Origin of the sequence: Paraburkholderia sp. CNPSo 3272, assembly GCF_024206495.1 — a bacterium.
Lineage (GTDB): Bacteria > Pseudomonadota > Gammaproteobacteria > Burkholderiales > Burkholderiaceae > Paraburkholderia.
In genome coordinates, this window is record NZ_JAMBPQ010000006.1 from 113,958 (window position 1) to 171,628 (window position 57,671).

A 57,671-nucleotide genomic window follows, 5' to 3' on the forward strand; every position below is an offset into this window, starting at 1 on the left:
GCGGCATCTATTCCAACACGCCGGTCGAGGTCGTGCTGGACGACAAGCCGCGCCACAGTTCGGTGATCTTCTCGGCGCAGGTGTGGAATCCAGCGGGCCCGGAGCCGCAAAGCATCTGGCAGATCGCAGAGCGGCAAAAGGACATTCAATACGCGAGCCGCACGGAAAGCCATATTGCGCGCCAACAGCAGATCCACCGCTTGCGGCACGTGATCCGCGAACTGGCGAAGCGCGTGCCCGAGGCCGAACGCGACGCACTCGATGTGCGGGAGCTGGCGGCCTGGGGCTGCGAGACCACCATGCGGCTCATCAAGCTCGCGGCGCCTCGACTCGACGGCGACGACCAGTTGAAGGACATCGACTTCACACCGTCGGGCATCGCCGCGCGCCGGCGTGCGGGCTACGAGGCCGCGATGCGCGCGATCGAAGCGAGACCCTGGGAAGCCCCGATGGACCCGATAGAAGGACTCAGTGTCTATAGCGCGGACGAAGAATAAAAGAAAGCGACAGGGCGTGAGCCTCTATCGCCCCTCTCGGGCGTGGTTTTCGGCGTTGCGCCGAGCCCGAGATATATCCTGCCGGCCACTCCCCCTTGATCGGGTGCTTGAAGCGATTGCGCGCCGCACGCTCCGCTGTCGGTTGCATGCCTCGCCCGTTTACGATACTTTATGCTCGTTTTTGCTCGATTCGACGGGCAAGCCAACGAGCAAGCGGGAGCCGAACCCATGCAACGAACACGCCAGGAGGCCAGCGTAGGCCTGCTCCCCGACGAGCGCGAGCGCCTGATCCTCGAAAAACTGCGCGCCGAGGGACGCGTGCTGGCCACCGAACTCGCCGTGCAGCTCGACACCTCGGAGCACACGATCCGGCGCCACTTGCGCGACCTGGCCGAGGCGGGGCACTGCAAGCGCGTGTATGGCGGGGCGCTGCTGATTTCGCCCGCCAACAAGCCCGCGTCCGTGCGCATGCGCGAGCAACTGCCCGCCAAGGCGCGTCTTGCGCGCGCCGCGGCCGCGCTCGTCAAGCCCGACCAGGTGATCCTGCTCGACGCGGGTTCCACGAACGTCGAGATCGCGGCGGCCCTGCCCGAGAACGCCGGCCTCACGGTCGTCACCACTTCGCCGCAGGCCTGTGTGCGCCTGCTCGAGCGCCCCGGCATCGAAGTCATCCTGATCGGCGGTCGCGTGAGCGCGCAGGCCGCGGGCGCGCTGGGCGCGACGGCGCTCGTGCAGATTCAGCAGATCAAGGCCGATCTCTGCTTTCTTGGCGCCTGCGCACTCGATCCGTCCGAAGGCATCGCGGCCTTCGATGCGGAGGATGCCGAAATGAAACGCGCGATGGTCTCAGCAAGCGGCCAGATCGCGGCCGCGGTCACCACGGAAAAGCTCATGACGTCCGCGCCGTTCGTCATCGCGCCGTGCGCGTCGCTCGACTATCTGATCGTCGATACCGACGTACCGAAACTCCATATGAAGCAACTGAAAGCCGCGTGCGGCGACGTGACGGTGGCGCGATGAGGCCCCTGCGCGAACGCTACGCCACCACGGCGGTCTTTCTTGCGAACGGCTTCGGCATCGGCGCGTGGGCCGTGGAGGTGCCGCGCGTGAAGGACAAGCTGGTCCTTGGCGACTCCCTGCTCGGCGTCGCGCTCTTTGCCTTCGCGCTCGGCGCCATCGTCGCCATGCCGCTTGCGGGGCGTCTCGCGCCGAGATTCGGCAGCGGCCGCGCGACCGCCCTGCTCGGCGTGCTGTTCGTCGCCGCGTTTCCGTTGCCCGCGCTCGCGCCCAACGCGCCGCTGCTATGCGCCGCGTTGCTGCTGCTCGGCGCGCTCAACGGCGCGCTCGACGTCTCCATGAACGGCCATGCCAGCGCGATCGAAAAAGTGTGGCATGCGCCCATCATGTCGTCTTTCCACGCGGCCTGGAGCGCGGGGGGTCTGGCCGGCGCAGCCGCTGGCACGGTGCTGCAGAAAGCAGGATTCGGTGTGCTAAGCGGTCTCGCGCTGCCCGCCATTCCCATCGCCGTGTTGATCGTCGGTGCGGCGCTGTTCTCGCTGCGCGACGTAGGCACGCGCCCGCAGGCTGCGCCGGCGGGTGGCTTCGCGCTGCCGCAGGCGGGCGTCGTGAAGCTCGCCGCGCTCGCGTTCCTTTGCATGATGACCGAGGGCGCTATTGCCGACTGGAGCGCCGTGTACCTGCGCACCGCCTTGCCCGCTCATGCGGATAGCGCGGGCATCGGCTATACGTCGTTCGCGTTCGCGATGGCGGCGTGCCGCGTGGTGGGCGACGCGTTCGTGCGACGGCTGGGCGCGGTGCGCGTGGTCGCGCTGGGCGGCCTGCTTTCGGCTGCGGGTCTCGCCGCCGTGCTCGCGGCGCCGGCGCTCGCCACGGCGGTGGTGGGTTTCATCTGTGTCGGCATTGGGCTTGCCAATGTGGTGCCGGTGATTTTCAGCGCAGCGGGGCGTACGACCGAGCCGCCCGTGACCGGCGTGTCGATGGCGGCTACTGCGGGTTACGCGGGCTTTCTCGTGGGGCCGCTTATCATCGGCTTCGGCGCGGGACTAGTCGGGCTGCAACTCGCGCTCGGCGTGCTGGTGCTCGCGACGCTCGCGGTATGTTTTGCAGGTAGCCGTGCGGTTCGCGATGTCGATGCGTCGCGCGGCGAATCGGCAACGCATGCGCAGTTGCGCAAAGATTCGCGAGACGCCGATCGTATCGAGGCGGACTGACCCGCGTTCGCCCGGCGCATCGAATATCACTGACAAGATGCGGATACCTCCACGCAATCGCCCTGCGTAGCGCATCTCCCCAATGAATTTCGCCAGGAAAAGATTCGGCCGGTCGGCCTGGTACTTCCTTCACGGTTCGGTCATGGCTGCAACTCCGGGGGCAACGGTGGCAAGGACGGTAGTCCGGAGATCTGCCCGGCCCAACCCGTTATGAAAATGCGCTCGGGCATCTGGAAGCCGCGCAGCTTGAGCAAGTCGAGCGGTCCGGCTCCCGCCTGCGTACGCAGCACATAGCGCAGCGGTGCCGTGTTGCCCTCAGCACTATCGCTGGCAGTGGTGGCCGCGGCAGAGGCCGCGGAAGCGGCCTTCTCCGCGTCGCCACCTGCCCCGCCGTTCCAGACCAGCTCGAAGCGCGTATCGTCGAGCGGCTTCACGCGGGCCTTTTCAAGCATGCGCAGGAACGCCCAGTCACCTGTCGCGTCGAATGCGATGCGCGTGCCCGCATCCAGCGACTGCCAGTTCAACGACGCATGGCCGTTCAGGCCATTGCCAGGCCATGCCAGCGGCGACCACGCTTCGTGCTGATTGAAGTAGGCGACCTGATGGCTGTCGACCATCAGTTCCGTGCGCGTCACGGTGGGCGTGGGCTGCGGCATCAGCTCGAAGTGGTAACCGGCCTCGCCCTGCGCGTAGAGACGGGCGCCGAGCGGACCGATCAGCCGCAGCATCGCGAGGAATTTCGGATCGAACTGCAGCGACTGCGGCGCGAGTTCGTTCGGCACCCACTGATCGCCTTGGCGCTTGAGTACGCCGGCCAGTTCGATGTCGATGAAGCGGTTGATGAGTCCCGTGTCGGGGCGCACGTAGCGACCGAATTCGGCAAACGACGCATCGGCACTTGTCGACGCGAACGGATAGCGCGAGGCAAACGACGACTGGAACGGGGCTGCCACGGCGGCGCGCCACGCGTCGTTCAGGCTCGCGGCGGCGGGCTGCAGGACCGCCTGCCAGGCCGCATCGAGCGGCTGGACGAAGAGGGTCTGCCCGAAGCCTGCCCACTGTGCGCTCAGGCTCGCGGCGGTCAGCGCCGCATCGTCGCGCGCCTGCGACAGATCCGAGAGCTTGCCCTGGAAGATCGCCTGCGCAAGCGAGCGCGCCATCGCCTGCGCGTCCGGGCTCGCCTGGATCTGCTGCAGTTTCAGGCGCACGGTCGTATCGGCAGTCAGTACGCGCGACAGGCTCACGCCGCTGAACGCCGCCGCATTGGCTGATCTGGCCGCGCTGCCTTGCCCGGTGGCAGCACTACCATTGGCGTCGCCTGTCAGCGCCAGCAGCGGGCCGAACGTACGGTCCAGCGGGTTGACCGCGGGGGCCTGCACCTGGTCGCTGTCGCTCCCGCCCAGCAGCCCCTGCGCCTTGCGCACCAGCGTGTCAGTCAGCGCCTGCGAGGGACGGCCTGCCTCGCCCTGGTACTGGACCGACTTCATGACCGCCAGCAGCGGCGAAGTCTGCGCATCGGTCAGGCGCGTGAGCTGGTCGATCACGCCCGAGAAGCGGGTCGCCGGAAGCCACTGGAAGCTGTTGAGCATGGCCGCCCAGGCTGCCGTGTAGTCCGTGAAATACCGGTCGCGCAGGCGCTTTCTCAGCTCGTCGGCATTCTTCCTTGCGTCGAGCGCAGCCTGCGCCGCGTCGACCGCGCCTTCCACGGCGGTGGCGCTGATCCGGGCGGTCGGCTGGTCACCGGTGAGCACCCAGTCGCCCTCTACATGCCGCCCTTTCACGGCATCGTCGATAGCCTTTTCGATGACGCCCTCCCACGCTGCACGCGTGAAGGTGCCCGGCACCGTCTGCGCGGTCGTGAACAGACCGTGCGCGTCCGCGCCAGCGAGCAGCATCGCGAGAGAGACATCGGCATACTTGCCGCGCGCCTCATCAAGCACACGCTGGTAGAGCACATCATCGCTCGCGGCAAGGCCGATCTGGTTCACGAGGGTCGAGCGCATCTGCGTGACGAGCGGCATCGATGCGTTGATGCGCCACTCCGGATGCGCCTTCAGGTGATCCGACCAGAACCCGGCGAGCTGTTGCGAGGTGTCGAGCCATTCGCCGGTGCGCATGCCAGCGACGGCGGCCCACACCGCGAGCATCTGCGCCTTGAGGAAAGGCGCGTCGGTGCGCGCCGGGGTGGCGAGCATCAGGTACGCCTTGAGACGGTTGTATGCCTGCTGCTGCGCGTCGTGGCTCTGCTGTTCGTCGGCGCGTACCTGCGAAAGCTGCACGAGTTGCCCTTCGAGCGCCTGCGAGACCGGCTGGCGCAGGTTGCGAGTGGCCACGGTCTGGTAGGGGCGCCACAACGCAGCGAGCAGGTCGTCGTTGCGCGACAAGCCCGCGCGCAGGTACCACGGCGCCCCATGCTGCTGGCGATATTCGAGCATCGCGATTTCATTCTGCAGCGCGAGCTGCGCGCGCAACGCGCGCGGCGTGCCGGGCGCGGCAGTGAGCGCGTGGGCGGTGGTCGTTTCGGTATCCTTGACGAGTGCCCCGTTGCCCAGCCCCGAGATCACCATCAGCATGATCCACACGATGGCCCCGATCACGACGCACCACGCAAGCGCATCGGGCCAGTACAACCCCGTGCGGCGACCTCGATAGTTCGGCATGGAGACCGCAATCTGGCGCCACACCGGCAGCAGGGCACGCGGCTGCTCGCGTGTCACTTCGGCCACCGGCACCGCCGTCGCGACCCCGGCGGGCGCGTCGTCACCGTCATTAGCGACCGGCACCGGCACGGCGGTTGTCTCCGGAAAGACCGGTGCGAACAGGACACCCGCCAACGGCGCGCGCAGCCAGTTCGAGGTGGCGAGTACGCGCAGGTTTCCACCAATCCGTTCAGCGTGGTCGCTGATGTACCTCGAAACTTCCATCAGCCAGGTTGCCTTCTCCCGCGTATGAAGGCGCACGCCAGCGTCCGCCGACCATTGCTCGACTGTGTTCAGCAACTCTGGCGCTCTGGTGGCCGCCTCCTGCGCCTGCCTGCGCGACTCGCTCGGCAAGAAGGCGCCGACCGCGTCGAAGCGTTCAGAAAGGCTACCCTTCACCTCGACCGGATGCAGGAACGTGACGGGCGCAGCCCAACCAAGAGAGGTGGCGATCATTGAGAGTTCGCGGGGCAGGCCCGCACTGGCTTCTTCAGCGCGCGCCACATGCACGAGGCCATCCACCGGGCGACGGCGGCACAACCGGCGGATCTGGCCGAGCCACACTTCTTTCTCGATACCGTCCGGCGCGGCGTGAACAAGGACGATTTCGCCAACGTGCATGACGCCCGCCTGTTTGAGGCCGGGGGCCACCTGATCGACGTGCTCATCGGTGCCGTCTACCATCAGCCAGCGCAGACGACTGCGCCAGAACCAGCCATGCGAGACGCGCAGTTCCTCGTACATGTGTTGCAACCGCGCATCGCGCTTGAGCGGCTTCGCCGCCTTCGTGCGGTCGCCGGTTTCAGCGCGGAACAGTCTGGCAGTCCCGCCGTATGCGCCCGTCGATACCGCGAACAGATGGGCGATCACGACGACAATCAGCACCATCGGGATACTGATCAATAGACGCGTGCGGGGTGCGCCATCCGCGATGCCGAGACGGTCATTCCCGAACCAGACCAGCAGAAGTGCGGCGATGGCGAGGACGAGCGCCGCGAGGGGCATGCCCCAGATCGCCGCTCGGCTGGAAGCCGGTTTGCTGGCGACGGATTCGGGCTCCATGTTCTTCAGTTTATTTAGGGGCGTCGTCATGCGTGGGAAGCGTTGGTTTGTTCTGTGGGTTTGACGTAGAGGATGGCTGACTGCAGGCCATCGACAATTAGTTGCGGGCCTTCCGTTGCGCCGGCCTCAACGGCAGCCGCAATCGCCAGCAGGCCGTTTGCCGCGCCCACGTTGCCGACAATACGATCGAGCCGGCGCTGTGCAGCGTCCTTCGACGCGACCTGAAAACCGGCGGCGGCGAGGGCGCGGTCGCAGTGCTCAACCGGGCGCGTGATCCACGCGCGCGTCACCGCTGCGGTCCTGGCCTTGCCCCAGATCGCGGCATTCGCAAAAGCGTACCCGGCCTCAGCATCGCTTGCCTGGACTGGACGGTGCAGCGCAGCCTTGTGGCGGACTTCCGGCGGGAGCCTGAAGTAACCCGGATCGAACAGCACGGCGGCACAACCTTCGGCACTGCCTTCGTCGATGGCATCGTCGTACCAGGCTGCGGCGACCGCGAGAAGCGGACGGCTCGCGCGCTCGTCGAGCCACCCGTCGGCTACCAGCAGACCATCGATCGCGGGGACGGCCTGAACATCGAGTGGCGGTAGGGCGGCCAGCCGCAGTGCCTCGCGAACACGAGCCTCGTACAGGCCCGCAGTCGCCGGCGCGGCGAGCACACGTACCCGCGGCCAGTACGGCTTTTCGTATCGGGTCAGCGCGTGGAGACTTCCGGCCAGCGGTCCAATCGCTGCACGGATCATCTGGACAACGGGCGCAACCTCGGTCAGCACGCCTGCGTTGTAGCCCTCGCTTTCCTCTTCACCCGCGATGGGCAGCCCGGCTAGCAACGGGTCATGGTCTTCAAAACGGTTGCACAAAACCTTACCCGAGCCATGTCGGGCGCTCTGCATCTTCAGGAGCGACTGTTTCCCCGCAAGAGCTTCAGCAAGGGATTTGCCCGCCAGTGGCAGGCAATACCCAGCACCGACTACATGCAGCGGGCGCTGCGCGAACCGGATTTTTTCCGCAAGCCAGCGGTCGCGATGATGGTTGCGCCAGTACGCGCGATACCACAGGACCTCATAACCTGCCCGGGCAAATCCGAGCAGAACCAGGAACACGCCGTTCGGTGCCCCGAACATCCAGTTCCAGAACTCGAAGCCACGCGCAGGGTCACCCTTCGGCCACGCAAGCAGCACAAATACCGGACCGAACACGTTGCACACGAACCACGTCACCGCCCATGGCCAGAAGCGCATCCTGGGCGGATATCCGCTGGGGCGCCCGGCGGGAGAAAGATCGACCGGCATTACTCGATGTCGAAATTCATGAGCGACGAGAGCAGACGGCAGCCGCACGCGCAGCGGTAATGATGGAAGGCGACCTCCTTGCCGTCGCGATCGGGAAATTTGGCGTAGCCCTCATCAATCGTGGTTGGCCCGTGCTGCTCGCAGATCGCCTCATCGCCCTTCCGGGCAAGCGGTCGGCCCATCACCTCGAACCACGGCGAGCCGCCTGTAACTTCGCCGCCGTGTTCGAGCTCGTCGCCTTTACGAATAGGAGATTGCATATATTAGCTAACCAATTGATTCGACTATTTTTGCTGAGCTGGCATGGCGTCCGATTTAAATTCAATACTTTGCAAGAGAGGGGAAATAAAGCCATCCTTCGAATTTCTCTCGACTTGAATACCCGCACCACCTCCGGACACGCCAATCAAAACGCTCTTGCCATGAGCGAAACAAAATCTCGAACCTTGAATTCCATTTTTTGATTTTGCATCAACCACAAAACCATTTGCGCCGGGAACATCGATTCTTTCAAAGTTCGTGCCTTCACTCTTCCCAAGTGGAGTCCACTTTTTCCCGTCGAAGTCTGCTGGGCATCTCAATGAGTTAGCGTCCATGATATCCTGCATTTCCTGAGAAATATCGGTTTGCGTATTGTCGGGCGACCACTTAAAATCTGAGGTGTTTTCGCACATAAAACCAATCCACGGCACGTGTGCAGTCCCGCGTTTCTCAAACCACCAGTCATACCCAGAATACGTCTGCGTCTGTTGAAGGAATGGAAGTTCCCGATCAGGCAGGCGAGCATCTGCGCGATAAAGTACGAGATCTGGATCGTTGTATTTAATATGCTCGCCCTTTTTCAGAGTCATCGAAAACTGACAGTCACCCATTCTCACTTGCACCAATGTTGGTCCATCTGCCGCGAGTGTGCTGGTGCCCACTCCCAACTTCGTCATGCCATCATCGGCTAATGCATCGCCAGATAAACATGCGATAGCGAGCCAACCAGCGACAAAGGTTGTTATGTAATGCTTCACGATTCCTCCACGCGCCCGAAACCAACGGGGAAAATAGATGTACTCCCGTCCGGCTGCGGGAAACTGGTTACATCAAACAGAATTATTTGTGCGTTAGCGAATGCCAAAAACCGAGACTGTATGTCCCACACGGAATTGTAGTTACTACTTGGCTTGCCAGTGTTTATTGTGGCCGCCACCTTACCAAACGCTACGTTTATGTAAAAATATTTTATTCCGTGATCCGTTGAGAGCGGACTGTATTCACTGGACTGATTCGTCCAGTACTCGTCTGCGCAACTGGCGGCGCCCGACCAAGCCCAATAGCAGCCGGCGCTATCCGCTGCTTCAAATGGATTGGCCATTGCCTCTCTTTTTTCGACAAGATCGGCCGGAATATGCGTAGATGTATCTCTAAGGTAATGCATCGAATCGTACATCCCCTTATGACCATTGGGCGATGTTCTGCTTTGATCAGCCATCTGGGTATGCTGCTTCAGCGTGTTCTCTACCGTTGCACTTACTGCAAACCCTTTGAATTTCCAATACTTAATATAATTTGTGGCGTGCGTGAGCTGAAGCATTCCTCGCCCATCCCATGGGGCGTACCAAAATGGCGAACCCTCATGGTATTTTTGAAACCATTGCGTCTCCTCTGTTGCATTTCCAAAGAATGACGCCATACGCACGGGCGATTGAATCCCGTATTTACGGATTGCATTGTTGAGTTCCAAACGCCTCTGAATGGCATTCGGATTATCTGCTGCCAACATGGAAGCAGCCCAACTAAGTCGTACCGTTTGCCACTTCCACGGCGTGGCTTTTTGTACAACATTTTTCGGAAGCAGATGCTGAAGTTCTTGGCGACTGAGCCACCCACACTTTCTGAAGTGGCGGATAAACACCAGCGGATGGAAAAACCATAGTTCCTGCCCCGCAAGCGGTGTCTTGTCCAGAAACTGGAACTTGCCCAGGAATTCGGTAAACTTGGTGTACCCGTCGGGGTTGGTATCCTTCTGCTTGCCAAAGAAACCATACGGGTCGTTGAGGTCCTTGTAGCGCTCCTCGTTGTTGGCTGGATCCCACTCGCTTCGCGCCTTGAACACCATCCCCCGGAGCTTTTCGTCCACGCCATCTGTGTTCTGCACGTAGCTGGCAAGCCGCAGGTTGATCTCATTGCTATTGTTTGGATCGGCTTCGAGCGGCTGCGCCGATGGCAGCGAATCTTGAATGCCGGTCAACCCACAAAGCGTGGCGTAATCACATCGCCCGGCATCGTTGAACGGCGTGTTGTCACCATCCACCTTTTGCCAACCCGTGAAGAACGGGAAATCCGCGTCGGACAGCTTCTTGATGGCATCCGGCGCAATATTGACATAGCCCAGCGTGCCGTTTTCGTCGAGCGGCACCGCGATCCATGTGGCACAGGCCGCCCCGGTCAAAGTCGGATTATCCGAGAGAATGCGCCCGAACCGCAGCATCTCATAGCCATCGCTCGGACACACCGGATAGAGGGCCATCGCGCGTTCATACAGGTCATATTCGTAGTGCCTTTGGGCGTTGTCATAAGGGTCCGCAATGGGGGCGGGCGTGAGCAAGGTCACGTTGCCACTGCCACCCCTATCGATCCACGCGCGCGTAAAGCGCTGCCCCTTGTTGAACCATGCCTCGACATAGAGTGTGTCCCCTGCGCCAAGCGAGCCGCCCGGCACTCGGGGAAACCACTTCTCATCCACGCCGGCCGGCTGCGGATAAAATTCTTGCGGGCCGGAAATGACGAAGTAGCTGCGCCCCCAGTAGTCGCTGGTGTTCGGCTGAGTCGTTTTTTTCACCCCGATCTCCACCTTGTCGAACCAGGCCGTGAAATCGCCGTCCGCCATGAAGATTTCGAAGTGCAGATGCGCCACGCCCTGATGCTGGCCGACGTAGCCGAGCATGTCCTTGCGGTACATCTTTTTTGTGCCGCCCATCTGGACCGCCCCATCCTTGCCCCCTGCCGTATCGAGCAGCCATTTGGGTAGCGCGTTTGCCGACCCAGTCTGCGGCGGATTGTTAGGCTGGGGCACGATGTGCTCCTGGCTGGTCATGTCCAGCAAGTGCATGTAGAGCGAGTAGTACGTGATCGTGCGCCCGTCGCCCGTGTCAGTCTTGTGCCGCAGTAGTACGAAGCCGGCATTCGAGTTCAGCACCGGCTGCCCGGTCGTCGAATCGGTCGTGCCGTCCGAGATGGCGTTCTTGCAGACCCGGTACGCAACAACATCCCCATCAGCGATCGCGCGGACAGGTTCCGTCTGCTCACCCGGGTTCAGATGGATGGCGCAATGAGAACGCCGGTCGAAGGTGACCGGCCAGGCCCCGTGATGACCGATCTCGAACTGGTCGATGAGGTCCATCATGGGGTCCGGCTTCGACGCGTCGCTGGCCGTCAGGCCCGACGCCGGAAGAAAGGGAGGGCTGATGATCATGGCTTCAATGGGATGACGAATACGTGTCTGAAATCTTCAGACTGCTCTTCAGCAGGATGGGCAACTGCGCCGGCACGTTATCGGGGCCAACGAACGTGAACGAGCCTGCCTTGATGGTGAACGCCCCGGGACAATGGAACGTCATGTTGCCGTTCTCGATCACGAGCGAGCCCCCGCCGCTGTTGAGCGCGATCTTCGTTTTCGCGGCCAGCTGAATGTCTGCGCTTTCGCTGGCCACGCGTACCTGCTGCTTCGCGAACAGGTCCATCCCGTCCGTCAGCGCCGAGGCCGTGAACTTGCCCTTCGCGGCGGTGAGATTGACGCCGAGCTTGTGCGCGCACAGCGAGATCATGTCCCCAACCGCCATACGCAGGCGCTTCGCAATACTCACGTCCAGGTCCTTGCCCGCGGTCACAATCACGCTTTCGCCGGCCGAGTGCTGGAGCGATTTCGGCGTCACGAACGCCATGCCGCCGGGGGCGCTCGCGAGCAACCCCGCGTCGCGTAGCTGGTTCAGGCCGTCGAGCAGCGCCGACTGCGTGGCACGGTCAGCCGGATCGCCCCCGGCCTGCGTCGTTGCCGCAGCGAGGTCCGTCACACGCTGCAGCGCGGCCTTGAGCTGGGCGACGGCGGCAGGCATCTCAAGGTGCGGCGTATCGGTTCCGGCTGCGGCGTCCGCGGTGAAAAACAGCCCCTTCGCCGCCCGCACGGCCCCCCACCCCTGGGTCGTCGCCTCAAAGCCGTTCCCGCGAGAAAGCTTTCTGCTGTTAAGCAGATAGCCCTGGTTGAAGGCCGACTGGCTGTTCACAGTCGCAATGCGTGCGCTCTCCTTGCCCTGCAGATCGTTAAAAACGACCTCCGCACCGAGCAATGGAGAGCGCCAGATGGCATAGCTATACAACGCGTCCGTGCCCCGAACAGGATCGCGATGCGCATAGTCATGGAGGGCGCCGGTGATATGCATGCGGTCCACGTCCGCATGCGCGGCGTCCAGCAGCACCTCGGTCCCCGGCAGCAGCGGCGCGTGCAAACCGCCCTGATCCGATGAGGACACACGCACCAGGCGCAGTTTCAGCAGTTGCCGGTCGGTGTTGCCCGCACCCTGCAGGAACTTCGGCAGGACGGGATAACGACCGTGCTCGTCCATACAGCCATAGGGGCTCGAATCAAAAGTTGTCACAACGCCTACGACGGGACCTTTCAGGAAACGCCAGTCCCGCTCGAAGTGGAAACGAGGCCGGTACGTCAGATGCGCGGGCATCGCCTTGAAGCGGGTGTGCGCCGGCAGAGTACGACTGCCTTTCATGACCATCGACGTGATCACAAACCCGTATTGGGCACGCGCCACCTTCACATTGGTCGTCTTGACCACGACGCCCGGCGCAACGCCCAAGGCGTTCGTCGTACCGGAAAGCGTCACCTGGCGCGCGATCTGTTCGTCGCGCCGCGTCTGCGTGAGCGCCTCGCCCTGCTGCTGCGTCAGGTGGAACTCCGCGCTACGGCTGAACTGTCCGAACACCGAGCGGTCGCCCGCTTCACTGCAGACGTTCACCGTCGCCCGTAGCGGGTCATCCGGCGTGCGGTAGTTGCGCTCATACAGCTCAATCGTGGCGGGCACGAGGGTACGCGCGTCATTGAGCGACAGCACCGCTTCGTGGCACCCGGCCGAGAGTCCCGAATCCGCGATGAGCGGAATCTCGACCGAACGAATATAGGCACGCGGATTGTTGGCAAAGACAATCGTATCGAGCTGGCCACTCTTGCCGCGCCCCTGCTTGTAGAACCAGAAAACGCCCTTGCGGCGGCAGTGTCGGGTGATGAAGGTCCATAGGGACTCCTCATACATCACCACCTGTTCCATCTTCTCCAGTAGCCCTTCGATCTGGAATTCCACGTCGAAGGCGTCGAAGTTTTTGCGGTCGACCAGCGCCTGCCGGATCATCTCCTGCAGCGTCACGTCCTTGAAGGTATCGGACTTGATGATCCGCTTGCAGAGAGCGGCAAAGCGCGGCTCGATGCGTAGCCGGTAGGTGGCTTCGTCGCGACTTACGCCGATACGCTCGATGCGCGTGATCACGCCGTTGAAGGTAGCCGCTTCATGATCGACGGGTTCGACATAGCTGACCGAGGGCACGGCCACGCGTTCGTCGATCTGCAACCCCGCGCGCCGTCCGACGTACTCTTTGCCGTCGAGATCGAGCTGCGACGAGGTCACCGTCACATCTGCCGTATAGTCCTTGCAGAATCCCCCGCGCACCCGGAACTTCACCACATCGAAGTCGTGTTCGAGAATCCCGACCCAGACCCGCAGACGCTGGCTCAGACGCGCGCTCGGGTGGCGCAGAGCATCGGTGAAGCTTTTCGTCACAGCATTCATTCACACATCCCATTCCGGTGGAAAGGCACGAGGTGAGATCGTTGCTTTCGCAGCTATCGGCACCGAAATCTAGGGGTGGGAACGGAAACGCGTCAATCATATTGACCGGAGACGTCGGAATTAATCAACGGTTATGTCAAACAATGACAAATTTGACTCATCTCATTTTTCGAGATGCGATTGAGCGGTAATGGCTGCGAAATCGAGTGAAAGGGGGAGCCTTTCACAAGTTCTCCGGGTAGAACAGCGATTCGGTGAGCGCGCGCCGCCAGTTCGCCGCTTCAGGACAAGAGTCCGCGCGTCGCCTTGTGCTCCGGCACGATCAACACGTGCAGTAATCGCTATCCGCGATGTCGTAGGCGTGGCCTCAAACGCAGACGAACGCGCGAGGCCTGCGCAGTTCAGGTACGCCAGTACTGACGTGCGATATACGACGCGCCAGGTATATAGGACTTCAAATTAACGATTCTGCGTCCCTTGGCCGCATCGGATGGTGTCCAGGCAAGTACGGCGACGTCGGTGGCCGGCGCTTCAATGTTGCGCACGCCGCTCTAACGACGGCAATGCCTGCCTCCGCTGAACACGGCCAGGAAACGGGTGTGTACGCCGACGCGGGCTATCAGGGTATCGAAAAGCGATGCCAGGCGAACCCGGTTCGCTGGCATGTCGCGATGCGGCCAGGCCCGCGTCGACAACTGGACCGAACGATCGTCTGGACGCGATATCCGACTAGATTGAACGCTTGAAAGCGGGCATCAGCGCCAAGGTTGAACATCCGCTCCGCGTGCTCAAGCAGCAATCTGGCTATACGAAGACCCGGTACCGAGGGTTATTGAAGAACACTGCGCAGATGCCGACACTGTTCGCCCTAGGCAACCTCTGGATCGCACGCAAGGCTTTACGCAATCCCCGAAGCTGAGATCCAGGCCGCGAGTCCCGGCGCACGGATGTCGTCACGCCTCAAGAGCGGACAACCAGTCTGCCAGCAGGCTCTTACGGCTAATACGACTCACTAGTAAAAAATCAGTGCTCCAAAAAGGAGCTGTGCAGACCTTCCCTAGCGGTTCGAGCCGTCGAAGTCCACCACTTCGACCCAATTCGCACCCTTGCCCACCGGGTACTTGCCGAGCTCACGCAGTGCACCGCTCTTCGCATCGATGCGGTATGCACTCAGCGTGGGCGAGAGCTGGCCCACGGCGAACAGATACTGGCCCGACGGATCGATATTGAAGCCGCGCGGCTGCTTCTCGGTGACGTACGTGCCGATGCGAGTGAGCTTGCCCGTTTCCGTGTTCACGCGGTACGCGCCCAGCGTGCTCGACGTGCGCTCCGAGATGTACAGGTGGCGGCCATCGGGCGTGAGGTGGACGTCGGCGCCCCACGGCTTGTCGCCGGAGAAGCCAGCAGGCAGGATCGAGATCGTCTGGATCGGCTTGACCGAGTCGTTCGCCGCGTTGAAGGCGAGCACGTGCAGCTTGCCGTCGAGTTCGTCGATCAGATAGACAAAACGCTGGTCCGGCGAAAACTGGAAATGACGCGGGCCGGAATCCTTCGGCAGCGAGTAAGCGGGTTTCGCATCCTCGTTGAGCGCGCCCGTCGAGGCGTCGAACTTCAGGCGCAGCCAGGTGTCGGCGCCGAGCACCGAGGCGAATGCATAGCGGTTGTCCGGCGAGGTGCGAATGATGTGCGCCATCGGACCCGTCTTCACGGTTTGCTGCACGTCCCCCGCCACGCCGTTTTCGCCGATGCGGTTCACCGCCAGCAGATTGCCGCCGTACGAAGCGGAAAGCAGGTAACGCCCCGTGCCATCGGTGGAAACATAGGCCATGCTCTCCGCGAGCGGCGCGCGGCCCAGTTCGGCGAGACGGCCATCGAGCGGATTTACGGCGAAGCTCACCACGCGATACGGCTTCGAGCGCAGCGCCGCATACAGGTGATGATGGTCGGGCGAGAACGCCATCGGCATCACCGTGCCGCCCACCGGCACGGTCTCGACCGCGGCCAGCGTGCCGTTTTGCGCATCGAGGCGGAACACCGAAATGTCCTGGCTGTCGGCGTTCGACACATACACGTAGCTAGCCGCATACACGGCCACCGATGCCGCGAGCCCGAAAACAGCACCCACCACGCTGCGCAAGATTGCCTTCTTCATGTCGTCCTTTCTGCTTTGTTAGTTCTATTGACTGGTCTCGCGCGCTGCTTTCCTCACGCAAGCGCGCCGACGCGAAACACCGAAACTGCTTCCTTCATCGATTGCGCCTGGTGCTCGAGCGCGCTTGCGGCGGCGGCGGCCTGCTCGACGAGCGCGGCGTTCTGCTGCGTGACCTGGTCCATCTGGCTCACGGCCATGCCTACCTGCTGAATGCCCGTGCTCTGCTCGGCGGTGGCCGTCGTGATCTCGGCCATGATCGTGGCGACATTGCGCACCGAGTTGACGATTTCATTCATCGCCTCGCCTGCCTGCGCAACGAGGGCGTTGCCGTTGCGCACGTCTTCCATCGAAGCGCCAATCAGTTCCTTGATCTCGCGCGCGGCGCCCGCGCTGCGCTGCGCGAGCGTGCGCACCTCGCCCGCGACCACGGCGAAGCCGCGTCCTTGCTCCCCCGCGCGCGCCGATTCCACGGCGGCGTTGAGCGCAAGAATATTGGTCTGGAAAGCGATGCTGTCGATCATGCTCGTGATCTCGGCAATCTTCTGCGAGCTGACGCTGATGTCCTGCATGGTCTGCACGGCGCGTCCCACCACGTCGCCGCCGCGCTGCGCGAGTTCGGCCGCGCCCGTGGCGAGCGTGCTGGCCTCGGATGCGTTCACGGAGTTCTGCTTCACCGTGGAGGTGAGTTCTTCCATGCTCGCGGCCGTTTCTTCGAGCGAGGCCGACTGCTCCTCCGTGCGGCTCGACAGATCGAGATTGCCCGCCGCGATCTCGCGCGCGGCCGTGTGAATCGCGTCGCAACTGTCGCGCACGCCGGCCACGGTGTGCGAGAGCCCCGCCTGCATCCGGCGCATGGCCGCGAACAGCAGGCCGATTTCGTTGCGGCCCGCTTCGGGCACGCGCACGGTGAGATCGTTCGAAGCAATGCGGTCGAGCACCGCCGCGGCGTCGGCCAGCGGCCGCGACACGATGCGCTGCAAGGCAAAATGCGTGAAGACGACGAGCGCCAGCGCGATGGCCACGCCCACGCCCACGAGCGTAACGATCCATGTGTAGCGCGCGTTGCCGTCGTCGAGCGTTGCCTCCGCGAGCGCGTTGGCGAGCTTCTGGAACTTCTCCACGTTCACCGAATAGGCTGCGCCGGCGGCGGTGATATCCGTGTCGTTGACCGCCACGTAAGCGGCCGTGTCGCCGTTGCGCAGTGCATCGGTGGCGCGCGTGAGCGTGTTCGAGAGTTGCTCAGCCGACTCGAGCAACTGACGCTTGAGGTCCGCGTCCATGCCATCGAAAGCCGGTGCATTGGCGAAGGCCTGGGTCTCGCTCGCCGAAAGCTCCAAGCTATGGGCCGCGCTCTTCAGCGCGGAGTCGCGCGTGGCCGTGTCGTTGCGTTCCTTGAGCGCGCTATAGCCGCGCACGAGCGCCGAACGCGTGCGCGTGGTGTCCTTGTAGGCGTCATTGACCAGAATGGTCTGGCGCGCGATTTCATGCAGGCGTTGGGCGCTGGCGTTCGACTCCCGCAGCGAGAACACGCCCGCGAAGCCGCCAATCAGGATCATCACGCCAAAGATCACCAGCACTGCAAGGAGGCTGGCTCGTACCGTCGTGTTGCGCATGTTGCTTCAATCCCCGGTTTCCATGGTGTTCTTCTTTACGGCTCAAATGCCGGAGTCTTGAGGGTCCCGTCGCCATGTTGTCCAACAACTTTGCGGCATCATCCCATAATCCCGGGACTATCCTGAAATTCGAGTTTACCCTGATAGCGACTCGAGAGGCATACAGTCTGGTTGCCTCGACCTCCCAAGCGTTGTACGATTAGCTCAGACAACCAGCCGTGATGTCAAACAACCAACGGAAAACTGGCTCAATAAGCAGCTAATCAGGTCCGCAAACAGAACGCGCTTGACGACCAGTCAGGCGCGTTCTTGCGTAAGTAAATGCGGCGTGCACTAGGCGCGCCGTCCGGAGACAGCAGATTCAGGCCGCGGCGTGCTCGCAAGCGGCCCGCGTCTCGCGCACGAGAGAGGTCGATCCACATGTCGTTGAGCCGCACCGCCACGCAGTCCGATGTCGCCAGGCGCACCAAGGTGCGCTACCTGATCCTCTCGCTGATCTTCATCATCACCACGCTCAACTACGCGGACCGCGCCACGCTCTCGGTCACGGGCTCGGCCATGCGCACCGAGTTCGGTCTCGATGCCATCCACATGGGCTACATCTTCTCGGCGTTCAGTTGGGCCTATGTGCTCGCGCAAGTGCCTGCGGGTTGGGTGCTCGACCGCTTCGGCGCGCGCCGCGTGTACGCGGGCAGCATCTTCCTGTGGTCGCTCTTCACGCTGCTGCAAAGCTCGATTGGGCTGCTTGGCAGCGCGGGCGCCGCGATTGCGGGCCTCTTCGCGCTGCGCTTCGCAATGGGTGCAGCCGAAGCGCCCGCCTTCCCCGCCAACGCCAAAGTAGTGGCGAGCTGGTTCCCGGCGAAAGAGCGCGGCACGGCCTCGGCCATTTTCAATTCGGCGCAGTATTTTGCGGCCGTGGTGTTTACGCCGCTCATGGCGTGGCTCACGCATGCGTATGGCTGGCATCACGTGTATATCGTGATGGGCGTGGGCGGCCTCGTGCTCGCCTTCGCGTGGATCCGGTTCATGAAGAATCCGGCCGATCATCCGGGCGTGAACCAGCAGGAACTCGAATACATCGAGGCGGGCGGCGGCATCGTGAACGGGCATCAACACGCAGCGCGCGGCGAGCGCAGGGAACGTAAGGGCGCGAACTGGGCGGTCATCCGCCAGCTGCTCGGCAACCGCATGCTGCTCGGCGTCTATCTCGCGCAGTACTGCATCAACGTGCTCACGTACTTCTTCCTCACGTGGTTCCCGATCTACCTCGTGCAGGCGCGCCACATGACCATCCTGAAGGCTGGGCTCATTGCTTCGCTGCCGGCGATCTGCGGCTTCCTGGGCGGGGTGCTGGGCGGCTTGGCTTCGGACGCCCTGGTCCGCTCGGGCCGCTCGCTCACCATGGCGCGCAAGGTGCCGATCGTCGGGGGCATGGTGCTCTCGTCGTGCATCGTCGGCTGCAACTACGTGAACAGCGACTGGATCGTGGTCGCGCTCATGTCGCTCGCGTTCTTCGGCAAGGGTCTGGGCGCGCTCGGCTGGGCCGTGATCGCCGATACCGCGCCGCGCGAAGCGATCGGCCTCTCGGGCTCGATCTTCAACATGTTCGGCAATGTGGCCGGCATCGTCACACCGATCGTGATCGGCTATCTCGTGGCGGAAACCGGCTCGTTCAACGGCGCGCTCGCCTTTGTCGGCATCAACGCGATCGTTACGGTGATCAGCTATCTCGTGATCGTGAAGGACATCAAGCGCGTGGAGTTGAAGCCCGCTTGATTGTGTGCGGTCGTTCGGCGAGCTATGGCTTCTCGTGGGCCCGCCGCGCGAGCGTGCGGGCCGCGACGATCGCGGCCGAGAATCCCGAAGCCGCGCCCACCAGCAACGCCCAGCGCGGCCCCCAGTGGTCGGCGACCCACCCCACGATCGGCGCGCCGATGGGTGTGCCGCCCAGCGCCACGGCCAGGCGAATCGCCAGCACGCGGCCGCGCATGCCGGGCTCGGTGGAAAGCTGCATGAGGCTGTTGGTTTCGGTGGTGAACGTGAGCGCCGCGATGCCGATCATCACGAGCGCGCCGCCAAACCACCAGTAGCCCGGCGCAACCGACGCCAGCAGGCATCCCACCCCGAACGCCGCCGCCGCGAACAGCAGCGAGACAAAACGCGGATGGCTGCGCCCCGCGCCGAAGAAGGCGCCACTCATGGTGCCCACCGCCATCATGGAAGACAGGAGTCCGTAGCGTCCTGCGTCGGCGTGAAAGACGTTCACGGCCATCGTCGAGATGAAGATCGGAAAGTTCAGCCCGAAGGTACCGATCAGGAACAGCATGACGAGAATGGCCCGCAGGTCCGGGCGCGCCCACACGTAGTGGAACCCCGCGGCAATGCCGCCCTTCGCGGGTTGCGCGCGCCTTGCCGAACGCAGCTCGTCCACGCGCAGGCGCGTGAGCGAGATCAGCACGGCGACGAACGACAGGCCGTTGAGCAGGAAGGCCCAGCCCACGCCCACCGATGCAATGACGATTCCCGCCACGGCCGGGCCGATCATGCGCGCGGCGTTGAACGAAGTGGAATTGAGCGCGACGGCATTGGAGAGATCGGCGTCGCCCACCAGCTCCGAGACGAAGGTTTGCCGCACCGGCGCATCGAATGCCGTCGTGCAGCCGAACAGGAACGCGAACACGTACACGTGCCAAAGCTGCACGAGCCCCGTCGCCGTGAGCACGCCCAGTGCAATGGCAAGCGTTCCGAGCGTGGCTTGCGTAACCATGAGCAGCTTGCGCTGGTCGAAGTGGTCGGCGGCGAAACCCGACCAGGGCATGAACAGCATTTGCGGCCCGAACTGCAAGCCCATCACGATACCGACTGCGGCCGCGCTGTGATGCGTGAGCCCGGTGAGCACGAGCCAGTCTTGCGCGGTGCGCTGCATCCACGTGCCTACGTTCGAGACGAGCGCGCCAGCGGACCATACGCGATAGTTGTAAGTCCTGAGCGAACGAAAGAACCCGGAAGCTGGAGCGCCCATGTGACCGCCTCGCCTTAGTCGGCCACGAGCCGCTTGAGCAGTTCGACTGCGGCGACTAGCTGCTGTTGCTCGGCGGCCGAAAGGCGCGTGTCGATCCTGCGCGAGAGCCAGTCCTGACGCGCCGCCCGCCCCTCCTTGAGCCACTCGCGAAACGCGTGAGTGAGCGACCAGAGCGTTTGGCGCCCATCATTGGGATCCGGTGCGCCGCTAATATGGCCCGCCGCTTCGAGCGGCGCGATGAGGGTGCCCATGGACTGCGGGCGCATGCCCTCCGCGCGCGCAAGGCTCGACACAGTCGACGGCCCCTCGCGCTCGAGCCGCTGCAGCACGGCCATCTGGGAAGGTGTGAAGTCGCCGAGGATCGCCTGCTCGCGAAAACGGCGACGCAGCTGCCCGACCAGTGCCCGCAGGTCGCCGGCAAGCGCCGCGGCGAGGTCCGGAGGGGGAGTTTGGGCGCGTTCGGACATCCCCGCATTGTAGGAGATGTGAAGGTAAACTGCAAAGATTACCTTCATATATCTCTACGCGAGGACAGTGCCGTAAACGCGAACGAGAGGAGGGACGTGGTGATGGTATCGGCTGCGAACGTCATCGGCTCGATGGCGCATTCGTCGGCGGTCTACACCGGAATCCGGTGCTCGCCCTCGCGCGCGACCCGCTCGCACTTTCCAGCGACGACACGAAAGCGAAGCGCACGAGTACGACAAATCGCAAGAGCAGGCGGCGTTCGACGGCGACCGCGTGCGCGCGCCCAGCACCGCGTCAGGGTCAGCATGCGGCGCGGCACTCGGCCGGTTCCCCTGCGCCAACGCACGGCTTGCGTCGCATGCCAGACCGTCGAGCATCACCTGGGCATGCGCCGCAACCGTCGATGCCGGCAGGCCCGCCACCAGCTCCGCCACGCGCCCGGCCGCCGGCACCACGCTGCCGATCTTGCTGGATATCCATCTCATACGCCTGCTTTCGGCAACACCGGATGCTCAGAAGCCTTGTGCGGTTCCCGTAGAATGCGCGACCAGCAGCACGACACCCAGTATGCAAGCCCCAATCATGGCGGCGAGCACGACCGCCACGAACGGCAGCCACTTGAAGTTCACGCTGGCCAAATCGGCTTCGTGCGACGCGCTTTTACGCACACCGAAAAAACTCCAGAGAACCATGCGCATCATTCGAACGAGTTCCATCATTGACTCCGGTTACGTCGATCAGGTCGATCGGATAGCCAGATCTTCAACCTTGCGCACTGACAAAAAAAGCAGCAGTTACGAACGATTCGAGCGATGCAGAAGGTTCACGGCTGCCAGAACCCCATAAAGAAACGCCCCGGTACTCGCGCACCGGGGCGAAAGGCTTGCCACGCTACAGGCAAAAAGAGCCGCAAGCTCTGCGGGTTTAGGTGATGATCCAGGCACTCGCGCAGTAATCCCGGCGCATCCCGGGAGAACAGACCCGGACTGCGATGCGCACTGGCCGCAATGATCCGCCCTCGCGGGAACCACGTATAGAAGCAGTCGACGCATAATTGACCGTAGCAGACCCGATTTCCCGTCCGGCGAGCCGTGAGAAAATTGCTCGAAACCCAAGCCCAGCCATGACCTCTCTGGAAGACCCCGGACGCATGACACGCTATGAACGCCTCGCGCAGAGCATGGCCGCCCAGATTCGCTCCGGCAACCTGAAGCCGGGCTCGCGCATGCCGTCGCTGCGGCAGATCATTGCGCAGCACGGCGTGAGTCAGTCCACGGCGGCGCGTGCTTACTACGTGCTCGAACAGTGGGGCCTCGTGCGCGCCGAAGAACGTTCGGGCTACTACGTCGCGCCGCTCTCGAAGCCCAACACGGCGGATTCGAGGGCAACGACGGGCGAGAGCGCCACTGTGGATATCAGCGAGCTGGTGTTCTCGGTGCTCGACGCCGCCAAGCGCCCCGGCATCGTGCCGCTCGGCTCCGCCTTCCCCTCCCCGTTGCTGTTTCCGCTGTCGCGCCTGGCAAAATCGCTGGGCCAGGCCGCGCGCAGCGTGAGCCCGTGGAGCACGGTGGTCGATCTGCCGCCCGGCAATGAGAACCTGCGCCGACAGATTGCGCTGCGCTACATGCGGGTTGGCATCTCGCAGCCGGCCGAGGACATCATCATCACCAACGGCGCGCTGGAGGCGCTCAATCTTTGCCTGATGGCGGTCACGCAGCCCGGCGATATCGTCGCCGTGGAATCGCCGGGCTTTTATGCGGCGCTTCAGGCGATCGAGCGGCTCGGGCTGCGCGCGGTCGAAATTCCTGTCGATACCGCCACGGGCCTCGACCTCGACGCGCTGGCGCAAGCGCTGGACAAGCACCCCATCCGCGCCTGCTGGTTCATGACGAATTTCCAGAACCCCACGGGCGTCACGTTGTCGGCAGAGAAAAAGGAAGCGCTAGTCGAACTGCTCGCGAAACACGAGGTCCCGCTCATCGAAGACGATGTGTACGGCGAGCTGCACTACGCGCCGAACTATCCGCCGCCGGCCATCGCGTTCGACCGGCGTGGCCTCGTCATGCACTGCGGTTCGTTTTCGAAGAACCTGGCGCCCGGTTATCGCGTGGGCTGGGCGAGCGCTGGGCGTTTCGCGGAACGCGTGCAGCGCCTGAAGCTCATGACGACGATCTCAGCCAGCATTCCCGCCCAGGCCGGCATTGCCGACTACCTGGAGCATGGCGGCTACGAGCGTCATTTGAAAAAGATCCGGCTGGCCATGCAGACGCAGCGCGATGCGATGATCGAGGCGATCCGCCGGTGGCTGCCTGAAGGCACGCAGTACACGCGGCCCGAGGGCGGCTATTTTCTGTGGCTCACGTTTCGCGAGCGCATCGACGCCATGGCGCTCCATCGTCTCGCGATCGAACGCGGGATCAGTGTCGCGCCCGGCCCGCTCTTTTCCGCGTCACGTGCATTCGAAAACTGCATACGGCTCAACTACGGGCATCCCTGGTCGGCGCGCCTCGATGAGGCGATCCGCACACTGGGCGAACTGCTCGTTCATCCCGATGTGTGTGCTTGATCGCGATCGATCGATGCGCGCGGCGCCAGCCCATGGCGACCTTAACTGCCAAAGAACAGGTTGCAGTAACTCACCGGGCCCACACAGGTATTGGCGTCCCGTGCCTGCGTCTTAGCCGGGCGCTGTGGCGCCTGATACGTATTCGCCCGGGACGTATTGGTCTGGGCCGCTTGTTGAACATTCGTCTGCGCGGGAACGAGGGATTCGGCGTGGACAGCGAAGCTGGCCGACAGCGAACAGGCGAAGAGGACAGCAGTAAGCAATTTCATTTCAATCTCTCTAGCAAGGTGATGGAGGCGATGCCTCCAGGGAAACAGCCTGGCCAGATTAATCACTTTCACCAATCAAGAGAATCCCGCAACCGCGGGAATGATCCTTCCGTTTTACGGAAGTCATGGAAGCGGGCCTGCTGAGTAGAACGCGCGAAATCGCAGCAGACAAATGCGGCTCAAATCCACCTTGCGGCCGCCGACGTTCCCGTCGAGATTTGTTCTCGCGACGCAAGACTCTTTGTCCATGGTGTGTGTTCGCACTCGCAACGGATGCGCCTACAGTGCATCTCCATCGGATCCGTCGATTCGAACGGCCACCCGACCGGCATACCCATACTGCGAGACACACAATGAGCACTTCCAAGGTCGTCATCGTCACCGGAGCATCGCAAGGCATCGGTGCCGCATGCTCCCGAAACGCACGCCGCGCTCGGCGCGATGCATCCGGTCGGTCGCATGGGCGAAATGTAGCGTCGAGCTAACGCTGGACGAGTTCGACGATTTCGTTGCTCTCGTTCATTGCATCACACTCCTTATTGATTTCCGCCTCGGTCCGGGAATTTGACGCGGGCTGCACAATCGCTTGCGCAGCCCGCTTCGAACAACCACGATCCCAAACGATCAGGCAAGCGGCCCCTCGATCTCATTGAGCCTTTCTTCGAGTGCGTTGACGCTCGCATAGCCCGAATGCACGGCGTACGTCCGGCCCTGTTCTTCAAGCATCAAGGTCGGGAACGACGCGACGCCAAGCGCTCGCGCGCGGGCGAAATCGCGCTGCGTTTCTTCTTTCGTTTCCGCGGCTGCCCATGCCTGGTAGAACGCGTCGGCAGTCACCTGAATACCGACGGCATCCAGCGCCGTCGCGGCGAGTTCACTCAGCACGTGACCGTCGGTCGTATCCAGCCCTTGCACATAGAACCCGTTCTGCAGCGCGCGAAACACCGAGAGCAACGCGTCGCCACTGGCGAAGCGGCGCGCCGCCACAACGGCGCGGCACACCGGCTCGGTATCGTAGACGAACCCCTCGCGCGCCATAAACGCATCGCGGTTGAACGGCAAGCCGCTCAGCGCTTGCACGCGCTGCCAGTGCTGCAGCCGGAAACGCTTGCCGGTTGCGTCGAGAACATCGGTCGCGCCAGCGCGAATCCCGCCGACCACGATTTCCAGTTTCAGATCCGGCACGCGCGCGACGAGTGACGAAAGCTCCTTGCCAAAACCATAGCACCACGAACACATCGGATCGCCAACATAGATCAGTTTCATTCCTGCTCGCTCACATGAAGAGACAACGCGGGGCCCGCAGGACCCCATGCCCCGCATCGCTCCCAGCCATCGGAATGACTATAGGGCTGCGGCCTGGCTCGATAAACGCCGCAGCCAGAACTTCTTTTGTTACATGGCGGAAAGACGCATTGCGCCTCACGAGCAGAACGGCGTAGCTGTCCTGGCCTAGAACATGTCCGAAGCCGATTGATTCCCTGCACGCGTGCCCTCCGACTCCACTCCATCCCGCGACGCAATGAACGGGCCGGTGATCATGTCGGAGTAGCTCATGCCAGGCCCGACCATCGGAAACACATCGGCCTCCTGATCGATCATGATTTCGAGGAAAGCGGGACCATCGAACGCCACAAAAGCCCGAAGCTTGTCCTCGACCTCGCTCAGGACCTCCACGCGCTGCGCGAACTCGAACCCGTCGGCACGCGCGGCCATGACAAAGTCCTTTCGATGCAGCGACTTGTCGCTCACGCACAGGCGCCCGTCGTAAAAGAGACGCTGCCACTGCCGGATCATCCCGTCGCCGACATTGTTGAACAGCAGCACTTTGACCGGGACGCCATAGGTAGTCGCGGTCTCCAGATCCCCTATATTCATGCGCATGCTGCCGTCACCGTCGATGTCGATCACGAGGGCATCGGGGCGTCCCATCTGTGCGCCGATCGCAGCGGGCAGGCCAAAGCCCATCGTTCCCATGCTGCCCGACGTGAGAAAGCTGCGCGGCTCGACGAAGTCGAAGAACTGCGCGGCCCACATCTGGTGCTGGCCCACGCCCGTGGTGACGATGGCCCGCCCGCCGGTAATCTCGCTTAGCTTTTCCACCACGAACTGCGGCTGAATGAGCGGGCTGGCGCGGTCATAATTCATCCCGTAGCGCTGTTTCAGCTCCATGATGTGGTCGAGCCACGCCAACGGCGCCTGCACGTGCGTTTCGTGTTGCATCAGCGAAAGCAGAGCGTCCTTAGCGTCGCCCACGTGAGTCCAGTGCGCGCGCTTGACCTTGTTGATCTCCGCTTCGTCGATATCGATGTGCGCGACATGGCGCGCTCGCGGCGCAAAGGCGTGCGGGCGGCCGCCGGCGACGCGATCGTCGAATCGCGCGCCCACGGCAATCAGGAAGTCGCAGTCTTCCACCGCGTAGTTCGCGCAAGCCGCGCCGTGCATGCCCAGCATGCCGAGCCCCAGTTCGTGCTTCACGGATATCGTGCCGAGTCCCATCAGGGTGTTCACCACGGGAATGCGGTAGCGCTCGGCGAACTGGCGCAATTCCGCCGTGGCGCCGGCGATCATGATGCCGCCGCCCGCGTACAGCAGCGGACGCTTGCTTTGCGCCAGCAAAGCGAAGAACTCGTGGCGCTTGCTCGCTTCGAGACGCGCGCCCTTCGCTACCTTGCGAAGACGCTCGGAGTAGCCGCGAAACGCCAGCGTGCCGTGCCCTTGCCAGGCGCCGGTCCAGTTCTGGATGTCTTTGGGCACATCCACCACGACCGGACCGGGACGACCGGTGCGCGCGACCTCGAAGGCCGTTCGCAGCGTCTGTTCGAGCTTGCCCGGGTCGGTCACCAGAAACACCTGCTTGGCGCACGCCGACATGATGTTGAACACCGGCGCTTCCTGGAAAGCGTCGCTGCCGATCGCGGCACGCGGCACCTGCCCGCAGATGAGCACCACCGGGACCGAATCGCCATTGCAGTCGGCGATCGGCGTTACCGCGTTGGTTGCGCCGGGACCCGACGTCACCATGAACACGCCGACCTTTCCGCTCGCGCGCGCGTAGCCCGCGGCCATGAAGCCGGCGGTCTGTTCGTTCGCGGGTACGACGAGGTTGATCTGCCGCTCGGGCTCGCCGGCGTGCAGTTCGTTGAAACGGAACACCGCGTCGTAGGTCGGCAGGATCGCGCCGCCGCTATAGCCGAACACGGTATCGACACCCTGTTCGCTGAGGACGCGCAAGATGATGTCGGCGCCCGACATCGGTTCGCCGGGGAGCGGTGCTTTCTGGGAGCTTTCTGGAACAATTTTCGGGATCTGGGTCATACCTGACTCGCACGGAAACGGGCGCTGATGCGATCAGCGGCCAAACACAACGGATCATTTCCCTTCCGACTCAAGAACAGCGTATGTCCCCTACCAGCTCGTGGACGACGGCTTCTGCGGGTTCTCCGCTGGAAACACAGTCCACCGGCACTCTTTTGACGTGCGCCTGGCAATACCGTGAGAAAGGGTTCCAATAATTCTGACGACGATTGAAGCGGCGCGCGTCAGCAATCAGGTCGTCTATAGGCCAGGATGCGTCGCATTCGGGCCACCGCGGCTGACGTCGGCCGCTCCTACCATTCGGCAATGCCGACGTCCATTTCCTCGTCGTAGAACGCAACCAGAAACTCTTCGGGCATCAACCAGGAATCGACGCTCACGGTTTGTGCGCCAACATCGACGTCGACTTTCGCGTCGGCGTCCACGGACTTCATCGCATGCACGATCGTCGCGAGATCGTCCGTGCGGATTTCAGTTTTCATCGCGAACTTCATTTTTCACCTCTCTGTCTGGATAACCAGTCTCGATAACTATAGGACCAACGCCCCATGCCACCAACCAGGTTCGCCTCAATTCACTCTTTACATCGCGTAAACCAAACCGGCGGCACGGGGCAATCGTTCAAAGAATTCAACCGGCCTTCAGGTCGTCCGTGGTCCAGCCGCCGCCGAGCGCGTGAATGAGGTCGACATTCGCATCGAGTTGCTGCGTCCGCAGCGCGATGACGCTGCGTTGCGCCTCAAGCTCGGCCGATTGCGCCTCGACCACATCCAGATAGCTCACCGCGCCGCGCTGATAACGCGCGAGCGCGAGGTCGAGCGCGGTTTGGGCGGCACTGGCAGCGTCCTGCTGCTGATTCGTCGCGGTGCCCAGATCGTCGAGCAACGTGAGGTTGTCCTCCACCTGCCGGAACGACGCCAGCACCACGCTGCGATAGCGTGCGCCTGCCTCGGCCGTCGCCTCCTTCGCCGAATCCAGCTGCGCGTGGCGCTTGCCGCCGTCCAGCAGATAGACCGCCAGCGAAGGGCCAATCGCCCAGTACGAACTGGACAGGCTGAGCAGACTGCCGAGCGCCGAGCTTTGCACGCCGCCTTGCGCGCTGAGCGTGAGCGTCGGGAAGTACGCCGCGCGTGCCACGCCAATTCTTGAATTGGCCGCCGCGATGCGCCGTTCGGCTGCGGCGACGTCAGGACGCCTTTGCAACAGCGTCGACGGAACCCCGACCGGAATCACAGGCAACGCGATGGCATCGGTATTCGGCGCTAGCTGGAACTCCGAGGGCGTTGCGCCGACCAGCACCGCCACCGCGTGTTCGAGCAATGCGCGCCTCGCGCGGACCTGCGTGAGTTCGGACTGGACCGATGACAACTGGTTGCTGGCCCGCGCCACGTCGAGTCCCGAGACGATGCCCGCGCCATGCCGGTTGCGGGTCAGGTCCAGCGCCTTCTGGTACGCTTGCTCGGTCCCCTCGCTCAGCTGAATCTGCTGATCGAGACCGCGCAGGTCGACATAGCTTCGAGCGAGCTCGATTTCGAGGCTCAACTGGGTCGACGCGAGATCCGCTTTCGACGCCAGCCCTTCGTCCTTACTTGCAGCAACGGAATCGCGCACGCGTCCCCAAAGGTCCACTTCGTAATCGACTTCGACACCCAGCGTGGCCGAGTTGTAATCGGTCGGCCCAGTCGGGCTGCGCAACGGCCGCGTGTCCGACTCGCGATCGCGCTGGACATTGCCCACAGCGGAAACCTGCGGGTACATCTGCGACTTGACCTGCCTGATGTACGCCTGCGACTGCTCATAGTGAAACAGCGCCGCGCTCAGGTCGGGGTTATTCGCGATCAGCCGCTGCTCGAGGTCGTCGAGTTCGGGCTCCTTGTACAGCTTCCACCATCCCGCGCAGTCGAGCTGGTCAGCGGGGCTGGCCACGGTCCATGGTCCCTGCGTCTGGTACTGCGCCGCGACGGGCATTTCGGGCACCTCGTAGTGCGGCGCGAGCGAGCACGCGGCGAGCGCCACGGCACTCACCAGCGTAGCCAGTTTCAGATACTTAGTCATGCTTGCCACCTTGTGCCGTGGGCGCGATCACCCGAACATGGTCGCCTTCGACGAGACCATCGGGCGGCGCATCGATCACGCGGTCGCTTTGCGCCAGCCCCGAGCCGATATCGACCGCGTTGCCGAGGTCCTGCACGATCGAAACCGGTTTGAAGTGAACGGTGCCGCTGCGATCGACGGTGGCGAGCCGCAGCCCCCGGTTGTCGAATATCAGTGCACTGGCCGGCACCCTCAGCGCGTCGGCGCGTGCCGGCAGCGCAAAGTGCAGATTCACGAAGTCGCCCGGCAACAGCAGATGACCTGGGTTATCGACCATCAACTGGACGAGCGACGTGCCCGATGCGGCGTTGACCGAGTCGGCCAGACCCACGACCGTGGCGGTGAATGTCTTGCCGGGATACTCCGGTACGGTGAAGCTGCCGGTGCACCCTGGCTTGACCGCCGGCACGTATTCCTGCGGCACGTGCACGTATACGCGCAGCTTGTCCACGCTCGATACGGAGAAGAGCTGCGGCCCCGCACCGCCGCCCGCATTGATCAATGCGCCGACGTCCGTGTTGCGTGCGGTGATCACGCCGTCGAACGGGGCGACGATTCGCGCGAAGCTCTTCGTCGCGACCAGCCGGTCCAGATTGGCCTGCGCTGCCGCCACACGGGCCTGCTTCGCCACGTAGTCCTGCGTGCGGTCATCGACCTCCTGGCGCGACATCGAATCGGAGTCCAAAAGACTTTGCCAGCGTGCCGCGGTCGTTTTCGCGAGCGCGGCATCGGCTTGCGCGCTCGTGAGGTCGGCCTTCGCCTGAATCAACTGCTGATCGAGTTCGGGCGTTTCGATCTCGGCGAGTGTTTGGCCTGCCTTCACCGGTGTGCCGATGTCGACGCTCCACGATTTCAGATATCCGCTCACGCGTGCATAGATGGGCGCGCTTTCGAAAGCCTCCAGTCTGCCGGGCAGGTCCAGCGAGCCGCCCGGCGCCTCCGGGGCGGGCACGACGACATTCACGGACGGCACGGCTTGCGCCTCGGTCCAGTCTTTGAGTTGATGCTCATGCCTCATGCGAAGCGAGACGCCGCCAACCACGATAAGGGCGGCGAGTGCACCGCCAACGATGCCTGTTAAAGAAAGCTGACGCTGCGCGAGTGCGGCGCGCGTTGTGGGTTCAGAGGACATGGATCGAATCTCCGGTAAGCTGCGCGGCCGTCGATGTGCGACCCCGACGCGAGTGGATCATGCAAAAAATAGCGGGCACGAGAAAAAGCGTTGCGGCAGTGGCGAACAGCAGTCCGCCAATCACCGCTCGGCCCAACGGCGCGTTTTGCTCTCCGCCCTCGCCGAGACTCAAGGCCATCGGCGCCATGCCGATGATCATCGAGAGCGCCGTCATGAGGACCGGCCGAAACCGGGTCGTACCGGCTTCCAATGCCGCCTTGAACGCGTCGCCGTGCTCGGCCAGACGTTCGCGGCAGAAACTCACCACCAGAATCGAATTGGCCGTAGCCACGCCCATGCACATGATTGCGCCGGTCAGTGCAGGCACCGACAGCGTGGTATCCGTCGCGAACAACATCCAGACGATGCCGGCCAATGCGCCAGGCAAGGCCGCCACGATCACGAGCGGATCGGACCACGACTGGAAATTGACGACGATGAGCAGGTAGATCAGCACCACGGCGCCCAGAATCCCAAACGACAACCCGCCAAACGCATTGTTCATCGTCTGCGCCTGGCCGAGCAGCACGACCTTCGCCCCCTTGGGCGCGTCCTTCGCGTTGGCCGAAACGATGTGGCGAATGTCGGCGGCGACGGCGCCGAGATCGCGGCCCTGGGTCGTGGCGAATACCTCGACCATCGGCTGCACGTTGTAGTTGCTCACCACTTCGTTGCTGGCCGTGCGGTGAATGCTCGCGACCCCGCCGAGAATTTGCCCATCGTTGGCCTCGGCCCCGCCGCTCACCGGCAGATTCACGAGCGACGAGAGCGAATCCACGCTGTATTGCGGCGTCTGAAGCACGATCGAATACTCCACGCCATTGGCCGCGTTGAGCCAATAGGTCGGGTCGATCTGGCTCGAACCCGCCATGTGCACCACGAGGCTGTTGGTCACATCGCGTTCGGTGAGGCCCTGAAGCGATGCGCGGTCGCGATCGACGTCGATATTGAATTGCGGATTGGCCTGCGATTGCTCGATGCGCGCATCGACGACGCCGGGCACGTGGCGGATCTGACGCAGCAGCGAGTTGGCGTAGGCGAAGTCGGCCGGCAGATTGTTGCCGCGAATCTGCAGGTCGATCGGTGCAGGCGAGCCGAAGTTCAGGATCTGGCTCACGATGTCCGCAGGCGGGAACGAGAACGTCACGCCGGGGAACGCACGCGGCAGCGATTCGCGCAACTTGCGCACGTAGGCAGCCGTGGGCCCATGGCCTTCCTTCAGCGATATCTGAATGTCACCGTCCTGCGGGCCGATCGTGCCCGTGTTGTTGTAGGCCGTGTTGATGGAGCTGGTGGACAGTCCAATGTTGTCCACCACGGTGCCCAGTTCGGAAGGCGGAATCGTCGTGCGAACCAGGGCTTCCACTTCCGCGAAAATCTCGGCGGTTCTCTCCACACGCGTGCCCACGGGCGCGCGCACGTGTAGCAGGATTTGGCCTGCATCGACGTCCGGGAAGAAGTTGCGTCCAAGCAGCGGCATCAACGCGAACGACACCACGACGAATGCAAAGAAGCCAACCACGAACGCGCGGCGGCGCTCCAGCACCCGTTCGAGCATCGCGGCGTAACTGGCACGCACGCGCTCGAAGCGCTGCTCGAATCCGCGGTGAAAGCGCGCCCACACGCTGGCAGACTCGTGACGTCCCTGCTCATGCGCATGTGCCCTCAGCAGGTACTTTGCCATCGTCGGCACGAGGGTGCGCGAGAGAATGAACGAGGAAATCATTGCGAAGATCACCGACTCGGCCATCGGCACGAACAGGAACCTCGCCACGCCATTCAGGAAGAACATCGGCACGAACACGATGCAGATGCAAAGCAGAGAGACGAACGCGGGCGTCACGATTTGCGCCGCGCCATCGAGAATCGCGCTTTCGACGTCCTTGCCTTGCTCCAGGTGCCAGTTGATGTTCTCGATGGTCACGGTGGCGTCGTCCACGAGAATGCCCACCGCCAACGCGAGCCCGCCGAGCGTCATGATGTTGAGCGTTTCGCCGAGCACCGAGAGCACGGAAATCGAACCGAGAATCGCGAGCGGAATGGAAGTCGCGATAATGATCGTCGAGCGCCAGCTGCCCAGGAACAGCAGGATCATCACGCTCGTGAGCAAGGCGGCAATCAAGCCCTCGCGCGCCACGCCCTTGATCGCCGAGCGCACGAAGATCGACTGGTCGCCGATTGCATCGATCTGAAGCGCGTCGGGCAAGGAGGCCTTCGCATCGGCAACCTTCCGGCGAATGCCGCCGATAATCGACAATGTGGATGCCGAACCGTTCTTGAACACGGTGAGCAGCACCGAACGCTTGCCTTCCACGTGAACGATGTTGGGCTGCGGCGGGCTGCCGTCGGTCACGTCGGCGACATCATGCATATGCACAACGGTGCCGTTGGCCGACTTGATCGGCAGGTTGGCAATGGCCGTGATCGTCTCCGGCGCATCGTTCAGTTGCAGCGTGTACTCGTAGTTGCCTATCTTTTCGGTGCCGACCGGCGTCACGAGGTTCTGCGCCGTGAGCGCATTGAGTACGTCCTCGGCCGACAAGGAGCGTGCCTCGAGTTCGGACGGCTTGATGTTGATCTGAACCTGCCGGTCCTTGCCGCCGAACGGAAACGGGATCGCGGCGCCATTCACCGTCGCGAGAATCGGCCGCAACTGGTTCTTGCCGAGGTCCGCCAGATTCTGTTCCGAGAGGCCCTTGCCCGAAAGGGCGAGCTGGATGATCGGAACAGTCGAAGCGTTGTAGTTGATGATGAACGGCGGCGTCGCCGAAGGCGGCAACTGCTTCAGAATCTCCTGCGAAATGGCGGTCACCTGCGCATTCGCGGTACCGATATTGGTGCCCGGCTGAAAGAAGATCTTGACGATGCCATAGCCGGTCAACGAGGTGCCCTCGATGTGCTGGACGCCGTTCACGGTAGTCGTCAACACCCGCTCGTACGGAGCCATCACGCGACCTTCCATCTGGTCGGGCGAAAGCCCGGTGTACTGCCATACCACGCTAATCACCGGGATATTGATCGGAGGAAAAATATCCGTAGGGGTGCGAAACGCCGACAGAACGCCGACGATCAGGATAAACACGGCCAGTACGACGAAGGTATGGGGCCGTTTCAGCGCAACGCGCACGATGCCAATCATGATAATTCCAGTATTGAAGCTGGCATCGCCCCTAACCGCGGCGGATTCCAGCAAGCAGATGCTCGACGCCTTGAATCAATCTGCCTTTGATGGGACCCGGCCCGCGGACTCGCGAGGCGCACCGATCCAGTGGATGGCGGCAGCCACGATGCCGAGCGCGACACCGAAGGCGACGATGCCCGACCAGCCAAAGCGGCTCATGAGCCAGCCGCTGACCGTCGCACCGACTGCGCCGCCGAAGAAGGTGGCCGTCATATAAAGGCTGTTGATGCGGCCTTGCGCTTTCGGATCGACCGAGAAGGCGCGCGTCTGGTTGGAGACGAGACCGGACTGCACGCCGATATCGAGCACGATCACGCCCACGATCAGCAGTGTGAGCGACGTGGCCGCGCCGGAGAGAAGCACGTAGGCGAGCGTCGCGATGCCGATACTGGCGCCGATGACCTTGCGGAAGCCCACGCGGTCGGTGGCGTTGCCGCCCAGCGAGGCGGCGAATGCGCCGGCCGCGCCGATGATGCCGAAGCCACCCGCCCACGCGCTGCCGAGGTGCCACGGCCCGCTCTTGAGGAGTGCGGCGAGATTGACCCAGAAGGCGTTGAAACAGGCCCACAGCAACGCCTGGATGATCATCGATTCGCGAATCGGACGATTGTCGCGAACGAGCGGCCACAGCGAAGCGAGCAGACGCCCATATGAAAGATTCGTCGAGGGCACGCCCTTCGGCAGCAGCGCAGCGGCGGCGATGAAAACCGGCACCATGAACGCGGCTTCCGTGCCGTACACCGCGCGCCAGCCCCACGCCGCGCCGATTACCCCCGCGATCGTACGGCCGACCAGGATGCCGACCATGATGCCGCTCACGACGGTGCCCACATTACGCCCGCGCTCGCTCGGCAACGACATGACGGCGGCGAACGGCACGAGCTGCTGGGGCACGCAACTCACGATGCCGAGCGCAAACGAAGCAGCGATCAACGCCGAGATGCCGGGCGCAACCGCCGCGGTCGCCGCAAAAACGAGCGCGAGTGCGATTTGCGTGAGTACGAGCTTGCGCCGGTCGAAGCGGTCGCCAAGCGGCAGCAGCAGCGCGAGGCCGGTTGAGAAGCCGAGCAGCGCGGCGCCGGCGACGAAATCGACGCCTGTGATGTTGACCCGCAGACTCGCTGCGATCAGCGGCAGAATCGGCTGCGTGCAATAGATGTTTGTGATCACTGCTCCTGCGATGATCGCCATCATGACGATCTTGCCGCGCGATGCGACGGCGGGCGTAGCTGCACTTTCTCGGGTGCTGGGTAAGCCGCTCACGACAACCTCCTTGTTCGTTGAATTTCTCCGGTCGTTGCAGCGATTTGCCGCGAGCCAGATTGAGGTCGAACGTTACGCGCTTGCATTTACGAAGAGAATCCCTCACGATCAAGATTCATCCTTCCACTATTTGATAGGGTCCATGAATCGCCTCGAAGCCATGGCCATCCTCGTTGCGGTCGCCGACGCGGGCAGTCTCTCGGCTGCCGCGCGGCGTCTCGACATGCCGCTCGCCACGGTGAGCCGCAAGGTGGGGGAGCTGGAAGCGCACCTGAAGACGCGCCTCTTTCACCGCACGACGCGCAAGCTTTCATTGACGGAAGCCGGCAGCGCATACGTGGCCGCGTGCCGGCGCATTCTCGAAGACATCGGCGAAGCCGAGCGCGCCGCAACGGGGGAATATGCCGCGCCCAAAGGCGAACTCGTGGTCACCGCGCCCGTTGCGTTCGGCCGCTTGCACGTGGTGCCGGTGGTGGCGGAATTCCTCGCGCACTATCCGGAGATCGACATCAATCTCCTGCTGACCGATCGCGTCGTTCATCTGATGGATGAACACGCGGACGTCGCGGTGCGCATTGGCGAGCTGCCCGACAGCACGTTGATCGCGACGCGCGTGGGCACGGTGCGCCGGGTCATTTGCGCCAGCCCCGCCTATCTCGAGAAGCACGGCGCGCCCGCTGAACCTGCGGACCTGGCCGCCCATCAATGCGTTACCTTCGAGGCGCTCGCGTCGCTGCGGGCGTGGGCTTTCGGCTCCGGCAAGTCGGAGCAGTCCGTGCCGGTTCATTCGCGGCTTGCCGTGAATACAGCGGACGCCGCTATCGAAGCCGCGATCCTCGGCGTGGGGCTCATACGCGTGCTGTCCTACCAGGTGGCACGCGCCGTTCGCGCCAACGAGTTGCGCGTCGTGCTCGAGGCGTTTGAAGCGGCGCCGCTGCCCGTCAATCTCGTGCATGCGGGGCAAGCGCCCCTGCCGCTGAAGCTGCGCGCGTTCCTCGACTTCGCGTCGCCGCGCCTGCGCGAGCGCACCGCTGGCGAACTCGTCAACGCCGTCACCCCGTGACGGCCTGAGCCGCCCACGCGTTAGCTGGTCGTGATTTTCTCAACCCATTGGCTGCGCCAAGCGGGCGCTTCAAAGGATTCCGAAAAATATTGGGTCTCGTGAACGACTTTGCCGTCACGGAATTCCATGATGCTCACAGTGAAAGCGGATCGCCCCTGGTAGGCGATGGTGTATTCGGTCACCCAGAGGTTGCCTTCGCCCTGCATGCTTCTGACCTTGAAACCGGAAGGTTTGCCGGGATGATGTCCGCGCAGCGCCTGCAAATTCCTGCGCCCGAGAATGCGTTCGCCCGACTGGGGGTAGTCGCAGATTGCGTCGTCGGCGTAGATGTCGTGTTCGGCTTCGAGATCGCCGGCCGCGGACGCCTGCCAGTGCGCATTCAGCACTTCACGTAGATTCGCGTGTTGCATGAACAACCTCCGGGATAAAGTACGACAGCACTCGTTCGCTTCGAAAGACCGACTACGCAAACTGCAAAGCGATAGACAGCCGGCCATCTTCAAGCGCGCGGCGTTTTCACGCCGCGCCTAACTTACTTCGGCGCGGCCATGGCAAATTCCGCGCCCTTGTCGATGCTGTCGGGCCAGCGCTGCGTCACGCTCTTGTAGCGCGTGTAGAAGCGCACGGCTTCTTCGCCGTAGGCGTGATGATCGCCGAACAGCGAACGCTTCCAGCCCCCGAATGAATGCCACGCCGACGGCACCGGACTTGGCACGTTGATGCCCACCATGCCAATCTGAATCTGCCGGGTAAAAGTGCGTGCCGCGGCGCCATCGGCCGTGAACAGCGTGACGCAATTGCCCAGTTCGTGGGCGTTGACGAGTTCGATTGCGCTCTGGAGATCCGGCACGCGCACCACCGAAAGCACCGGCCCGAAAATCTCTTCCCGATAGATCTTCATATCCGGCTTCACGTCGTCGAAGAGCGAGCCGCCGAGGAAGAAGCCCTCTTCGTGCCCCGCCACGGTATGGCCACGCCCGTCCACCACGAGCTTCGCGCCAGCGGCGACGCCCGCATCGATATACCCCGTCACCTTGGTGCGATGCGCCGCGCTGATGAGCGGCCCCATGTCGAGATCGCGTTCCATGCCCGCACCGATGCGCAGCGCGCGCACGCGCGGCGCGAGACGCTCGATCAGTTCGTCGCCAATGCGGCCTACCGCCACCGCGACCGACGTCGCCATGCAGCGCTCGCCCGCCGAGCCGTATGCGGAGTTGATCAGCGCATCGACGGCCTGATCGAGATTCGCGTCGGGCATGACGACGAGATGATTCTTGGCACTACCCAGCGCCTGCACGCGCTTGCCGCGTTTGGCGCCCTCTGCGTAGATATATTCGGCCACCGGCGTGGAGGCGACGACGGACATCGCGGCCACGTCGGGATGCTGGATCAGCGCATCGACGGTGCCCTTGTCGCCGTTCACCACGTTGAACACACCGTTGGGAAAGCCCGCCTCGATGAAGAGTTCCGCCAGCCGGATCGATGACGACGGCGTGCGCTCCGAGGGCTTGAGGATGAACGTGTTGCCGGTCGCGGCCGCCATGACGAACATCCAGCACGGCACCACCACGGGGAAATTGAATGGTGTGACGCCGGCAATCACGCCCAACGGCTGACGCAAATTCCAGCTGTCGACGCCGCTGCTGCTTTGGTCGGTGAAGCCGGTCTTGAGGAGGTTCGGAATCCCGCACGCGAATTCGACGATTTCGATGCCGCGCATCACCTCGCCCCTGGCGTCCGAAAGGAGCTTGCCGTGGTCGCGTGTAATGAGTTCGGCGATTTCGTCGAGGTGGGCCTCGAGCAGTTCCTTGAACTTGAACATCAAGCGCGCGCGTTTGAGCGGCGGGGTTTCGCTCCAGGGCGCAAACGCGGTTTTCGCGGCCGCGACGGCGGCGGCAACCTCAGTGGCATTCGCAACCGGCACGCGCGCCGTCATGCGGCCCTGCGCGGGATCGTAGACGTCGTTGAACCGGCCGCTCGCGCCAGCCGTGTATTGACCGTCGATGAAATGTTTCAGTTGGCGCACCGCGCCCTGATCGGCTTCGCTCATACATCCTTCCTTTCGTGGGTTTGGGCGCTGCGCGTGGATCGAAGAAAATCCGCCTCGCAGCGCGCATCAAGTCAAGTGGCCGGGCATCACCATGACTCCCCGCCAGGATCGGCAGGCAAAGACCGCCGACGAGAACAGTCTACGTTTTACGACTCCCTGCCGATGGGCTAGCTTCGACGGCTTTGGGACATTCCCGGCTCGTTTCTGGCCATCGAGACAAAGCACATATCACGGCTCTCCGAAGGGTCGAATGGCTTTGCGGCGCGGCGCGAGTTTGCGCTATCGTTCGGGCTATCGATTACCCGCCATATGTCGACTCCCATCCCCCTCCCAGCGCTTTACAAAGCGTAATGAGATTCGTAGCCGCCGTGGCTCTGCTTTGTTCGAGATTGCTTTGTGCTTCGAGCAGTTGCTTCTGCACGTTCAATACGTCGAGATAGTCGAGCGCCCCGGCCTTGTACCGCTCCCGCGCGACCGAGAGCGCGCGCTCGTTCATCGTCACGGCCTGGGCCAGCCGGTCGCGGCGGCGCTGTTCGGCGTCGTAGGTGACGAGCGCGTCGTCCACCTCCTGCCACGCGCGCAGCACCGTCTCCTTGTAGGCAATCGCCGCCTCCTGCTGTTGCGCCTCGCGCAGCTGGAGCGTCCCTTTCAGGCGACCGCCTTCGAAGATCGGAAATGTAATGGAAGGGCCAACGACGAACTGCCCGGACGCCCAACTGGCCAGACTCGAGAGCTGAAGACTCTGAAAGCCCGCGCTGCCGTTGAGCATGATGCGCGGATAAAAATCGGCCTTCGCCACGCCGATCGACGCCGTCGCCGCGTGGAGTTCGGCTTCCGCCTTGCGGATGTCCGGCCGGCGCTGCACGAGTTCGGAAGGAAAACCGATCGGCACCTGCGCGGGCAGCACCGGCACTTCCTGCGTTGCAGCCAGCGTCTGGCGCAGCGCGCCCGGTTCCGCGCCGAGCAGCAGGCCGATGGCATTGATCGTCGTTTCGGAGTGCGATTCGAGCGTGGGAATCAGGCTTTCGATATTCGCTACCTGCGCCGCAGCGTTCGAAACATCGAGATCCGTCGTGACGCCTTCATGCGCGCGCACCTGCGTGAGTTTCAGCGCGTCGTTGGCGATGTCCAGGTTTTGATGCGCGATCTGCAGGAGTTCCTGCGTGTCGCGCAACTCGATATAGTCTCGCGCAAGCTCCGCGCGCGCGCTCAGCAAGACCGCGTTCCGGTCCTCATACGAGGCTTCGGACAGCGCCGTCGCCGCTTCCACGCTGCGTCGCACGCGGCCCCATATATCGACCTCCCATGAAGCATCGAAGCCGACCTGATACAGGTTATAGGCGGGCGAACCCTTGGAGCCCGGCATGGCCGCCACGCCGAGGGGCGCGCTGCCCGAGGCCGACTGCGGCTGACTCTGCGTCGGCGTCACGCCGAGCAGCGAGAGGATGCCGTTCTCACTGCCGCGTTCGCGGTTATACGATGCGGCGCCGTCGAGCGTCGGATATTCGGCTGCGCCCGCAACGCGGCGCTCGGCGCGGCTTTGCAGCAGGCGTGCAGAGGCGGCGGCCACGTCCAGGTTCGCGTCGGCCAGTTGCTTTTCCAGGCCGTTCAGTACCGGGTCGTTGAACAGCGTCCACCACTCTGGACCAAACTGGCCTTCCACGGCTTTGCTCGGCGCCTGCGCCGTTTGTGTGCGGTTGAAGACCTCCGGCGTCGGCGACTTCGGCGGTTCGAAGTTTGGACCCACTGTGCAACCGGCTATTGTCAGGAACGCCAGGCACGCGAGAACCGCGAGAACGATCGCACGGCCAGCATATTTGCTCGTGTTCATTTTCTTTCCGCTCCCTCGGCCGTCGCTTCCTCGCCCCGGCCAACGGCCACTTCGGCTTCCACCGAGAGCCCGACGCTCAATGCCGCCGCAGCAGGCTGCCCGCGATCGATCGTGATCTTGACGGGCACGCGCTGCACCACCTTCGTAAAGTTGCCCGTGGCGTTGTCGGGTGCGATCGGCGCAAAGCTCACGCCGGTCGCCGGCGCGAGGCTGTCGATGCGGCCACGGATCACGACGCCGGGAAGGCTGTCGACCGTCACGCGCACGCTTTCGCCGGGCCGCATATTCGCGATCTGGCTCTCCTGGAAGTTGGCCACGACATAGGCATCCGAAAGCGGAACGATTGCCAGCACCGGTGCGCCGGGCGTCACGAATGCGCCGACCCGCGCCGAGCGGCGCCCGACCTTGCCGTCGACGGGCGCGCGGACCTCCGTATAGGAGAGGTTGAGCTTCGCCTGTTCGAGCACCGCCTCGGCGTGTTGGAGCGCACCGGCGGCCTTGTCGCGCTCGGTGCGCAAGACGTCCAGGTTTTGCTGGGTCGCCGACAGCACCGCCTGATCGTGCGACTGCTGCGCGAGCTGCTCGGCGAGCGTGCTCGAAGCCTGTTGCTGCTCCTGTGCAGTCCCCGCCCCCGCCGTGGAAAGATTCTGGTAGCGCGCTGCGTTGGCACGCGCAAAGCCGATCGACGCGTCGTCGGCGCGCAGCGTGGCGCGCGCCTGATCGACGAGCGACGGCTGGCGTGCGATCTGCGCGTCGAAGTTCGCCACCGACGCCTTCGCGCCCGCCACCTCCGCCTCAGCGCTCATCAACGCGGCGTGATAGTCGCGGTCGTCGATTCGCACCAGCAACTGGCCGGCCTTCACGTCCTCGTTGTCATTCACCAGCACGTCCGCGATCTGCCCGGCGACTCGCGGCGCGACGAGCGTGAAATCCGCGGTGACGTAGGCGTCGTTCGTGGATTCCGAACTGGAGTGAGACAGGAGCTTCGTGCCGCCCCACGCAGCGACGCCGACAACGGCGACGACTGCCGCAATACGAAGCCATTTCAACCTGGACGGTGAGGGTGTGGGTTTAGTCGATGACATGGAGAACGGACCTCATTTCGAAGCGGGCGGCGTAGTGCTCCACGGCGGATAGATCCGCACCGGCAGCACCGGAACAAGAAGAAGCAGAACGAGCGCAACGCACGCCATCACCCGGTAGAGATCGGCGGAAGTCAGCACGACGGCCTGCTCGTGAATACGGTGTGCGAGTTGCCCCAGCGCGTAGGGGGTGTCGAGGCCAGGGCCCGCCACCAGTGCGCGGTTGCCCAACTGGTCGACGAGCATGCTCGAATGGAAATGTTCGCGCGCGGTGCCCACCCCCTCGATCAGACCCGATGCCATGGCGGCGGAGAACGTCTTGACCGTATTGAACATGGCGGAAGCGAACGGCCCCTCCGGCGGCGGCAAACCCGTCGTGACGCCCATGAGGATCGACATGATCACCAGGGGCTGCGCGATGATCTGCAGCACCTGCAGCACATAGAAGTTGTCGCGAATCCATTCGGACGTCATGAAGCTGCCGAGGGCGCACGTCGTGAACATCAGCGACAGACCGATTGCGATCACCCAGCGGTGATCGGCGCGCCGCGTGTTCAATAACGCCGCCGCAAAAGGAAGCGTAATCAGCAGCGGAATGGCGAGCAGCAGCGAGAGCGGCGCGGTCTGCAGCGGCCGGTACGCGTGAACCTTGGCGAGAAACTGCCCGGGTATCGCCGCGACGCCCACCAGCAGAATCACGGTGCCGACCAAGGTCGATAGTCCGTGCGTGAAATTCCTGCGCTCGAGTAACTGGAGCTTGAAAAAGGGCACGGGCTGAAACCACTCGTTGACGAGGAAGACCACGAGCAGCAGAATGCCGCCGCCCAACATCACGCGGATAAAGTCCGATTCGAACCAGTCGAGCCGGTCGCCTTGCAAAAGCCCGGTCACGAGCATGGCAAACGCGGGGAAGCCCGCAATCAAGCCTATCCAGTTGAAGGCACGAAAGCGCTCGAGCTTGACCGGATCGGCGGGCAGCCCCTGCTGAATCGCGATACAGCACAGCACGCCGAGCGGAATGATTTGCCAGAACGCCATGCGCCAGCTCACGAACTCCGTCCACACGGCGGCGAGCGGTGTCCCGAGCGCCGGCCCGAAGGTTGCCGTGAGCGCATAGCCGGCGAGCCCATACAGCTTGAATTTAGGCGGCAGATAACGCAGCGCCACGATGATCAGCATGGGGGGCAGACAGCCGCCCGCGATTCCCTGGAAGATACGCAAGACGTAGAGCGTCGCCAGATTCGGCGCAAACGGGCACAGCAATCCGAACAACATCGTGGCGAGCACGGCGCCGATCGTGAAGCGCTTGAGCGTAAGGGTGATGCCGAACCAGGGGGCGAATACCATCGTCGCGACATTGGCGGCTTCGAACAGCGAGGTGAGCCACGTCCCGTCGTCATGCCCGATCAGGAACGCGCCCTGGATATCGGCCATCGCCGCCGCAGTCACCTGTTCGTTGAGGATGGCCAGCAACGAAGCGAACAACATGCCGAGCAGGCCCACCACGATGCGCCCCGTGAACGCCACTTGCGCGGGGGCAGGCGGCGCCGGCGACGCGGCTTCGCGCACAGGGCGTGGCTCCAGCGCCTGTGGTTCCGTTGCCGCTTTCGTTCCAGTCGTCAAAGGGTTCGCGGTTGTCATGGCGATCAGCAACTTCCCGGGTTTCGTTAGCTGTACTGTTTGATGTGGCTATTTCACTGTGGGGCCATTCAGTGCCCTGCGTCCTCATGCGATACGATGACCACACCATCGTTTTCGCCGCGCATTGTTGCTGTTCACTGACGGCTTTATTGTCAGAGATGAACCCAATTTCTTAAAGCCTCGCCTGGTCTGATTTTGGGCCATCTAGTACGAGAATTTTGCCAGGCCGACCGGGCAAGGTCCGCCAGCGCATGTGCGCCGCGTCAACGCAAACCTGACTGATTACGCATGGGTCAGTTCTGCACGCTTTTGAGCCAATCCAGGTGGCGAGACGTCAACAGAAGGCACAGGATGCTTAGAATCGCGGCGTATGCATTAAGGCCGCGGGCTAATCGCTGTGAAGACGATTAACGAAGTTTGAAAACGAACCGGCAACGGTAGGTGCCGAAAGGCTTCTACTTTTGTTATCCGTTTGCAAGAGACCTGGATTGGGAAGTCAAGATGGACAGATTACGCGAGATGGAGGTTTTTGTAGCCATCATCGAACGCGGCAGCTTCAGCGCCGCATCTGAAAAATTCGGCTTGTCGCGAGCGGCGGTGTCGCGGGCGGTGAACGCGCTCGAAACGCGCCTGGGCGCCCAGCTGCTCGCGCGCACGACACGCTCGTTGCGGCCCACGGACGCCGGCGTCGCTTACCTCGAGGCCTGCCGCAAACTGCTGGATGGCATCACCGACGCAGAGTCGCATATCGCCACGAATCTCGCCAACCCGGTGGGCACGCTCACGATTACGGCGCCGGTGCAACTCGGCCAGCGCTTTATCGCTCCGCTCGTCAACGCCTACTCGCTGCGCTATCCCGACGTCAGTGTGAACGCCGTTTACCTCGATCGTCCCACGCGCCTGCTCGAAGAAGGTATGGATGTCGCCATACGTATTGGCCGTCTCGAAGATTCGTCGACTTTCGCGGTGCGCCTGGGATCCGTGCGGCGGCAAACCTTCGCGTCCCCCGCTTATCTCGCCGGGCATGGTGAGCCCATGCATCCGCGAGACCTGGCCGGCCACCACTGCGTGTCCTTTACCGGTGTTTCCCAACCGTTCGAGTGGATGTTTTACGAAAACAACGCAAAGATTCCTGTACGACTGCAGCCGCGCCTGATCGTCAATCTCGCGCCCGCCGCCATTTCGGCCGCGCAAGACGGCGTAGGTATCACGCAGTTGCTGTCTTATCAGGCCGCAACCGAAGTCGCTTGCGGAAATCTGGTGCCCGTTTTGCGCGCATACGAGCCCGAATCGGTGCCCGTCAGCCTGCTTCACGTCGAACGGCGCGGTACGAGTGGAAAGATCCGGTCCTTCGTGGAGTTCGTGACCGAAACGCTGCGCAACAACCCGTATCTTCAATGTGCGAGCGGATTGAAGACCGAAGGCGAATGTACGCCGGCTCAAGATAATCGCGAACTCACAAGGAGGCGTTCCGAAGCGCCAGCCCCTTATCTACAGCCGCTTATTCATTCACTCGACGATTGAAGACGACTGAGCCGCCATCCGAAGTTCGCGGTACGCGCTCACGAGCGCGTCGAGGCTGTATGCGCGATTCAAGCCGCTAGGGTTCGGCAGAACCCACACACGCGCGCCGCCGAACCTGCTCGATTGCAAACCCCATTGGATATCGCGCTGGCCGGACATTTCGGCAAGCGCCATCTTGCCAAGAAAGGCGATGAACCGTGGCGCGTAGTATTGAACCTTGAGTTCGAATTGCGCCCCGGCAGCCTGAATCTCCGCTCTGGACAATTCGTCCGCGCGTGCCGTCGCGCGCGAGACCGCCGTAGTCAGACCAAAGCCATGCTGCAGCAACTCACGGTCGTTCTCGGGGCGAAATTCTTCGGGCGTAAAACCAGCGCGATGGAGCACTCGCCAAAAGCGGTTCCCTCTGCCATCGAAGTGGCGCCCCGTGGCCGCCGCACGCATGCCCGGATTGATTCCGCAAAACAAGACCGACAAGCGGGGTTCGATGATATCGGGAAGCAATGGCGCGGCATTGGCGTTTGCCAGCTCCGCCAGGGAATCGTCGCTACGCACTCGCCTCCCCGCGGAATCGCAGGCGATATTGTTTTGGCGTGACGTTCAGGCGCCGCGAGAACGTCGTGCGCATATGCGTGGCGCTATGAAAGCCGCATTTGAATGCGACCGTCTTGAGCGGTGCATCCGTGTCCTCCAGGAGTTTCCTCGCCGTGTCGACGCGAACCTGCTCGACGAATCCGGAGGGCGTCACCTTGGCGTTTTTGGCGAATATGCGCGACAAGGTGCGCCGGCTCACGGCAGCCGCGCTCGCCAGCGCCTCGATCGAAAGCGTATCGGTGATATGTTCGCTCACGTAGCGATACACCTTACTGAGTATGGGGTCCTCGTCCTTGCCGGCGCCGACATACGGGCTGTACTGAGACTGCCCCCCTTCGCGCTGGATATACACCACCAGCCGCTTCGCAACCCGCACCGCCAGTTCGTGTCCCCAGTCTTCGGCCACCAGCGCGAGGCACAGATCGATGCCCGCGGTCACGCCCGCCGACGTGAACAGCCGCCCGTCGCGAACGAAAATGCGGTCCGGCTGCACATTGGCGTGCGGGAATTCATTGGACAGACGCCCGGCATCCGACCAGTGGGTCGTCACTTCCTTGCCGTCGAGCAGCCCTGCATGAGCGAGCACGAAAGCGCCGTTGCACACCGAACCAAAGCGGCTCGCACTGCGCGCCTGGTTTTGCAGCCAGGCCAGAAACTCATTCGACGGATGCACGTCGGGCAACTGCGGCCCGCCAGCCACGAGCAGCAGGTCCCATTGCACGTCGCTGTCGGCATAGCCGCGGGAGACCGCCAGTTGCATGCCGTTCGAGCAGGTCACGGCGCCCGCCTCGCGCCCGACGAGCGTCACCTCATAGCGCTGATGCTCGGAGAGAAATGTATTCGCCTCGGCGAACACATCGAGTGGGCCTGCAACATCTAGCGCCTGCACACCATCGAATACAACAATGGCGACTTTCATGCCGTGACCTTCAGAGGTGGCGTCCCAACCAGGACCGTGGCGCAGCTTAACGCATCGCCGTTAAGCGATGCAGTCTGTCCCCGGAAAAAGTATTTTGCGTCGGTGTAACAAATCGGCAGCGTGGCCCAAAACGTCCACTAGTTGGCAGGCGGCGGCACCACGCGCGCGTTTCGCCCGCTGCCCCGCATAACTAGACTGTGTTCACGACTGCGGCTGGCAAACAACCCGCGCGGACCGGCAGGCGTTAGCGCCACCACCCCACGTGTTGCACCCGACATTGGACCGCACACCGACCAAAGGCAGACTCATCATGTTGAAAGAACGTCAGAGCTCTTTCCTCTTCGGGGGCAACGCCCCCTACGTCGAAGAGCAATATGAAACTTACCTGGCTGAGCCGGAGGCGGTCACCAGTGAATGGCGGGCGTGGTTCGATGCATTGCGCGAAACGCCCGCTATCGACGGCAGCGATCGCGACGACGAGCCGCACGCCCCCGTCATTTCCCGCTTTGTCGAGCATGCGAAGCGGCCGCCGCGCACGATCGTCCAGGCCGATACCACCGTCGCGAACGACTCCGGTCTTGGCCTCGCGCGCAAGCAGGTCGCGGTACAGTCGCTGATCGCCGCGTTCCGCATGATCGGCACGCGCACGGCCGATCTCGATCCGCTGATGTGGACCCCGCCGCGCGCCTACGCCGAATTGACCCCGGCTTACTACGGCCTGACGCCCGCGGACATGGCGACGACCTTCAGCACCGCGGACACGTTCCTGTTCGACGACGACGCCACGCTGCAGGAACTCGTCGCGGCACTGGAGCAAACCTACACGGGCACGCTCGGCGCCGAGTTCATGCATCTGACCGACGCAGAGCAGCGACGCTGGTGGCAGATGCAGCTCGAATCCACGCGAGCGAGGCCGTCGCTGCAGGCCCCGGAAAAGCGTCGACTGCTGGAACGACTGAGCGCGGCAGAAGGCCTCGAGAAATACCTGCATGCACGCTACGTCGGGCAGACGCGCTTCTCGCTCGAAGGCGCGGAGTCGCTGATTCCGATGCTCGACGAAGTCGTCCGCTACGGCGCTTCGAAAAAGCTGCGCGCGGTGGTGATGGGCATGGCGCACCGCGGACGCCTGAATGTTCTGGTGAATATCGTCGGCAAGCCGTTGCGTGCGCTGTTCGACGAGTTCGATGGCAAGGATTCCGAACGACTTACCGCAGGCGACGTGAAGTACCATAAGGGCTTTGCGAGTTCGGTCGACACCCCTCATGGGCCGGTCGAGGTCACGCTCGCGTTCAACCCGTCGCATCTGGAAATCGTCAATCCGGTCGTGCAGGGCATGGCGCGCGCCAAGGGCGAGCTCCTCGGCAGCACCGACGGCGTCGAGGTTCTGCCGGTCGAGATTCACGGCGACGCGGCAATGTCCGGCCAGGGTGTCGTAATGGAAACCTTGGGCCTCTCCTATACGCGCGGCCACGGCACGGGCGGCACCCTTCATATCGTCATCAACAATCGGATCGGCTTCACGACCTCCGATCCGCGCGACACGCGTTCGTCGTTCTACACCACGGACGTCGCGAAGACGATCGAGGCGCCCATCCTGCATGTGAATGGCGACGACCCCGAAGCCGTCGCGATGGCGGTGCGCCTCGCCCTCGACTATCGCACCGCGTTCAAGCGGAGCGTCGTCATCGATCTCGTGTGCTTCCGCAAATACGGGCACCAGGAACAGGACACGCCGGGCATCACGCAGCCGCTGATGTATCGCGCGATCGCCAGTCACCCCGGCGTGAGAACACGCTATGCCCACAAGCTGATTCAACAAGGCGTGTTGACAGCCGAAGAAGCAGATGGCTACGTCAGCGCGCGGCGTGAACTGCTCAGGCATGCGAACGAAACCGACGGCTCCGATGCTTCCTTCTCACGAGAAGAAGCGGCCAGGCCAGCTTCCCGGTCCGCCCCTTCGACTGAAGCGCTGCGCGGTCTCGCGCATCAGATCTCGACCGTTCCTGAAGGCCTGGCGCTTCATCCGCTCGTCAAGAAGATGATGACCGGGCGCCAGGAAATGGCCTCGGGAAAGCAGCCGCTCGACTGGGGCATGGGCGAGCATCTGGCATTCGCTTCCCTGCTCGGCGCGGGAGTCAGCGTTCGACTGAGCGGGCAGGATAGCGCGCGGGGGACGTTCAATCATCGTCACGCCGTGCTCCACGATCAAACGCGCGTGAACCGGCCTGATGGCGTCTATATTCCGCTCGATCACCTCGCTGATGCGAGTGGCAACGTCCCAGGCCACTTCAGCGTGACGAACTCCATCCTTTCCGAAGCGGCGGTGCTCGCGTTCGAGTACGGCTACACGACGGTGAATCGCGATGCGCTAGTGATCTGGGAGGCGCAATTCGGCGACTTCGCAAACGGCGCGCAGGTAGTGATCGATCAGTTCATCGCAGCGGGCGCCGCAAAGTGGGGGCAACACAGCGGCCTGACGCTCTTCCTTCCTCACGGTCAGGAAGGCGCGGGGCCCGAGCACGCATCGGCGAGGCTCGAACGATATCTGCAACTGAGCGCGCAGGACAACATGCGCGTCGCCCAGCCGACCACGCCCGCGCAGCTATTCCATTTGCTGCGCAGGCAGGCGCTCGACTCCGATCGCCGCCCGCTTGTCGTCATGACACCCAAGTCGCTGTTGCGGCACCCGGAAGCGGTCAGCACATTTGAAGCATTGAGCGAGGGCGCATTCCACGAAGTCCTGCCGGATACGCGGGTCGAGGCATCGCGGGAATCCAGCGTCGAGCGCGTTATTGTGGCCACGGGCAAGGTGTACTACGAATTGCTCGAGCATCGCCGCGCGAGCGCGACCGACACGCCGATCATCCGCGTCGAACAGCTTTATCCGTTTCCCGCGCAACAGTTGGCTGCCGAACTCGCGCGCTATTCCAACCTGAAGACGCTCGTCTGGTGTCAGGAGGAGTCGCGCAACCAGGGCGCGTGGAGTTTCGTCGAGCCGCAGTTGCGCGAACTCCTGCCCACGGGCGCGAAGCTCATCTACGCCGGTCCTGATGCCGGCGCATCGACCGCGCCGGGCTACCATTCGGCGCACGTCGCGCGGCAATCCGCGTTGGTCGAGCAGGCGTTCACGGGGTAACGACGCATGCGTGTCGCGATGATGCTTTACGCAGGCTTTCAACTGCTCGAGGTGAGCGGCCCGATGGATGTGTTTCATGCAGCGAATCGCCTGTATGGCGGCGCGTTTTATGAACCGCACCTCGTCGGGACCTCGCCTGGGCCCGTGCTGTCTTCCAACGGCACGGCGGTGGGCACCACGGAATCCCTGTTGGAAACCAGCGCGCCGTTCGACGTCGTCGTGGTGCCCGGGTCTCCCGTGGTCAGCTCAGCGCATGAGCATCGAGAACTCGTGACGTGGCTCGGCGACGCCGGGCCCGCCACGCGCAGGCTGGCCTGCATTTCAAATGGCGCGTTTCTGCTGGCGTGCGCCGGCGTTGCCGACCGTCGCTGGCTGACCACGCATTGGCGCGACGCTCGTCGCCTCGCGGCCGAATATCCACGCGTGCACGTCATGTCCAATCCCGGCTGCCTGAAGGATGGCAACCTCTATTCATCGGGCGGCGCAAGCGCCGGTATTCATCTGGCGTTGTCGATCGTGCGGGAAGACCTTGGGGAGAGCGCGGCGGGAACCATCGCCAGGACGTTGTTGATGCAGCCGCATTGAAGCGGCGAGCGCGCACAAGGAACGCCATGATAGACGCGAACCGGATCCACAAGGCCCTCGCCAATCCACTGCGGCGCGACATCCTCGCGTGGCTGAAGATCCCCGCCGAGGCCTTTCCAGAGGGCCATGTCGATCTGGGCCGCGGCGTGCCCGCACACGCCATCCAGGCGCGCAGCGGGCTCTCGCAGTCCACCGTGTCGGCGCACCTTGCCGTGCTGGTCGAAGCGGGACTGCTCGTCTCGACGCGAGTCGGACAATGGATGTTTCTTTCACGTAACGAAGAAGTGATACGCACCTTTGCGGAACAGATTCGCCTGCATTTATAGGAAAATCTGGCGTGGCGCGAGTTTGCGTCTCAGTTGGGTGCGACGCAGATCTTTCCGTGCAAACCGCGTATTGGAAAGCTGGACATGATGCGGATTTTCGTCCGCATCGCCGAAGAATGCAGCTGTGCGGGCGCGGCCTCGCGCCCCGACATTCGAACCGCCAATGCGTCGAGGGCGCTTTGCCAGGCCCCCACCAGGCTCCCTCAGCCCGCGTTGCCCTTATGATCGCGCGCAGCCACATGCTGCGGCGAGGGTTGTGACGCAGTCGCCGGCGCAGCCATTTCGTTCTGCTTGATGATCTTTTCGATCTCGCCGTCGGCTTGCGCATCGTACTGTGCGAAGACGTCCGTGCGATAGCGCGTGTTTTGCGCCGCGCCGAGCTGCGAGCCGGATTCGTCGTGCGTATCGGCGTCCACCGTCATCGAAAGACCGATGCGCAGCGGACGCGCCGCGAGTTCGCGTGGATCGAGTTCGATGCGCACCGGCAGGCGCTGCACGATCTTGATCCAGTTGCCCGTGGCGTTCTGCGCCGGCAGCGTCGCGAAGGCGCTGCCTGTACCCGCCGAAAAACCTTCGATGCGACCGTGATACTTCGCGCTGGAGCCATAGACATCGGCAATGAGCGTCACCGGCTGGCCAACGCGCATGTGCTTGAGCTGCACTTCCTTGAAGTTCGCATCCACCCACACGCCGTCGAGCGGCACGATCGCCATGAGCGGCGTGCCGGGCGACACGCGCTCGCCCACCTGCACCTGGCGCTGCGCCACATAACCCGTCACGGGTGCGGGCAAGGTATCTCGCGCATACGCGAGCCAGGCCGCCCGCACTTTCGAGGCCGCCGCCTGCACGTCCGGATGCTGTTCGACTGACGTGCGGTCGGTCAGCGCGTGATTAGCCGCCCCTTGCTGGCGTGCGGCGTCGAGCGCGGCCTGGGCGGCCTGCACGGCGTCGCGCGCGTGGGCGACGTCTTCGGCGGAAACGGCGCCCGACTCCGCGACGGCCGTGCGACGGCGCAGGTCGTCGTTGGCGCGGGCCAGGTCCGATTCGCGTTGCGCCACGTTCGCGGCATAGAAGTCGTTGTTGACATAAAGTCCGCTCACCCGGCGCACGGTTTGGCCGAGCGACGCTTCGGCATCGGCCAGCGCGATCCTTGCGTCGGCCGGATCGAGCGTCACGACCGGGTCGCCCTGCTTCACGATCTGCGTGTCGTCGGTGTTGACGGCCACCACCGTGCCCGTGACCTGCGGCGTGAGCTGCACGAGATTGCCGCTCACATAGGCGTCGTCGGTCGACTCGTAAAAGCGGCCTTCCGTGAAGTAGTACGCGCCATACGCCGCGCCGGCAACCAAGGTGACGGCGCCGAGCAGCGCGATCAGGCGCTTGCGGCGGCCTGGGGGCGTGGACTGCTGGTCGTTGTTGGCCGGGGCCGCTTGCGCGCCGCCTTTCTTTTCGTCGAGTTGATCCACCGGCTTGTGGTCGGTCGTGATCGTTTCGCTCATCTCAGTTCTCCTGACGGGTTTGCAAACATGCCGTTCAACGTGCGGCGGCAATGACGGAATTGGCTTGAGGGTTGGCTTGGGCCGCAACGTCCGCGTGGTGGCCGGTATCGGCTGAAGTGTCGACATAGCCGCCACCCAGGTCCGAAGCCAGCGCGATCTGCTCGTCGCGGCGATCCATCTTCAGGTTGGCGATGGCTTCGTCGGCATTCAGCGCCGTGACATCGGCGTTGAGCACCGTGAGCTGATTGGTCAGGCCGCCCTTGTATTGCGTGATCGCGAGCTGGTCGGCATCGCGTGCCGCCTGCTGCGCGGTTTGGGCATCGACGAGCTGCGCATCGCTCGAATGGATCTTCGCGAGCTGCGTGGCCACGCCGCTGAGCGCGCCAATGAGCGTCTGGTCGTAGGCCGCCACGGCGTAGTCGAACTCGGCGTAGCGGCCCTTCAACTGCGCACGCAGCTCGCCGCCGTCGAAGATCGGCAGGTGGACCGCGGGGCCGACCGACGCCGTGCGGCTCGCGGCGGTCAGGAAACGGCCGAAGCCGAACGCATCCAGACCGATCGCGGCGCTCAGGTTGATGTCCGGATAGAACTCGGCCTTGGCTTCCTTGACCTCGTGCGTGATCGCGTCCACACGCCAACGCGCCGCGACGATATCCGGGCGCCGGCTCACGAGGTCGGCGGGCAGGTTGTCCGGCAAACGCACCTCGTCGCCTACGCCGAGCGTCGGCCGCGTGATCGCGAGACCGCGGTCGGGGCCCTTGCCCAGTAGCGCGGCCAGCTGGTAGCGCGTCGTGAGAATGCTGCCGTCGAGCGCGCTCACCCGCGAGCGGCTCGTCGCCAGGTTCGCCTGCGCGGTCTTGCGCTCCACCTGCGTGTCGAGGCCCGTGGCAATGCGGCCCGCCGTGATGCGGTCGATCTGCTCGCGGCGCGTGACTTCTTCCTGCGCAATGTCGCGCAGCGCGTAGAGCCGCGCCAGCTGGTTGTAGCTGCGGGCGATCGAGGTATCCAGCGTGAGCTTGACCACTTCCTCGTCGGCTTCGCTCGCGGCCGTCTCCGAAACGGCTGCTCGCAGCGCCTCGCGGTTCTTGCCCCACAGATCGAGATCGTAGGATGCGGTGAGCAGCCCCTTGTTTTCGGTCTGCCACGAGCCGGCATACGGCGGCGGAATCAGCGCCGTGCTGCTGTACTGCTGGCGCGTGAGCGTGTAGCTCGCGTCCACGCGCGGCAGCGTGCCCGCCTTCGCGGTTTCGCTATAGGCCTGCGCCTGAGCGACTCGCGCCTTGGCCTGCTCGACGCTCGGGTTGCCCTGCAGCGCTTCGGCAATCAGCGCCTTCAGCTGCGCGTCGCCGAACTGGTCGACCCAATCGGCGGACGGCCAGTGTCCCTGCTCTTGCGGCAGGCTCTGCGCCGTCTCGAACTGTTGCGGCTGAGCCATCTGCTTGTCGCTGTGGATGCCCGCGTAGTTGGCGCACGCCGCCAGCGCGGCCATTGCGATCGCCGATACGCCCAGCTTCAGCGTACCGGTACCGATGTTTGCTTTAGAAGTCTGAGATTTCATTTTCTGACATATCAGATTAATGGTCGAAAAAAAGCGCGGCGCCACGGCCGCACCGTTCAGTCGTCTGTGAACTTGCGAAGCAGGCGGTTCAGCTCGGCAAACTCCGCCTTGGTGAATTTACGCAGGCGTGCGTTCAACACTTGCGGCGCGACTTCCGGAATCTGCGTTGCCGTTTCCATTCCCTTTGCCGTGAGGTTCAGATTGACCACACGACGGTCGTCTGCGTCGCGCGAACGCTCAAGCAGACCCTTTGTTTCCAGCTTGTCCAGCATCCGCGTCATGAGACCCGTATCGATGCCGAGCAGCTTCGACAGTTCGAACGGCGTGGTCGCCACACCCTGCTTCAGCGAAAGCAGAATGCCCATTTGCTGGCCCGTGATGTCGAGGTCCTTGAGCGCGGAATCCATCTCCGCGACGATCAAATTGCGCGCCTTGACGATCCTGAAGCCGACACTTTCCGTAAGCATGAAATTTCTCGTCGTGTAATGGTCCATCGCGCATCCTCCGTGTTGAACGGCACAATATCTGCATTATCAGATAACTGTCAAGAAAAACACGCGAGACTTGTCTGCCCTCGGGACCGGGTTCGACTGCTGAATTCAGTGTCCGCCCGCGCCTGCCGCGCCCGCGCCACCGCCCTTGACCGGCCGCGTCACCCAGATCAGCGGGATGATGACGATGAAGATCACCGCCGAGATCCAGAAGATGTCGTTTAACCCCAGCATGGTGGCTTGCGCGCTGAGCGAGGCTTCGTAGAAGGCCGTGGCCTTGGGAATGCCTCCACCCAGCGTTGCCTGCAGGTGCGCGATGGCGCCGGTGAAAGCCGGATTCTCCACGCTCGTCTGCTCGGCGAGCCGGGCGTGATGGAGGATCGTGCGGTCGTTCCAGGCATTGCTCATGAGCGATGTGCCCACGGCGCCGGCGAAAATGCGCGCGAAGTTCGACAGGCCCGCGGCCGCCGGAATCTCGTCGGGCCGCAGACCCGAGAGGATGATGCCGGTGAGCGGCGTGAAGAACAGCGCCGTGGGAATGCCTTGCAGCAGCGTCGGCAGAATCAGCGTCCACGCATCCACGCCGGTCGTGTAGTTCGAGCGCATGAAGAACACGGCCGCGAAGCCCACGAATGCCAGCGTGGCGAGCACACGCAGGTCGGAGCGCGGCATGACCTTGCCCATCACGGGGGCCAGGATCACGGCGAAAATCCCCAGCGGCGCGGTGGCGAGCCCCGCATCCACCGCGCGGTAGCCGAGAAAGCCCTGGATCCACTGCGGCAGAATCACGAGGTTTGCAAAGAAGATCGCATACGCGACCGAGATCGCAATCGTGCCGCCGAGGAAGTTGCGTTTGGCGAACAGCCGCAGGTTGACGATCGGCTTTTCCTCAGTCAATTCCCAGATCAGGAAGAACACGAAGCTGACCGCGGCGACGATGGTGAGCACCCAGATGACCGGCGAGCTGAACCAGTCGAGGTCCTTGCCCTTGTCGAGCATGATCTGCAGCGGCGCGACCCACGCGATGAGCGAGATCAGCCCGACCTTGTCGATGGGCAGTTTGCGCGCCGGGGTCTCGCGGTCGCGGTAGATCGCCCATATCACGCCGGCGGCGAACAGGCCGACCGGCACGTTGATATAGAAGATCCACGACCAGCTGTAGCTGTCGGTGATCCATCCGCCGAGCGCCGGGCCCGCGATGGGTCCAACGGTTGCGGTCATCGCCCACAGCGCCAGCGCGTTCGAACTCTTTTCCTTGGGGAAGGAAGCGAGTAGCAAGGCTTGCGACAACGGCACCAGCGGCCCCGCCACGGCGCCCTGAACGATACGGGCGACGAGCAGCGTCAGCAGGTTCGGCGCCATACCACAGGCTGCCGAGGAGAGCACGAACAGCAGGATCGCCCAGACGAACAGCTTGACCTGGCCCACGCGCTGCGTCAGCCACCCGGTCAACGGAATGGACACCGCGTTGGCCGCGGCAAACAGCGTGATGACCCACGTGCCTTCATCGATCGACACGCCGAGGTTGCCGGAGAGCGTGGGAATCGCGACGTTTGCAATCGACGAATCCAGCACGTTCATAAAGGTGGCGAGCGCCACGGCGAAGGTGCCGAGCGCGAACTTCGCGCCAGTCAGCTGGGCCGGCCCGCCTGGGTTGGTCGATGGGTTCATGTGAGGTTCTCTCGTCTGGATGCGAATGGCCCGTCAAGCACGGGCATTTATCTGACATGTCTGATAATTGGGCAAAAAAAGCCGCCTTAGCCATCGAGCAGTCTGGAAAGAAGCGTGCTCAACGCGTCGAAGTCGGACTTCGAGAAGTGCGAGAGCCGCTCGCTCCAGGCCCCAGGCGCAACGTCTGCGTTGCGGGCCGCGACCGCGCGGCCCTCCCGCGTCAACGAAACGTCTACGAGGCGCCGGTCCGTGCCGTTGCGCGCGCGCTCCACGAGCCCGCTGATTTCCAGCTTGTCCAGCACGCGGGTCATCCGGGCCGGGTGGACGCCAAGCAGCTTCGCCAGTGCCGCCGGCGTTTTCGCGCTGCCGCCGGCCAGCGTCAGCAGAATGCCGCGCTCCTGCAGGTTCAGCCCGGCGTCCTTGAGCCCTGCCCTGAGTTCGGTGGCCATCAAGTGGTGCGCCTGACCGAGCACGAACACCAGCTTCTGCGTGCGCTCGAAATCTTCATTGACGGGATCGTTCATCGATCGCCCTCCTCGATATCTGATGCGGAATATATCTGACATTGCAGATGTATGCAAGAAAGTTTCCGAGCTCGCGTGAGACGGGCCGTCGCCTCGATCCAGCGTCAACCGCTTCTGCGGGCGACGCCGCCGCCTGCTGTCGCGCCCAGCTTGATCCCATTTGTTCCTGCGGCTCATAACTGTTTGTCCGCGTCTTGTATTCAAACCGGGGGCGTGGATGCGTAAATTGGTCGTCATCGGAGCAGCAAACCCGATCGAAAACAGAGTCCAACTTACTTCGAGGTTCATATGAGTCAATCCCCCAAAGTCGTCGTGATCACAGGCGCATCGCAAGGCATCGGCGCCGAAGCGGCCAGGGCATTCCGCGCACTCGGCCACAAGGTGGTCGCGACGTCGCGCAACATCAAACAGACTGACGATAGCGATCTCGTCGCTGTGGCCGGCGATATCGCCGACCCGGCCACGGCGCGCCGTGTCATCGAAACGGCCGTCGCGCGCTTTGGCCGCGTCGATACGCTCGTGAACAACGCGGGCATTTTCGTGGCGAAGCCGTTCACGCAATACACCGCGGAAGACTACGCGGCGATCAAGGGCACCAACCTCGACGGTTTCTTCCATATCACGCAGCGCGCAATTGCCGAGATGGAAAAGCATGAGAGCGGCCACGTCGTCACGATCACGACGACGCTCGTCGATCATGCGATCGACGGCGTACCGTCGGTGCTGGCCTCGCTGAGCAAGGGCGGTCTCGCCGCCGCCACGCGCTCGCTGGCGATCGAGTATGCCAAGCGCGGCATTCGCGCCAATGCGGTATCGCCCGGCATCATCAAGTCGCCGATGCACGCGCCAGAAACCCACGCCGCGCTCGGCGCACTGCATCCCATGGGACATATGGGCGAAATGAGCGACATCGTGAACGCCATCCTCTATCTCGACTCGGCGCCCTTCGTGACGGGCGAAATCCTCCACGTCGACGGCGGCCAGGTCGCGGGCCACTAAGGCGCACTGCGCTCCACGGGCCCCCAACGGGCCGACGAGGAGCGCCGCTCGCCGGCGCTCACTGCAACGATCACCATCGAGGAAAGCAAAATGCCGATCGTCACAATTCAGGTCACACGCGAGGGCACGCGGCCCGGCACGGATTCCGTCACGGCGGAAGAAAAGGCCCAGCTGATCAAGGGCGTGAGCCGACTCATGCTCGACGTGCTGAACAAACCGCTGGAGGCGACTTTCGTCGTCATCGAAGAAGTGCCAACGGAAAACTGGGGATGGGGCGGCCTGCCTACGGACGTCTATCGAAGACAGAAGGGACTCATCAAGTAGAACACACGCGGCCCGCGAGAGCGGGCTTTCGCGCGCCCATGCCGGCTTGTGCGCAGTGAGCAGCAAAGCGATCCGTCGCGGCGATATCATCTACCGGCCCTGTACGCGCACGCCTGTCCTTCCCGTGAACGTGAACGCCACGATTCATCTTCCTGCTTTGGCTTGATGCAAGTTCAGTAGTCTGATTCGGCATGCCGCGGGCGTTGACCGGAATTCTCTGCCACCTGAAGTTGTGTAAACGCATTAAGGAGAACGTCATGAAGATTCTGATGGTTTTGACTTCGCACGACGAACTGGGCAATACGGGACGCAAGACCGGGTTCTGGCTCGAGGAACTCGCCGCGCCGTACTACGTGTTCAAGGACGCCGGCGTGCAGATCGTGCTCGCGTCGCCCAAGGGCGGCAAACCTCCGCTAGATCCGAAGAGCAATGAGCCGGATTTTCAGACCGACCTGACCCGTCGCTTCGAAGCCGACCCGGCCGCGCTGGCGGATCTGGGCAACACGGCGAAGCTCAAGGATGTCGCCCACGACGAATTCGACGCCGTCTTCTACCCCGGCGGCCACGGTCCGATGTGGGATCTCGCTGAAGACCCGGACTCCATTGGCCTGATCGAGCGCACGATCGCAGCCGGCAAGCCCGTCGATCTCGTCTGCCACGCGCCCGGGGTGCTGCGGCACGTGAAAGGTCCCGATGGCAAGCCGCTCGTCAACGGCAAGTCGGTCACGGGCTTTACGAATAGCGAAGAGGAAGCGGTTGGGCTGACCAAGGTGGTCCCGTTCCTCGTTGAAGACGAACTCAAGGCAAAAGGCGGCAACTATTCGAAGGGGCCCGACTGGCAGCCGTATGTACTCGAAGACGGGCTGCTGCTCACCGGTCAGAATCCCGCGTCGTCGGGGCCGGCCGCAAAGGCATTGCTGGAGATGTTGAGCAAGCGTCACTGAACTCTGCCCTCGCGCCGGAGAGTGGCGGCTGCACCCGGCGCGGGCGCTCACATATCACGGCAAATCGTCATCGCGGGGGCGTTGCAATACCGGGTCGCGAAATACCCGGTAGACCGCGAATGCCATCCACAACGCCAGCACGCCGAAGCTCCACCACCGCAGGAATATTCCCCAT

General features: G+C 63.3%; 46 protein-coding genes and 2 pseudogenes (2 of these 48 cut by a window edge). 16 read left to right on the forward strand and 32 right to left on the reverse strand.

Translation table 11 applies throughout. The features are described from left to right. From M3I53_RS09990 to M3I53_RS10000, 3 genes are all read left to right on the forward strand, one after another. Positions 1-497: the end of a patatin-like phospholipase family protein gene (locus M3I53_RS09990; RefSeq protein WP_254315784.1), read on the forward strand. It extends 634 nt beyond the left edge of the window; only the last 497 of its 1,131 coding nucleotides appear in the window; the start codon falls outside the window, past its left edge; it ends in the stop codon at positions 495-497. A gap of 228 nt (positions 498-725) precedes the next feature. Then, positions 726-1,517, forward strand: a complete 792-nt coding sequence (locus tag M3I53_RS09995; RefSeq protein ID WP_254315785.1) for a DeoR/GlpR family DNA-binding transcription regulator — start codon at positions 726-728, stop codon at positions 1,515-1,517. Then, entirely contained in the window at positions 1,514-2,728 is a 1,215-nt protein-coding gene (locus M3I53_RS10000; protein ID WP_254315786.1) for an MFS transporter, read from the forward strand. The genes M3I53_RS09995 and M3I53_RS10000 overlap by 4 nt, the downstream gene beginning before the upstream one ends. A gap of 140 nt (positions 2,729-2,868) precedes the next feature. On the opposite strand, the gene M3I53_RS10005 is transcribed toward M3I53_RS10000, so the two are convergent. From M3I53_RS10005 to M3I53_RS10030, 6 genes are read right to left on the reverse strand one after another with little or no spacing between them, the layout of a single operon-like run. Further along, on the reverse strand, positions 2,869-6,519 hold the full coding sequence (locus tag M3I53_RS10005) for an ImcF-related family protein (protein ID WP_254315787.1): 3,651 nt from the start codon (positions 6,517-6,519) through the stop codon (positions 2,869-2,871). Further along, positions 6,516-7,781: a hypothetical protein gene (locus M3I53_RS10010; RefSeq protein ID WP_254315788.1), complete on the reverse strand. Its 1,266-nt coding sequence runs from the start codon at positions 7,779-7,781 to the stop codon at positions 6,516-6,518. Before M3I53_RS10010 ends, M3I53_RS10005 begins: the two co-directional genes overlap by 4 nt. Then, a complete protein-coding gene (locus tag M3I53_RS10015; RefSeq protein ID WP_254315789.1) occupies positions 7,781-8,041 on the reverse strand; it encodes a PAAR domain-containing protein in 261 nt (86 codons plus the stop codon). Before M3I53_RS10015 ends, M3I53_RS10010 begins: the two co-directional genes overlap by 1 nt. A 24-nt stretch (positions 8,042-8,065) precedes the next feature. Further along, positions 8,066-8,800, reverse strand: coding sequence for a hypothetical protein (locus M3I53_RS10020; protein ID WP_254315790.1), 735 nt, complete (start codon positions 8,798-8,800; stop codon positions 8,066-8,068). After that, complete coding sequence (locus tag M3I53_RS10025) at positions 8,797-11,244, reverse strand: hypothetical protein (protein WP_254315791.1); 2,448 nt, start codon at positions 11,242-11,244, stop codon at positions 8,797-8,799. Before M3I53_RS10025 ends, M3I53_RS10020 begins: the two co-directional genes overlap by 4 nt. A 4-nt stretch (positions 11,245-11,248) precedes the next feature. Beyond that, positions 11,249-13,621, reverse strand: a complete 2,373-nt coding sequence (locus tag M3I53_RS10030; protein ID WP_254315792.1) for a type VI secretion system Vgr family protein — start codon at positions 13,619-13,621, stop codon at positions 11,249-11,251. Between the two features lie 581 nt (positions 13,622-14,202). On the opposite strand from M3I53_RS10030, the pseudogene M3I53_RS10035 reads away from it, so the two are divergent. Next, positions 14,203-14,540, forward strand: a pseudogene (locus tag M3I53_RS10035) (transposase); the annotation flags it as partial. A gap of 138 nt (positions 14,541-14,678) precedes the next feature. On the opposite strand, the gene M3I53_RS10040 reads toward M3I53_RS10035, so the two are convergent. Both M3I53_RS10040 and M3I53_RS10045 read right to left on the reverse strand, forming a co-directional pair. After that, the gene (locus M3I53_RS10040; RefSeq protein WP_254315793.1) at positions 14,679-15,773 is read right to left on the reverse strand and encodes a beta-propeller fold lactonase family protein; all 1,095 of its coding nucleotides are present in this window, start codon (positions 15,771-15,773) and stop codon (positions 14,679-14,681) included. A 53-nt stretch (positions 15,774-15,826) separates the two neighbouring features. Beyond that, positions 15,827-17,386, reverse strand: coding sequence for a methyl-accepting chemotaxis protein (locus M3I53_RS10045; RefSeq protein ID WP_254315794.1), 1,560 nt, complete (start codon positions 17,384-17,386; stop codon positions 15,827-15,829). Positions 17,387-17,806: 420 nt separating this feature from the next. Between M3I53_RS10045 and M3I53_RS10050 the strand changes: the two genes are divergently transcribed. Beyond that, on the forward strand, positions 17,807-19,162 hold the full coding sequence (locus M3I53_RS10050; protein WP_254315795.1) for an MFS transporter: 1,356 nt from the start codon (positions 17,807-17,809) through the stop codon (positions 19,160-19,162). 22 nt (positions 19,163-19,184) lie between these two features. Here the strand turns inward: M3I53_RS10050 and M3I53_RS10055 are convergent, their stop codons facing one another. From M3I53_RS10055 to M3I53_RS10065, 3 genes are all read right to left on the reverse strand, one after another. After that, complete coding sequence (locus M3I53_RS10055; protein ID WP_254315796.1) at positions 19,185-20,408, reverse strand: MFS transporter; 1,224 nt, start codon at positions 20,406-20,408, stop codon at positions 19,185-19,187. A 14-nt stretch (positions 20,409-20,422) separates the two neighbouring features. Next, on the reverse strand, positions 20,423-20,875 hold the full coding sequence (locus M3I53_RS10060) for a MarR family winged helix-turn-helix transcriptional regulator (protein WP_254315797.1): 453 nt from the start codon (positions 20,873-20,875) through the stop codon (positions 20,423-20,425). 513 nt (positions 20,876-21,388) lie between these two features. Continuing rightward, positions 21,389-21,592, reverse strand: a complete 204-nt coding sequence (locus tag M3I53_RS10065; protein WP_028202250.1) for a DUF2970 domain-containing protein — start codon at positions 21,590-21,592, stop codon at positions 21,389-21,391. 434 nt (positions 21,593-22,026) lie between these two features. Between M3I53_RS10065 and M3I53_RS10070 the strand changes: the two genes are divergently transcribed. Next, positions 22,027-23,442 carry a PLP-dependent aminotransferase family protein gene (locus M3I53_RS10070; protein WP_254315970.1) on the forward strand — a complete coding sequence of 472 codons (1,416 nt, stop codon included), beginning with the start codon at positions 22,027-22,029 and terminating at the stop codon, positions 23,440-23,442. A 41-nt stretch (positions 23,443-23,483) separates the two neighbouring features. Here the strand turns inward: M3I53_RS10070 and M3I53_RS10075 are convergent, their stop codons facing one another. The 8 genes from M3I53_RS10075 to M3I53_RS10110 form a co-directional block, all read right to left on the reverse strand. Further along, a complete protein-coding gene (locus tag M3I53_RS10075; RefSeq protein ID WP_254315798.1) occupies positions 23,484-23,711 on the reverse strand; it encodes a hypothetical protein in 228 nt (75 codons plus the stop codon). A gap of 624 nt (positions 23,712-24,335) precedes the next feature. Then, positions 24,336-24,977, reverse strand: coding sequence for a DsbA family protein (locus M3I53_RS10080; RefSeq protein ID WP_254315799.1), 642 nt, complete (start codon positions 24,975-24,977; stop codon positions 24,336-24,338). 186 nt (positions 24,978-25,163) lie between these two features. Further along, positions 25,164-27,029: a biosynthetic-type acetolactate synthase large subunit gene (ilvB, locus tag M3I53_RS10085; protein ID WP_254315800.1), complete on the reverse strand. Its 1,866-nt coding sequence runs from the start codon at positions 27,027-27,029 to the stop codon at positions 25,164-25,166. A gap of 293 nt (positions 27,030-27,322) precedes the next feature. Then, on the reverse strand, positions 27,323-27,523 hold the full coding sequence (locus M3I53_RS10090; protein WP_254315801.1) for a copper chaperone: 201 nt from the start codon (positions 27,521-27,523) through the stop codon (positions 27,323-27,325). Between the two features lie 136 nt (positions 27,524-27,659). After that, entirely contained in the window at positions 27,660-29,084 is a 1,425-nt protein-coding gene (locus M3I53_RS10095) for an efflux transporter outer membrane subunit (protein ID WP_254315802.1), read from the reverse strand. After that, positions 29,077-30,255 (reverse strand): efflux RND transporter periplasmic adaptor subunit, encoded by a 1,179-nt coding sequence (locus tag M3I53_RS10100; RefSeq protein ID WP_254315803.1) that lies wholly within the window; start codon positions 30,253-30,255, stop codon positions 29,077-29,079. The genes M3I53_RS10095 and M3I53_RS10100 overlap by 8 nt, the downstream gene beginning before the upstream one ends. After that, positions 30,245-33,433, reverse strand: coding sequence for an efflux RND transporter permease subunit (locus tag M3I53_RS10105; RefSeq protein ID WP_254315804.1), 3,189 nt, complete (start codon positions 33,431-33,433; stop codon positions 30,245-30,247). Before M3I53_RS10105 ends, M3I53_RS10100 begins: the two co-directional genes overlap by 11 nt. Positions 33,434-33,508: 75 nt before the next feature. Beyond that, on the reverse strand, positions 33,509-34,738 hold the full coding sequence (locus tag M3I53_RS10110) for an MFS transporter (protein WP_254315805.1): 1,230 nt from the start codon (positions 34,736-34,738) through the stop codon (positions 33,509-33,511). Between the two features lie 142 nt (positions 34,739-34,880). Between M3I53_RS10110 and M3I53_RS10115 the strand changes: the two genes are divergently transcribed. After that, entirely contained in the window at positions 34,881-35,801 is a 921-nt protein-coding gene (locus tag M3I53_RS10115; RefSeq protein ID WP_254315806.1) for a LysR family transcriptional regulator, read from the forward strand. A 20-nt stretch (positions 35,802-35,821) separates the two neighbouring features. Here the strand turns inward: M3I53_RS10115 and M3I53_RS10120 are convergent, their stop codons facing one another. The 5 genes from M3I53_RS10120 to M3I53_RS10140 all read right to left on the reverse strand — a co-directional run bounded on the left by M3I53_RS10120 (position 35,822) and on the right by M3I53_RS10140 (position 42,405). Continuing rightward, positions 35,822-36,211: a nuclear transport factor 2 family protein gene (locus M3I53_RS10120; RefSeq protein WP_254315807.1), complete on the reverse strand. Its 390-nt coding sequence runs from the start codon at positions 36,209-36,211 to the stop codon at positions 35,822-35,824. A 122-nt stretch (positions 36,212-36,333) separates the two neighbouring features. Beyond that, entirely contained in the window at positions 36,334-37,851 is a 1,518-nt protein-coding gene (locus tag M3I53_RS10125; RefSeq protein ID WP_254315808.1) for a CoA-acylating methylmalonate-semialdehyde dehydrogenase, read from the reverse strand. A gap of 298 nt (positions 37,852-38,149) precedes the next feature. Further along, complete coding sequence (locus M3I53_RS10130) at positions 38,150-39,682, reverse strand: efflux transporter outer membrane subunit (protein ID WP_254315809.1); 1,533 nt, start codon at positions 39,680-39,682, stop codon at positions 38,150-38,152. Continuing rightward, positions 39,679-40,767: an HlyD family secretion protein gene (locus M3I53_RS10135; protein WP_254315810.1), complete on the reverse strand. Its 1,089-nt coding sequence runs from the start codon at positions 40,765-40,767 to the stop codon at positions 39,679-39,681. The genes M3I53_RS10130 and M3I53_RS10135 overlap by 4 nt, the downstream gene beginning before the upstream one ends. Before the next feature lie 12 nt (positions 40,768-40,779). Continuing rightward, positions 40,780-42,405 carry an MFS transporter gene (locus tag M3I53_RS10140; protein ID WP_254315811.1) on the reverse strand — a complete coding sequence of 542 codons (1,626 nt, stop codon included), beginning with the start codon at positions 42,403-42,405 and terminating at the stop codon, positions 40,780-40,782. A 501-nt stretch (positions 42,406-42,906) separates the two neighbouring features. On the opposite strand from M3I53_RS10140, the gene M3I53_RS10145 reads away from it, so the two are divergent. Further along, entirely contained in the window at positions 42,907-43,929 is a 1,023-nt protein-coding gene (locus tag M3I53_RS10145) for a LysR family transcriptional regulator (protein ID WP_254315812.1), read from the forward strand. Here M3I53_RS10145 and mug read toward each other — a convergent pair. Both mug and M3I53_RS10155 read right to left on the reverse strand, forming a co-directional pair. Beyond that, entirely contained in the window at positions 43,915-44,481 is a 567-nt protein-coding gene (gene mug / locus M3I53_RS10150; protein ID WP_254315813.1) for a G/U mismatch-specific DNA glycosylase, read from the reverse strand. The two genes, M3I53_RS10145 and mug, sit on opposite strands and share 15 nt — an antisense overlap. Then, complete coding sequence (locus tag M3I53_RS10155) at positions 44,474-45,439, reverse strand: GlxA family transcriptional regulator (RefSeq protein ID WP_254315814.1); 966 nt, start codon at positions 45,437-45,439, stop codon at positions 44,474-44,476. The genes mug and M3I53_RS10155 overlap by 8 nt, the downstream gene beginning before the upstream one ends. A gap of 310 nt (positions 45,440-45,749) precedes the next feature. On the opposite strand from M3I53_RS10155, the gene M3I53_RS10160 reads away from it, so the two are divergent. The 4 genes and pseudogenes from M3I53_RS10160 to M3I53_RS38435 all read left to right on the forward strand — a co-directional run. Then, positions 45,750-48,575, forward strand: coding sequence for a 2-oxoglutarate dehydrogenase E1 component (locus M3I53_RS10160; RefSeq protein ID WP_254315815.1), 2,826 nt, complete (start codon positions 45,750-45,752; stop codon positions 48,573-48,575). 18 nt (positions 48,576-48,593) lie between these two features. Beyond that, complete coding sequence (locus M3I53_RS10165; protein ID WP_254315816.1) at positions 48,594-49,160, forward strand: DJ-1/PfpI family protein; 567 nt, start codon at positions 48,594-48,596, stop codon at positions 49,158-49,160. Between the two features lie 26 nt (positions 49,161-49,186). After that, the gene (locus M3I53_RS10170) at positions 49,187-49,486 is read left to right on the forward strand and encodes a helix-turn-helix transcriptional regulator (protein ID WP_254315817.1); all 300 of its coding nucleotides are present in this window, start codon (positions 49,187-49,189) and stop codon (positions 49,484-49,486) included. An 84-nt stretch (positions 49,487-49,570) separates the two neighbouring features. After that, positions 49,571-49,687, forward strand: a pseudogene (locus M3I53_RS38435) (LysR family transcriptional regulator); the annotation flags it as partial. A gap of 2 nt (positions 49,688-49,689) precedes the next feature. Here the strand turns inward: M3I53_RS38435 and M3I53_RS10180 are convergent. From M3I53_RS10180 to M3I53_RS10200, 5 genes are all read right to left on the reverse strand, one after another. Further along, entirely contained in the window at positions 49,690-50,985 is a 1,296-nt protein-coding gene (locus M3I53_RS10180) for an HlyD family efflux transporter periplasmic adaptor subunit (protein WP_254315818.1), read from the reverse strand. A gap of 34 nt (positions 50,986-51,019) precedes the next feature. Next, positions 51,020-52,543, reverse strand: coding sequence for an efflux transporter outer membrane subunit (locus M3I53_RS10185; RefSeq protein WP_254315819.1), 1,524 nt, complete (start codon positions 52,541-52,543; stop codon positions 51,020-51,022). A gap of 56 nt (positions 52,544-52,599) precedes the next feature. Beyond that, positions 52,600-53,037: a MarR family winged helix-turn-helix transcriptional regulator gene (locus tag M3I53_RS10190; protein ID WP_254315820.1), complete on the reverse strand. Its 438-nt coding sequence runs from the start codon at positions 53,035-53,037 to the stop codon at positions 52,600-52,602. Positions 53,038-53,142: 105 nt separating this feature from the next. Then, on the reverse strand, positions 53,143-54,705 hold the full coding sequence (locus tag M3I53_RS10195) for a DHA2 family efflux MFS transporter permease subunit (RefSeq protein ID WP_254315821.1): 1,563 nt from the start codon (positions 54,703-54,705) through the stop codon (positions 53,143-53,145). Positions 54,706-54,791: 86 nt separating this feature from the next. Then, a complete protein-coding gene (locus tag M3I53_RS10200; protein WP_254315822.1) occupies positions 54,792-55,229 on the reverse strand; it encodes a MarR family winged helix-turn-helix transcriptional regulator in 438 nt (145 codons plus the stop codon). 288 nt (positions 55,230-55,517) lie between these two features. Here M3I53_RS10200 and M3I53_RS10205 point away from each other — a divergent pair, with 288 nt between their 5' ends. From M3I53_RS10205 to M3I53_RS10215, 4 genes are all read left to right on the forward strand, one after another. Continuing rightward, entirely contained in the window at positions 55,518-56,228 is a 711-nt protein-coding gene (locus M3I53_RS10205) for an SDR family NAD(P)-dependent oxidoreductase (RefSeq protein WP_254315823.1), read from the forward strand. A 90-nt stretch (positions 56,229-56,318) separates the two neighbouring features. Then, entirely contained in the window at positions 56,319-56,552 is a 234-nt protein-coding gene (locus tag M3I53_RS10210) for a 4-oxalocrotonate tautomerase family protein (RefSeq protein WP_254315824.1), read from the forward strand. 46 nt (positions 56,553-56,598) lie between these two features. Then, positions 56,599-56,718: a DUF3331 domain-containing protein gene (locus M3I53_RS38590; protein ID WP_375542491.1), complete on the forward strand. Its 120-nt coding sequence runs from the start codon at positions 56,599-56,601 to the stop codon at positions 56,716-56,718. A 91-nt stretch (positions 56,719-56,809) separates the two neighbouring features. After that, positions 56,810-57,496, forward strand: coding sequence for a type 1 glutamine amidotransferase domain-containing protein (locus tag M3I53_RS10215; RefSeq protein WP_254315825.1), 687 nt, complete (start codon positions 56,810-56,812; stop codon positions 57,494-57,496). A gap of 54 nt (positions 57,497-57,550) precedes the next feature. Here M3I53_RS10215 and M3I53_RS10220 read toward each other — a convergent pair whose 3' ends face one another. Next, positions 57,551-57,671: the 3' end of a hypothetical protein gene (locus M3I53_RS10220; RefSeq protein ID WP_254315826.1), read on the reverse strand. 269 nt of this gene lie beyond the right edge of the window; only the last 121 of its 390 coding nucleotides appear in the window; its start codon lies beyond the right edge, outside the window; it ends in the stop codon at positions 57,551-57,553.

Bases quoted from the DNA above. Each gene is read 5' to 3' on its own strand.
- M3I53_RS09995 (WP_254315785.1), top strand. From the start codon at position 726: ATGCAACGAACACGCCAGGAGGCCAGCGTAGGCCTGCTCCCCGACGAG.
- M3I53_RS10000 (WP_254315786.1), top strand. From the start codon at position 1,514: ATGAGGCCCCTGCGCGAACGCTACGCCACCACGGCGGTCTTTCTTGCG.
- M3I53_RS10005 (WP_254315787.1), bottom strand. From the start codon at position 6,519: ATGACGACGCCCCTAAATAAACTGAAGAACATGGAGCCCGAATCCGTC.
- M3I53_RS10010 (WP_254315788.1), bottom strand. From the start codon at position 7,781: ATGCCGGTCGATCTTTCTCCCGCCGGGCGCCCCAGCGGATATCCGCCC.
- M3I53_RS10015 (WP_254315789.1), bottom strand. From the start codon at position 8,041: ATGCAATCTCCTATTCGTAAAGGCGACGAGCTCGAACACGGCGGCGAA.
- M3I53_RS10025 (WP_254315791.1), bottom strand. From the start codon at position 11,244: ATGATCATCAGCCCTCCCTTTCTTCCGGCGTCGGGCCTGACGGCCAGC.
- M3I53_RS10030 (WP_254315792.1), bottom strand. From the start codon at position 13,621: ATGAATGCTGTGACGAAAAGCTTCACCGATGCTCTGCGCCACCCGAGC.
- M3I53_RS10040 (WP_254315793.1), bottom strand. From the start codon at position 15,773: ATGAAGAAGGCAATCTTGCGCAGCGTGGTGGGTGCTGTTTTCGGGCTC.
- M3I53_RS10045 (WP_254315794.1), bottom strand. From the start codon at position 17,386: ATGCGCAACACGACGGTACGAGCCAGCCTCCTTGCAGTGCTGGTGATC.
- M3I53_RS10050 (WP_254315795.1), top strand. From the start codon at position 17,807: ATGTCGTTGAGCCGCACCGCCACGCAGTCCGATGTCGCCAGGCGCACC.
- M3I53_RS10055 (WP_254315796.1), bottom strand. From the start codon at position 20,408: ATGGGCGCTCCAGCTTCCGGGTTCTTTCGTTCGCTCAGGACTTACAAC.
- M3I53_RS10060 (WP_254315797.1), bottom strand. From the start codon at position 20,875: ATGTCCGAACGCGCCCAAACTCCCCCTCCGGACCTCGCCGCGGCGCTT.
- M3I53_RS10065 (WP_028202250.1), bottom strand. From the start codon at position 21,592: ATGGAACTCGTTCGAATGATGCGCATGGTTCTCTGGAGTTTTTTCGGT.
- M3I53_RS10070 (WP_254315970.1), top strand. From the start codon at position 22,027: ATGACACGCTATGAACGCCTCGCGCAGAGCATGGCCGCCCAGATTCGC.
- M3I53_RS10075 (WP_254315798.1), bottom strand. From the start codon at position 23,711: ATGAAATTGCTTACTGCTGTCCTCTTCGCCTGTTCGCTGTCGGCCAGC.
- M3I53_RS10080 (WP_254315799.1), bottom strand. From the start codon at position 24,977: ATGAAACTGATCTATGTTGGCGATCCGATGTGTTCGTGGTGCTATGGT.
- ilvB (WP_254315800.1), bottom strand. From the start codon at position 27,029: ATGACCCAGATCCCGAAAATTGTTCCAGAAAGCTCCCAGAAAGCACCG.
- M3I53_RS10090 (WP_254315801.1), bottom strand. From the start codon at position 27,523: ATGAAGTTCGCGATGAAAACTGAAATCCGCACGGACGATCTCGCGACG.
- M3I53_RS10095 (WP_254315802.1), bottom strand. From the start codon at position 29,084: ATGACTAAGTATCTGAAACTGGCTACGCTGGTGAGTGCCGTGGCGCTC.
- M3I53_RS10100 (WP_254315803.1), bottom strand. From the start codon at position 30,255: ATGTCCTCTGAACCCACAACGCGCGCCGCACTCGCGCAGCGTCAGCTT.
- M3I53_RS10105 (WP_254315804.1), bottom strand. From the start codon at position 33,433: ATGATTGGCATCGTGCGCGTTGCGCTGAAACGGCCCCATACCTTCGTC.
- M3I53_RS10115 (WP_254315806.1), top strand. From the start codon at position 34,881: ATGAATCGCCTCGAAGCCATGGCCATCCTCGTTGCGGTCGCCGACGCG.
- M3I53_RS10120 (WP_254315807.1), bottom strand. From the start codon at position 36,211: ATGCAACACGCGAATCTACGTGAAGTGCTGAATGCGCACTGGCAGGCG.
- M3I53_RS10125 (WP_254315808.1), bottom strand. From the start codon at position 37,851: ATGAGCGAAGCCGATCAGGGCGCGGTGCGCCAACTGAAACATTTCATC.
- M3I53_RS10130 (WP_254315809.1), bottom strand. From the start codon at position 39,682: ATGAACACGAGCAAATATGCTGGCCGTGCGATCGTTCTCGCGGTTCTC.
- M3I53_RS10135 (WP_254315810.1), bottom strand. From the start codon at position 40,767: ATGTCATCGACTAAACCCACACCCTCACCGTCCAGGTTGAAATGGCTT.
- M3I53_RS10140 (WP_254315811.1), bottom strand. From the start codon at position 42,405: ATGACAACCGCGAACCCTTTGACGACTGGAACGAAAGCGGCAACGGAA.
- M3I53_RS10145 (WP_254315812.1), top strand. From the start codon at position 42,907: ATGGACAGATTACGCGAGATGGAGGTTTTTGTAGCCATCATCGAACGC.
- M3I53_RS10155 (WP_254315814.1), bottom strand. From the start codon at position 45,439: ATGAAAGTCGCCATTGTTGTATTCGATGGTGTGCAGGCGCTAGATGTT.
- M3I53_RS10160 (WP_254315815.1), top strand. From the start codon at position 45,750: ATGTTGAAAGAACGTCAGAGCTCTTTCCTCTTCGGGGGCAACGCCCCC.
- M3I53_RS10165 (WP_254315816.1), top strand. From the start codon at position 48,594: ATGATGCTTTACGCAGGCTTTCAACTGCTCGAGGTGAGCGGCCCGATG.
- M3I53_RS10170 (WP_254315817.1), top strand. From the start codon at position 49,187: ATGATAGACGCGAACCGGATCCACAAGGCCCTCGCCAATCCACTGCGG.
- M3I53_RS10180 (WP_254315818.1), bottom strand. From the start codon at position 50,985: ATGAGCGAAACGATCACGACCGACCACAAGCCGGTGGATCAACTCGAC.
- M3I53_RS10185 (WP_254315819.1), bottom strand. From the start codon at position 52,543: ATGAAATCTCAGACTTCTAAAGCAAACATCGGTACCGGTACGCTGAAG.
- M3I53_RS10190 (WP_254315820.1), bottom strand. From the start codon at position 53,037: ATGGACCATTACACGACGAGAAATTTCATGCTTACGGAAAGTGTCGGC.
- M3I53_RS10195 (WP_254315821.1), bottom strand. From the start codon at position 54,705: ATGAACCCATCGACCAACCCAGGCGGGCCGGCCCAGCTGACTGGCGCG.
- M3I53_RS10200 (WP_254315822.1), bottom strand. From the start codon at position 55,229: ATGAACGATCCCGTCAATGAAGATTTCGAGCGCACGCAGAAGCTGGTG.
- M3I53_RS10205 (WP_254315823.1), top strand. From the start codon at position 55,518: ATGAGTCAATCCCCCAAAGTCGTCGTGATCACAGGCGCATCGCAAGGC.
- M3I53_RS10210 (WP_254315824.1), top strand. From the start codon at position 56,319: ATGCCGATCGTCACAATTCAGGTCACACGCGAGGGCACGCGGCCCGGC.
- M3I53_RS10215 (WP_254315825.1), top strand. From the start codon at position 56,810: ATGAAGATTCTGATGGTTTTGACTTCGCACGACGAACTGGGCAATACG.